Source organism: Ancylobacter polymorphus, assembly GCF_030813495.1.
GTDB classification, from domain to species: domain Bacteria; phylum Pseudomonadota; class Alphaproteobacteria; order Rhizobiales; family Xanthobacteraceae; genus Ancylobacter; species Ancylobacter polymorphus.
Map to the genome: position 1 here is coordinate 1 of NZ_JAUSUI010000013.1, position 50,284 is coordinate 50,284.

Consider the following 50,284-nt stretch of genomic DNA (forward strand, 5'->3'; position numbering starts at 1 on the left):
GGCATTCAGCGAGCGTCGTCAGCTCGCCAGCTTCCCAGGCCCCGCCGCCCTGGGCGGCCATCGCCGCCTGCATGGCGCGGGCGCCGAGGATGGCCTGAGAGATGTCATTCCACTGGTCGCGCTCTCCAGCACGGACAGCGGCGGCCTCAGCAGCATACTGGGGGTGTTCATCGTAACGGCGCGCCACGGCCTCCCGCCCAATCTTCACCGCGTCCGGCGTGTTCTCAGTCATCACCAGTCTCCGCCGTCGTTCGAGATGTCGATTGTCGCCAAGATGTAGTCGGGGTCTATGCCGCCGCCCGGAACGTGGGCCTTACTGCCGTCTGGGCCATTGCGCATGACGCAAAGCAACCCGCTCGCGGAGAAAAGCCACAGGCTCTTGGGCCAGCACTTCGCAAGCCGCTCCAAGGTCGCGATTGCACGTCGCTCTTCGGGTGTCGGCTCCGTGTTCTCAGTCATGGCGGGGCTCCGAAAGGGCGGTGGCCTTCGGGTGGCCGTACGCCTTGGAGTATTCCAGCGCGTACCAGCGAGGGTCGAATGTCAGACCGATCTCTTTGGCGATCTCGCTGACCGTCTCCTCCGGCTCGTTGATGCGTCTGTCCATCCAGCCGAACCACACCAGATCGTCGCCGTATGTCTGCCCGATGTTGAAATCGTCGCTTCCCCGAAGCTTCATCCCGTGGCGGATCGCGTCGTTGCGATTGTTGAACCGCTCCCCGTCCCACGAATAGCCGATGCCAATTCCAGAGGAGTTAGCCCAGGCCGACGCGATGATGACGATGAATTCCGGGTCGATATTTGGCGCGCCGCTTTCTTTCTTTCTCACTACCTTGCTCCATTAATGACGAGCGCCATCGCAGAGGCGGCGGTGCTCAGGACGGCTCCCTTGTCCTCAAGGACGTAGACCAGCGCGAAGAGGCCGAACGCCCCGATCAGGAGCGAGATGGGGGCCGTGTTCATTCCGCCGCCTCCTGGAACATTGGGGCGGCTTCGTCGGCCATCAGCGCGCCGACGCATGCCTTCATCTTGGCGACCGACACCGCGTTGCCGATCTGCTTGATCTGCTCGGTCTTGGTGCCGGCGAACTCGTAGGCCTGTTCTTCCGTGTTGAAGCCCATCGCGGCGGCGAGCTCGTGCGGCTCCAGCATCCGGAACAGGATGTCGTAGCGCTGGCCGTCCACCTCTCCAGAGACAAGGTTGACCCGCCCGGAGGCGCAGATGGTCGGCGCCGGGTCGGCGATGTCGTGGACACGGGGCGCCTGGCCTTCACGCTCACCGAACTGCGCGACGATGCACGCCAGTTCGCCGCGATTGGCGCCGGTGATCGTCGGTAGCGGTTCGGAGGCATCGCGCACACGGTCGCTGCTGTCCTGATGCGTCACGGGCATCACGACAGCGAACTCGCCGCCCTTGGCCGTCGTCATGGTCGGGATAGGCTCTGCCACGTCCCGCGCGGTCGGCCCGCCACTCGACTGCGTCACCGGAACGACCATGCCGAAACGGTCCTTCACGGTAACGGTTGGCAGCGGATCGTCTTCGCTCGTGCACCCTGCTCCATTTTGACTTGCCCCGTAGTAGGACATGATCAGCGCATGGGCCCCGCCGGCGCCGCCGGTCGTCATTGTGGGGATCGGCTCCCCAACTGAACGCGGCGCGCCGCCCGAGGCCTGCGAGAGCACGAAGGGCTCCACCAGCATTGGCCGGGCGCATCCGGGATGCACCTCTGTCGCCGCCCCACCGGTGGTGATGGTCGGCAGCGGGTCCTCAGCGGAGCGCGCCGCGCCGCTATTGTGCTGAGAGAGCACCAATGGCTCAGCGAGCCAGACACCGCCCTTGGTGTCGAGCGTGGGAATCGGCTCCGTCGAGACACCTTTCGCCTGGTTGCCCTTGCGCCCGTTCATGATGACCGGCTCGGCGACGCCGAAGTTTTTGCCGCCGGCGTGGATCGTGCCAATAGGATCGTCCGTGCTCTTCACGCGGCGGCTATGCGGATCTTGGTCGCCTGCATCGGCCCCATGGGCCAGAGACACGACGACCGGCTGCGCCAGCCCGATATGCGTCCCATTGGCCGCGATGGTGGGCAGGGGGCCGTCGACGCTCTGACCTGCCATGTGGTTGCGCAGGATGACGAGGAACGGCTCTGGCCAGCCGAACTTCACCGCGCCGGCATAGATGCGCGACAGGGTCTTCGGCGCGAGGTCCTTCTTGCGGTTGAAGATCGACCGGCCCTTGATCCTCCAGTCTATGATCTCGCGCGCCGGCCGCCACGTCTTCGACGGTGCGAACAGGCTTCCGTCGGCGGTGCCGCGCTTGGCATGCGTCGGCATCGGCCAATGCACCCGGCGCCCGTCCGACCGCGCCATCAGAATGAAACGCTGGCGGGTGGTGGCGTCGCCGTAGTCGGCCGCGTTCAGCTTGCGCCACTCCGGCTCGAAGCCGAGCCGCTTGAGCGTCTCGATCCACGCATGGAAATACTCGCCCTTGCGCTCGGCGATCGGCTTCCCCGTCTTCGGATTGACAGGGCCCCAGCCGGTGAACTCCCAAACGTTCTCGATGATGAGCCGCTTCACGCGCAGTTCGGTCAGCCAGGTGATGATGTGCCAGGGATCGCTGCGCTGCTGATCGGAGGTCGGCTTTCCGCCGCGCGCCACCGAATGGTGCGTGCAGGTCGGTGAGGCCATCAGCAGGTCGAGATAACCCTCGGGAACCAGCAGGTGAGGCCGCACGGTGGCGATGTCCTGCACATAGTGCCGGGCCTCGGGATGGTTGCGGGTGTGGGTGTCGATAGCCACCGGCCAGTGATTGACGCAGACCAGTTCCATTTCGAGCCCGAGATCAGAGAGCGCGCGCTGAGCCCCGGTGGAACTGCCGCCGGCGCCGCACAGAAGGTCGGCAACGAGCATTTTGCGAGTCATCGTGGGTCCTCGCTTTCGACGGAGGGGCGGGCCGCCCGCGCGTTCTGGATGATGTGCGTCAGCGCCTGGATGATGGTGCCCTCATCCGTCCGCATTGCCCGCAACGCGAGTGAGCAGGCATAGAGGTTGGAGGCGACCTGCAGAGGATCGATACCGCGCTCGATCCACCACGTCTCTTCGCCGAACCGGTGCTGCGCGCCGGAGCTTTCGGTGTGCTCCCATGCGCAGAGCGGCACGGTCCATTTGTCGTCCGGCTTCACCCCGATTCCGGTGATGGCCTTGCCGAACTGGGCATTGGCATAGCGGATGTGCGCCGCCTGCCCGGCCGGGGTATGGCCGCTGATGAGGCACGGCAGCGCGCGGATGAGGCGCAGATGGTCGGCGTCCTCAAGCCTGGCGCGCAACTCCCGGGGCCGGCGCGGACGGCGGGGCCGGTCGGTCTTGAGCCGCGGGCCAATCTCGGTGGCAATGCGGAAAGTCATCAGCGCCCCCATGCCGCATAGCCGAGCTGAGCGCCGCCCTGATGCGCCCGTCGCGGATCGCGAATGGCGACCTCCGGCTTGAAGTTGTCCGATGCCGTCGGGAACAGCTTCCCGTCCGCCGTCCGGTTGGCGATGGCGAGCAGCACATCGCCGATGCACGGCCGGCCGATCTCGCCCCAGTCCGCCAGCACCTTGCCGCGCAACTCGCGCTCCACCTCCATCAGGCTGGGCGGATCGGGCAGCTGATCGACGGTCGAGGGCGAGAGGCACCAGAAAGCCGGATGGACCTGCGCGAGGCCCATCAGCCAGGCGAAATGCAACTCGGTGACAAGCTTCATCCGGTTGGCCCGGGTGTCAGAGACAAGCCGCTTGGTCATCTGGTTGATGATTGCCGGCTGGTCGATCCAGAAGGGCGACGCCCAACGGGTGGAGCGATCAACACGCACGGCGCCGCGCGCGAAGGTGGCGCGGCCATGGGCGTTGCGGATGATCGGGACGCGGTGGGGAGCGGTCATAGCGAGCGCCCTCCGCAAGAGCGCTGGGCGCTCGCCGCGGCACGGCTCAGCGCCATGATCAGCGAGGCGTTTGCGACCATGAGGCCGTCGATCTCCTCGCGGTTCCGATACTGGCCATATGCGGCCACGAGGAAGGCGACCATCAGGCCAGCCGAGAGGGCGCGATCCAGCCACTTCATGTCCGCGCACCTTCTGCCAGCCGCCCGCACACGCGCTCGGTCAGTGCTTCAAGGCGTTCGGCAGTGACGTGGCGGTCCACCTTGTAGGCACGCTCGGCGAACAGCAGGCCGCCCAGCACCACGCTCTCCAGCACGACCATCAGGTCGGAATCGCTTCCGCCGGCGGCGAGGACTTCGCGGCCCATACGGGTGAAAACCTCGCTGGCGATGCGGTTATGGGCTTCCGATGGGGTCTCAGCCATGGCGAGCCTCCTCAATGGCGATCAGGGCGTTGAGGGTGGCGACGACGAGAGCCTTGGCCGGCGTCGGCGCCAACCCGTTTGCTTCGTCAAGGCGGTCGCAGTGGTCGGGGTGCAGCCGGTTTAGATGAGCCCAGCCGGGATCCTGCGAGCCGTGCCCGCAGCGCCAGCACCAGCCGGGGAGCATCAGCTCCTTGAAGACGACGGCGGCGCCAAGGGCGTATTCCTCGGTCTGTGTCGTCGCGGACTGCGCGGCATAGACGGCGCCGCCAAACGCTTCCGTAGCGACGCCGTCCGCCGCGCCGATGTAGCCACCGGCGGCGACGATGTCCCGGAAGTGGCGGAGGGTGGAAGCGTCAGCCATGGACAGCCTCCAGCTCCGCGAGTGCCTGATCTCGTGCACGCTCAAGCCCGGCCAGTTCGATGGTGGGCCGCAGCGTGGCGAGGCGCTGATATCGCGCTTCCACGATCTCCGCCGTCACGCGCGGGCCGGCCGGGCTCGCCAGCTCAAGCACATCGCGCCAGCTGCCGGCGCCGGCACAAAGGCGGTTGATGCGCTTCACGTTCTCCGCAAGGCGCACGGCCTCGTGCCGATGGTTGGCGATCTCGCGCTCGTCATAGCCGGCTTCCAGAAGGAGCAGGGCCGTCTCGCACTCGTCGGAAAGATCGACGGAGGCCTGGGCAAGCGTGATCGACATGGCGTGGATGATGTCAGCCATGGCCGTGCGCCCCGTTTCGCCCCGCAACCGCATCCTGGAGAGTCGCCAGGGGGCTCTTGTCCCGCGTCGCGGTGCCCTTGGGCATCGGGAGTGCGTCGCCATACCTCTTGACGAGGTCTTCAGCACATTCCCGGAAGTCCGTCGGCTCGGTGGCCGGCATGTCGGGATAGTGCTTCAGAACCGCCGCGCGAGCGGTCTCGAACAGGCCGGGAATTTCGTGGGTCCACACGGGATGGCCAACGATGTGCTCGATGGCCTCGTGCACATCGCCGAACGATCCGACCAACAGAGTGCCGGTCGTGATGCTCCCGAGAATGCGGGGGTCGAAGCTGCGATTATCCACGGGGCACCTCGGTGTGGTCGCCATAGGGCTGGGCGAACGGATCGGGGAAGTCGTCCTGCTCGAGCGCGCGGTGGCGGATGACGGCGGCGGCGATGCCGAGCGCCAGCCCGATCGCAACGCCGATGAACATGGCGAACCAGTCGAAGCCGCCGAGGTCACACGCCGGGGGCATCACACGCCTCCCGTCTTGACGGCGGCCCAGGCGATCACGACGCCGACGAGCAGCGCCACGGAGGCGAGGCGCACAGCCTCATGCAGCACGGTCTTGAGCATGGGATGCTCTCCGCTTGTAGGTTTGGGATTCGATGTGCTCGATCTGTTCCCGCGCCGCCTTGGCGTGCTCGATGGCAACGGTCTCCACGGGCCAGCCTTCAAGGTCGACGCGGCTGGCTCCGATCGTCATGGCGCGCAGGTAGGAGCGGCCAGACGTGTAGTCGTGCAGCGCTGCGCCGAGCTTTCGGGCAGGGATTTGCGGCGCGGCGGCGCGTATGTCGTGGTAGATGCCGGTCTTGAGCGGCTGTTTCGGCTGGCCCTTGTCACGAAAACAGCGTGGAAACAGCTGCACCAGAATCGACCGTGTCGCCTCGGCCTCGCTTTTGCGCTTGCGCCATTTGGCCTTGCGGTTTTCACGGACGGACATGGGCCACCTCGAACACACTGTCGCGCAGCTTGCGGGCGGCCTGCCGGCGCCGGCGGGCGCTTTCCAGCTTGGCGCGGCCTTCCTGGATCAGCCGGTGGCCGTCATCGGCCTCCAGCCGGGCGCGTTCTTCCTGCTCGCGGGCGGCGATATAGGCCGGGGTGCGCTGCAGGGCGCTCTCTCGATCGGCAAGACCGCTCATTGCTGCGCCCTCGCCTGGTAGTGGCTGAGCACGCGCAGCCGCAGGGCGGAGGAGAGGTTGCCCTGGTCGCGGGTGCTGTCCACCTCGCCGACGACCTCGGAAAGGGTGCGCTTGGACTTGGCGGCGATCTCGCGCAGGCCATTCCAGAACTCGTCTTCCATCGACACGCTGGTCTTGTGACCGCCGATGACGATGGAGCGCTTGCGGACAGGCGAGACGGCTTCGGGAGAGGGGGAAATCATGGCGTAGCCTCGGCAGGGGTTGCGGCGCTGCGGCGCTTCAAGTGCCGGCTGGCGCCCTCATAGGATTTCAGGGAGCGGCGGATGGACTGCGCCAGCTTCGGGCAGTCCGCGGCCTCGGCGTCTTCCAGCGCGGCGCGCAGGCGAAAGCCGCAGGCAAGGGCGTGGTAACTCTGCTTGTCGTTGGCGGGGCGGAGCTTGGACATCACGCCACCTCCGCACGCTTGCGCAGCCGCAGCGGCCGCCTCAGGCCATCGGTGGGGTGCAGGTACTGGCGCGCCTTGGCGCGGATGGCCTGGTAGCTTTCGCCCCTGTCCAGCCCGTCGATCACCACCCGCAGGCCGATGGCCAGGCGTGCGGCGGCAGCATGGGCGGCGTTGTCCGCCTGATCGCGGTTCCGCGCGGCCTTCGCGGCCACGAAAGCGCCGACGATGGACGTCACGAGCGCTCCGCCGGCGGCGCCGACCAGAAGGAACGGCAGGGGAGATGTCAGCAGGCCGATGGTGATCTGGCTCATGATCGAACCCTCAGAACGGAACGGCGAACTGCTCGCCGCGCGTTTGCTGCGATTTCAGGGACGCGAGGGCCGTGCGCTCTCGCGAGGCGGTGGTTTCGTCGCGCGCCCATTCCGCCGCATCGACGGCGCGCTGTGCATCGCGGATGGCCTGGCCAATGGGGCGGATGTCATGGGCGGATTGGCGCATGGCTCACTCCATGGGAGCAGTGAAAAGAAAGACGGCCGGGCCGACTTTGGGTCATTGGGGAGGAGCGGCCCGGCCGGGCGGTTCGGTCCCCGCCAGAGTTCAGAAGGTGATGTCCTCGTCGACGAGGTCGGCCGGGTTGCCTTCACGATGGAAGGGAACAGCAGGGGCCTCGGCGTCGTAGCTCTCACCGCAGAAGGGGCAATAGGTCGCCATCAGCGTGGGCGGCGTGTAGGGCTTGCCGGCATCCAGCTGATAGGTGGAGACGCAAGCGCGCGCCGGGCCAACCGGGTTGGCGACGATCGCGGTGTTGTGCCGCGCCAGCAGGGCGTTGATTTCGGCGATGCAGCTGCACATGGCGGCGGCTCCGAGTGGCGGTTGATCAGAACGGGATGCCGTCGTCGGTCTCGGCGGCTTTCCGCGGCTGACGACCGAAAAGGGCGTTCATCGTCTTGCTGACGGATGCCTTTTCGGTAGGGGACAGCGGGTGTTTGATTTCAACGCTGCTCTTGTGCGCCCGAAGGTCCACGGTCTCGATGTCCTGCTTGACGGAGACCGAGACGGGCTCAAGCACATAGAACCGAATGCCGGGGTTCAGCCGCGCCAGCCGCTTGGCTTCGTCGGCGGCCGACTGCTCGGTCGGGTGCCTCACGGCTGGAGGGCGCTGGCCGAGGCCGTACACCATCCAGAACTGATCATCATGCTGGGCCATCGATGCTCCTCCCATCAGAGGGGGTGGCGTGCCCGGCGATCGGGAGAGGGGCGCGGGAACCGCCGCCGGGCACGCATCAGCGGTGTGCTGATGGGGTCAGTTTCCGAAATGGAAATGATGATGTCAAGTGCAAATTTTCCGAAACGGAAAACGTCGTATTTCCGATTCGATGATCGGGGGGCCGACGGCGCGCAGTGCAAAGGCCGCGATTGACCATCTCCACGCCCAAGATACCCTCGGGGAAGCGGGGGGAGGATAGACATGGCCAAGTGCGTGATCTGCGGGGAGAGCCTAGGGCTTTTCGGCTCCAAGGACGGCAAGCACGACTATTGCCGGGACATGGAGGGGCGCGCGGCAGAGATCGCCACCGCCAATAGCGAGCGGGCGATGGTCGCCGCCGAGGCGTCTGCAAGGGAGGCCGCTGCCGCCGCCATGCTGGCCACCACAAGCGTCTACCTTCCCGACTTCGAGCACTTTGACACGCTGGGTATTGTGGCGGGCGAGACGGTGGCCGGCATCAATGTGCTGAAAGAGGTGGCAGTCGTTGTTCGCGATGTCGTTGGCGGCCGGAGCGAGACGTTGCAGATGGCCATGAGATCGGCTCGCGAAAGCAGCCTGCTGGAAATGAAGCGCGAAGCGCTCGCGCTTGGAGCGGAAGCTGTGATAGGCGTGCAGCTGACCTATGGCGAAGCGCCTTCAGGGCGGCCGGGGTCTATGCTGTTGGTGGTGGCTACGGGAACCGCGATCCGGCGGCGCGCCTCAACCTAACCAGCGGCCCTCTGGCGGACGAACGCCGCGAAATCCGCCACCTCGTTCTTCTGCTCGGGGGTCAGGCCTTGGAGGAGATCGGCTTGAGTAGGGGCGGAAGGGTCGCGAAATAGATCCGCCACGGATGGCAGGTTCAGGGCGTGGCGGAATTTCTCCATCCACTCGGCATCTATGTGCCCTGGCTTCTTGAGCTTCTTCGAGATGGTCCCCGGCGACACACCCATGCGCTCCGCAAGCCTCTTCCTGTCGAGGCCGGGGACCGTCGCCATCCATTCTTCGATGTAGAGGCGTGGCGGCCGGGCGCCGCCGATCGATGTAACCATCAGATATGACTAGCTTTCCAAATTGGAAATGGCAAAATTTCCAATGCGGAAAACAAAGTGCTGGACTTCCTTTTTCCGATATGGAAAATGGCAAGCATGAGCACGATGCTGAGAACATGGCGCGCGGAAGCGCAACTGGATGCCAACAGCGCCGCAACGGGGGTGGGCGTCTCGCTCCCCACGTGGAGCCGCTGGGAGACGGGCCGCCGCCGGGTGCCGGCTGAGCGGGTGCTTGATGTCGAGCGCATTACCGGCATCTCCCGTCATGATCTCCGGCCTGACCTGTACCCGCGCGAGCCCGCGCCCTCTACCGATCACGGGAGGGCGTAGGGATGGGCGAGCACCATGCCCCCGCGCCGCTGCGCTTCCGGCACCCGGCGCTTGGTGATGTCGAAATGGTCATGGTCGACCTTGAGCCCCCGAGGTTCCTGTCTGCGACGTGCCGTCTTGGTGATGCGGTCTGCGAGGTAGACCTGATGGCGCCGCCGTCGATCGCGCCGCTGCAGGACATCGCGGCGCTGCCCCGGAATCCGCTACCGGGGCGGCGTGATGCCGGCGATCATCTCGGTGGCGAAGTTGAGCGCACTTTCGCGCACCGCCGCCTCTTCAGCATCTTGAGGCGGGCCGCTGAACGCACCCGCGATGGCATTCGTGACGTCTATATCAAACTGGCGCAGGCGAGCCGCCGCTACGTCTTGGTCCGGGTGCTCGGTCATGCGCATGATGAGAACACGCATCATCTGAGCAATGGCAAAACGCCAGGCTTTGTCCGCTCGCCTGATTTCAGCCTTCGTGAAGGATGGTGCCGACCAGCCGTACTTGTCTGTCATGTGCTTCGCTCCGTGCGCAGCATTCGCGCGGGGTTGAAAGGGGATGGCCCGGCTGCAACCGGCCATCCCCGCAAACCTAACGGCGCGCGAGATGACATGGGAGAGGCGGAATGAGCCTCACCCGCAAGATCATCGACTTCCTGACCGGCCGGCCTTCGCCCCGGCGCCTGCGCTTCGACGACAGCACGAGCATCGTGCCGGGCGATATGGTGGTGTGCATCGTCAGCGGCCGGCCGAGCTTCCTTCGTCCGGATGGGACTTTTGGTGGTTGGGCCGATGGCCCGTATCCGCAGCTGGGCTTCCGCTACCATGTCGATGATGTGTGCCCTAGCCCGCGTGGTGCGATCGGGCTGCGTCTTCGCGAATTTCCGTCCGACAAGTGGCGGGTGACCTGCTTTCGCAAGGTCCGCAAGACATCCATCGAGTGCCTTCAATCCCTTCTCAATCCCAGCCCCGAGGAGGTCCTTGCCGGGACCGCCGGGGGCAATGACTACGACGTGCCGTCCGTTGCCGCGGACGAGCGCACTGGTTTCCTCCCGGGCGTTTCCTCCCGGTGCCTCACGGCCCGCCTGCTGCTGAATGGTGGTGACGGGCCGTCCTTTCTCCATCGTGTGACCTCTCGTGAACGTCTCGGCTCAGATGAGCCGGGCACCGCTGGCGCCCGGCCTCTTGGTGGCGGTGGCGGAGGTGGTGAGCCGCCGCTCCGTGGTGGTGATGAGCACATCACCACAGGGGACACCCGAGATGTCGGAATTCTCACCCGCGCCTGCGGGTAATTCACCCAAGGCTATGACGAGGACAGCGATGTCGTCCGCATGCGAGGCTCACCATCTGATCGGCCAGATTGCCGGCGCCCAGGCTCTGGGCAGCCCGATCAAGACCGCGCTCAGCATCGTGGCGCGCCGCACCGGCCTTTCGGAACGTCGTGTCCGCGGCATCTGGCACAAGGAAGCGCGCGCCATTCGCGCAGAGGAACTCGATGCGCTGCGGCGGGCGGCCGAGGCGCAGAAGAAAGCGGAATTTGATGCGGATATTTCCGAGTTGCGAGCGCGTCTGGCTCGTCTTGAGGCGGCGGCTACCGTCACCCCTTCGCATGCGCTTCGCGGAGCGCGCGAGGCAGAAGGCCAGGAAGTGGCTGGACCGGGCGGAGTGGTGGCGGCGGGACGACTGAGCTCGCCCACCGGCCCGCGCCTTCGTGCGGAGGCGCGCTGATGCCCCGCACCTATCTCAAGACCGCTGACCCGAAGCCGACCCCCACCGAGCTGCGCCGCCGCAAGCTGGCCGCCGTGCGGGCCGAGAAGATCGCCGAATATGCCCGGCTGAGGCGGGCGCATGACGCCCGGGCCAAGACCAGCCGGGAACTCCTCGAAATCACCACTGCGCTGCTCGCCGCTGAGCTGAAGCAGCCGAAATCCGCCGAGCGCCCCGCTGCGCCGGTGGCGGACCTTTTCGCGCTCTGATCGTCAGAACGCTGCACGGAGCCTTGCCATGTCCGACATCCCGAACGACGAGCCGCTTTCCGATTCCCCCGCCGGCTTCGCCAAGGAGCAGCTCGTTTCCTTCATCGAGCGCATCGAGCGCTTGGAAGAAGAAAAGCAGACCATCGCCGACGACATCAAGGACGTGTTTGCCGAGGCCAAGGGCAGCGGCTTCGACACCAAGGCGCTGCGGGAAATCCTGCGCATTCGCAAGCAGGACGCCGACCAGCGCGCCGAGCACGAGGCGATCGTCGACCTCTACATGCAGACGCTCGGCATGCTCGGCGAAAGCTGAGCTCGGCGCCTTTCGTTCACATGCTGAGGTGCCGCGATGAAAAGCGAGACATGGGAAGGGCTCCGCGCCTCCCTGAAAGCCCGGGTGGGCTCGGACACATATGACGCCTGGTTCGCCCGGCTGGAGTTCGCCGGCTGCGCGGACGACGTGGTGACACTTTCGGTTCCGACCACCTTCCTGCGCCGGTGGCTGGCTCACCACTATGCCGACCTGCTGACCGAGATGTGGCAGGCCGTGGCGCCGGTGTCGCGGGTGGTGATTGGCGTGCGCAAGCCGGGCGCGAGGGTCGTGGTGCGCATGGAGCGCGCGGCGACGGAGGCCGAGGCTTCCGCCCCTGAGGCTGCTGTGCCGCCTCCGGTCAAGCCCAAGCCCAAGGCGAAGCCCCGTTCCTGGCAGCAGGTCAGTTCCGCTCTCGACGCCAGCAAGACGCTGGGCACGTTCCGGGTTGGCGATGGAAACAGGCTGGTGCATGCGGCGGCGAGCGCGGTGGCCCTACCGAAGGCGTCGCGGTTCAATCCGCTCTACGTCTATGGGGCCGGTGGGTGCGGCAAGTCGCATTTGCTGCAGGGCATCGCCGCGGCGGGTGATGAGTGCAATGCCGTCTACATGACGGCCGAGCGTTTCATGCTGGGCGTCGCCAACGCGGTGCAGCACCTGAAAATGCAGGAGTTCCGTGACGCTCTCACGGCGGCCGGACTGCTGGTGCTGGACGATGTACACAATCTGCGTGGCAAAGCGGCGCAACAGGAGTTCCACCGGGCCATTTATCAGCTGGTCGAAGCTGGGCGGCAGGTGGTGATTTCCGCCGACCGGGCGCCGAGTGACCTCGAGGTGCTGGACGAGAGAGACCGTGCGCACCTCGCCAGCGGCCTGGTGCTCGAGATCACGCCTCCGGATGAGAGGCTGCTGCGCGAGATCCTTGACGAACGGGTGGCCGCGCTTGGGCAGGAGAACCCCGGCTTCGCCGTGCCGCCGGACGTGCTGGACTTCCTCGCCCGGATTTGCGGGAAGAGCGCGCGGGTTCTCGACGGCGCGCTGAACCGCCTGCTGGCACATAGCCAATTGGGCGAGGCGCCGCTCACGCTGGACGTGGCCGAGGCGGCGCTGCGGGACCTTGCGGGGTCCGCCGAGCCGAAGCGCGCCCGGGTGGAAGACATTCTGAAGGCCGTGGCGTCGCACTACGACATCAGCCGGGCCGACATCATCTCCCAGCGCCGCACGGCGAACGTGGTGATACCCCGCCAGATCGCGATGTATCTGGCGAAGACGCTCACGCTGCGGTCGCTGCCCGAAATCGGGCGTCGCTTTGGCGGGCGGGATCACACCACCGTGCTACACGCGGTGCGTAAGATCGACGAGTTGCGGAAGGTGCAAGCTGGGTTAGCCGGCGACCTCGAAAAGCTGACCTCGGCGCTGACCGGCGAGGTGGCAGCGTGAACGCACCGACCTCCTATCGCCAGTTTCTCGAAGCCAAGATGAAGGTCGCCCCGTCGACCGGTTTTTCTGTTCCGCTGGAAGAGATTAACCCGGACCTCAAGCCGTTCACACGCGCAGTGGTCCAATGGGCCGCCGCCGGCGGATGCCGGGGCATCTTCGCCAGCTTCGGACTGCACAAAACGTCGACGCAGATCGAGCTATGCCGGCTGCTGAAGGTCCGCGCCGGCGGCGAGGCGCTGATCGTGCTGCCACTCGGCGTCCGGCAGGAGTTCTTCCGCGATGCCCGGCTTCGCTTCCAGGGCGACTTCGCGGTGTCGCTCCGCTTCATCCAGTCGGAAGCCGAGCTGGAAGCGGCCCGCGCCGATGGCGGGGGGCACATCTACCTGACGAATTACGAAACGATCCGCGAGGGAAAGCTCGACCCAGGCCAGTTCACTATCGCCTGCCTCGACGAAGCGTCGATCCTTCGCAGCTTCGGCTCCAAGACCTTCCAGACTTTCCTGCCGCTGTTCGACAAGGTGCGCTTCAGGTTCGTCGCGACGGCAACACCATCGCCGAACCGGTTCAAGGAGATCATCCACTATGCCGGCTTCCTCGGCATCATGGACACCGGCCAAGCGCTCACCCGCTTCTTCCAGCGCAATTCGGAGAAGGCCGGCGACCTGACCCTCTATCCCCATAAGGAACACGAGTTCTGGATGTGGGTGTCGACCTGGGCAGTCTTCCTGCAAAAGCCCTCCGACCTCGGTTTCTCCGATGAGGGTTATGACCTTCCTCCACTTACCGTCCGCTGGCACGAGGTGCCCGTCGACCTGATCGGCTCTACTGCGGATCGCGACGGCCAGATGGCCTTGATCCGGCCTGAGGCCAAGGGCCTGTCAGAAGAGGCGCGCGAGCGGCGCGCCGCGCTGCCGGCTTGCATCGCCCGTATGCGCGAGATCATCGCCGCCGATCCGGAGAGCCATCGCATCCTCTGGCATGACCTAGAAGACGAGCGCCGCGCCATCGAGGCGGCGGTGCCGGGCGTGCGCTCGGTCTTTGGGACGCAGGACCTGGCAGAGCGCGAAGACCGCATCATCAGCTTCTCCGATGGCGGCTTTCCGTTCCTCGCCGCCAAGCCGGTGATGCTCGGCTCCGGCTGCAACCTGCAGCGCCACTGCCACAAGGCGGTGTTCCTCGGCGTCGGGCACAAGTTCAACGACTTCATCCAGGCCGTGCACCGCATCCAGCGGTTCGGCCAGGAGCACCCCGTCGAGATCGACATCATCTATCCCGAGAGCATGCGGGCGGCGCGCCGTGACCTCGAGGCCAAATGGGCGCGCCATGAGGAAATGGCCGCGCGCATGAGCGAGATTATCCGCAAGCACGGGCTCAGCCTGGCCGGCATGGCCGAGGTGCTGCAACGTTCCATCGGCGTGCAGCGCATCGAGGCCAGCGGCGAAGGCTGGTTGGTGGCGAACAACGATTGCGTCGAAGAGTGCCGGCGCATGGAGAACGACAGCGTCGACCTCATCGTGACGTCGATCCCCTTCTCCAATCACTACGAGTACACGCCGACCTATGACGACTTCGGCCACACCGATGATGACGACCATTTCTTCGGGCAGATGGACTTCCTGACGCCGGAGCTGCTGCGGATCCTGAAGCCCGGCCGGATGGCCTGCATCCACGTCAAGGACCGGATCATGTTCGGTTCGGTGACGGGCATGGGCACGCCGACCGTCAATCCGTTCCACATGACGACGACCTTCCACTTCAGGAAGCATGGCTTCGCCTACATGGGGATGGTGACGATCGACACCGACGTCGTGAGGGAGAACAACCAGACCTATCGGCTGGGCTGGACCGAGAACGCCAAGGACAGCAGCAAGATGGGGTTCGGCTCGCCCGAATACCTCTTGGTGTTCCGCAAGCTACCGACCGATCGATCCCGCGCCTACGCCGACGAGCCGGTGACGAAACAGAAGCCGCACGTCGAGATGCTCGACGGCCGGATCGTCGAGTTCGACGACAAGGGGCGGCCTATTCCCGGCAGCGGCTATTCACGCGCCCGCTGGCAGACCGATGCACATGCGCGCTGGCGCTCCAGCGGCAACCGCCTTCTCACGGCCGACGAGATCGCCCAGCTTGATCCTTCCACCATCGGCAAAGTCTTCAAGCAGTTCAGCATGGAGACCGTCTACGACTACGAGACGCACGTGCGGATCGGCGAGCAGTTGGATTATCGCGGCGTGCTGCCGGCGATCTTCATGTCGCTCTGGCCGGCCAGCACCCGACCGGACGTCTGGCATGACGTTGATCGGATGCGGACGTTGAACACGGCGCAGGCCTCGGCCGGCCGGGAACTCCACGTCTGCCCTCTGCAGTTCGACATCGTCGACCGCTGCATCAACCGCTACACCAACCCCGGCGAGCTTGTCTTCGACCCCTTTGGCGGTCTGTTCACGGTGCCCAACCGGGCTGTCCGTATGGGGCGGCGGGGCAGGGCGGCGGAACTCCACCATGGGTATTTCCTCGACGGGGTGAAATACCTTGAGGCTTTGGACCGCAAAAAGGCCACGCCTTCGCTGTTCGACTTCTTGGCCGATGGCGTGGCCGCCCCTGCGGAGGCGGCTGAGTGACCCGTGAACCTCTCCCCTCCCGCCGCTACAGCGAGACCTTCGAGGTCGTTGTGCAGGACGTGAAATACACGGCCACGCTCGGCTTCTATGAGGATGGGCGCCCTGGCGAGGTGTTTCTGAACGGCACCAAGGTTGGCACGGTGCTGGACCTGAACGCCTGTGAGGCGGCGGTGATGGCCTCTCTCGCGCTCCAGCACGGTGCCGCTCTGGACGTGCTCCGCCATGCGGTGAAGCGCGATTCCGAAGGTGCGCCGCAGAGCCCCATAGGGGTGGTGCTGGATATGCTGGCACGCGTTGCGGAGGTGCAGCCCTCAAGAGGTGACCCTTGAGCTGGCAGGCGCTGAATTGGGCCGGTGATCTGACGCTCGGCTCTCCGACGGCGAAAACGCTCCTCATCCTCCTCGCGAATTTCGCGGACGAGGAAGGGGAGTGTTTTCCGTCGCACGAGAAGCTCCAGAAGATGTCGGAGTTCTCCGCCCGCGCCGTTCAGATCAACATGAACAAGCTGGAAGAATGGGGCCTGATAGAGCGCAAACGCGACCGAAATGACGACGGGACGCTCGGGCGGACCCGCTACAGGTTGTGCCTGCATATCAAGCAAAAGCATATAGATGGCATCCACCGGCACGACGTGCCGGTGGTCAAAAATGACGAGCCACCGGCACCTGCTGCGCTGGAACCACCGGCACGAGGTGCGGGTCAAGATAACCTCCAGGAAGATAACCATCAAAAGACCCCCATAGCCCCCAAGGGGGCGGTGGGAGCCGAGACTTCGAAGGGATGGGAGAAGGACCCGGCCTATCTGGCGTTCCTCGCCGAGTACGGCCCCTCGCAGGCCTGGCCCAAGCACCGCGGCTATCGCCAGTGGCTCAAGCTGACCGAGGACGAGCGCAAGGCCGCCGTGGCGGCGATCCCGGCCTATCGGGCGGTGTGCGCCAAGGAACGCCGTAAGATGACCGACCCGTCGGCCTATCTGCGCGGAACGTTCAAGAATTTCTCCATCCGGCTCGCGCCTCGGGCTCCTGATAGCGACGCCGTGCAGGCGCTGCGCCGGGCGCTGGGGGCGAATTTCTCCGGCGGCGTGATGGTCGAACACGGGACACCGCAATGGGCGGCATGGCAGGCCGTGGCCGAGGAAGCGCAGTTGCCGCTGCGCGCGATCGGCTATCCCGCCCGCCCCTTTGCCGGGCGCCCCGAGGCCGTCACCGGCCGGTACATGCCGAGCGAGTGGCCACCCAGCCGCGACGGGCCGGATCGCCAGCAGCAGGCAGCCGGTGGGTGAATGGGCTTGGTGGTGGAAGGTGGTGGACGATGGCACGCAAGGGACGGAAGCGGAAAGAAGGCCGGCGCACCCGGTCGGGCAAGCTCTCCGAGGCCAATTCGGAGCGCGCGGCGCGCGGCCTGCGGGGCGTGATGGACGTCGTGCTCTCGCAGCCGCATCGGGCATGGCTCGGCAAGGGCCGGCGCGACGACCAGCTTGCTGAGAACGCCCTTGGGCGCCTGCTGCTGGCCGGCAAGATCACGGAATCGGAATACTGGGCCGGCGACCGGTGGCGGAAGCTGGTGGGCGAGTTCCATCAGGTTCTGGCATCGCCTGTCATGCCCGGCTCGGCCATGGGGCGCCTGGTGGCCGATGAGGTGGACGAAGACAGCCGGAACCGCGAAGAGAGGTCCGGCACGACGGTTGGGCAGGAGACCGACGAGGAGCGCCGCGAGCGTGTGCTTGTCCAGCATGCTGCAGCGATGACCGCCATTCGGCGGCTTCCGGATCGGCGGCAGGTGTTTGTCGTGATGGAGAGTGTCGTGCTGCGCGAAGGGGCTGTGGATGAGGTGGGGCTTAAAGCGCTGAGGCAGGGGCTTGGCCAACTGGCGCGGCTGTGGCGGATGGAGGCGCCGGATGATCCGCTGGAGGAGCGGCTGGGGCCAAAGCCCAAGGTGCGCGCCGCACGGTGTGAAGAGAGGCCCGGCTGGCAGCACGAAGAGCGGGAACTGGACATCAGTTACAAATAGCTGTGCCCAGCCCTTGATGCCTCTTGCGCATCCGGGGCAAATCAGTCCTAATCGCCGACGAAATTCATGATCGGAACGAGTTGCGCCCGGGGCTTCTGTCTCGGGCGTTCGGCGTTCTGAGGAGCGCATCGCAATGTCATCACGAAGTTTCCAGATCATCTTTGGAGGGGTGGCAGAGCGGTAATGCGTCCGCTTGCTAAGCGGTAGCCGGCGAGCAAATCGTCGCGCGAGTTCGATACTTGCCCCCTCCGCCATATTGGAGGGTGCCGCTGAATGGCCGGCAACTGGTCCCGAAAACCAGGGTAACCGCAAGGTTAAGGGTTCGATTCCTTCACCCTCCGCCAATATTTCTGGTTGTGGATTTGGCCTTTAAGTGGCCTCAAAGCCCGGCAAAACAGCACCAATAGGTTGAACTGCCGTCGTAGCTCAGCAGGATAGAGCGCTGGGTTCCGAACCCAAAGGCCGCAGGTTCGAATCCTGCCGATGGCTCCAATTCGCCCTCACGGGCAAACGAGATGACCGGCGGCGCTCAACGCGCATATTTCGCGGAACCGTGGCGGATATTGCTGCCTCGGCCCGGTCATACAATTCGACGGACGACCTGCCCTGTGGAAGGGGATCGCGGCTGAAGGCTTCCACCAGGTAGTCGCGACAGTTGGAGAACGGGCCCGCCGAAGCGCTGGTATGCGGGCGGCCAGGCGTAGCTCGATGCTACGCCGGGCGCCGACTAAGCCCCGGTCACGACAAGGCCGTCTTCCCGCGTGACGAAACGGGGTAGACGTGATCGCGCAAGCGATTGCCTAGCAGGGCGTGCCGGTTCAAGTCCGGCCGCGGGCTGACGGCCGACAGTTCGACGCGCGGCGTGGAAGGACACGCTATCTGCCAGATGATCATGGCGCGGGTGCAAGTCCCAGGCGAGGTCGGCACGGTCCCGGCGCCCCATGAGCAGGTATCAAGCCCTGCCGCGTCGAATCCTATCCCGCAGGCCGCAAGCGCTGTTTGCAGCCACCGCTTGACGACGAGGCCCCTCCTATGAAGGCGAAGCGGACGTAGCCTTGCATAGCGGACCAATGCTTGGCGGCGGCCTCGGGTAATAGCCGGTAACCGCTAATTGGACCGCGAGCCGCACCCATTCAGCCCGGAGGCGATGACCGAGTGGGCGATGCAGCATCCGAAGTGGCGGGTTGTCCGGTGGCGCTGCGGGGTGCGCGAGGAAAGCATCTGATGCCGCTTATCTGGCTTTTCGGCACGCTCATCATCTGGCTGGGAATCCTCTCATTCTGGTGGGGATGTTCGGTCCTCATCGGTTTCAGCCCGTTGAGCCAGGATCAGGCCTGGGCGATCCTTTGTGTTCTCGCGCCCATCACGGGGATCGGAGCCTGTGTATTCCTTGTGAAGTACGGCTGATCTCGCCGCCAGAGACTTAGAACGCCGGGCAGGCGGTCGAGCCGTTCGCCCATTCGACCACCAGATCGCGCACGCGCGCCGGGGCCAGCTGGTTACCGCTGTAGACGGTTAGGCGGCTGCCTTCTCCGACCTTCTCGATCTTGGCTGACATGTAATAGTTCCGGGCGAGGCTCCCGTGCGAATAGGTGACCTCGCCATAGCCGAGTTCGTTGTAGAGTTCGGTGTCGACCTCGAATGAACCCCCTTCGCCCACATCGACCTTGAGACACCGCGTGGCCTGCTTGGCCACCCGCCGATAGATCTCCTGATAGTTCTCCTTGAACTCCAAGACGGTCGGCGCAGTCTTCTGTTCCAGATCCGTTGGCGTGGTGGAGCAGCCCGCAAGCGCAAGACCGGTGAGGACGATCGGAAAGGCGAGGCGCATGGCAAGCTCCAAGAGTTGCATTCATCCGATCTACATCTATCTGACTGGCGCCACCCGTCTACGGGAAGGCTGGTTCGGGCGCCTGATCATGCAGGTGCAAATGGTCGAAGGCGGATGGCGCGACGCAACGGCGCGCGACCTTAAGCAGATCGAGTTCATCGGCTCGTCCTCTGCGAAACGGCGCAAGGATGCCGAGTGGGTGGAAGAGCACTCCAGTCTCCCGCCGCCGGATTGGCGGGCGACTGGCTACATCCTCCATAATGGGCTGGAGTGGTCGTGATGCCCCCGTTCATTCGGTCTCTGAGGGCGCGCGCCGAGCGCGTGCAGCGGCCCGTGAGGATTTAGGACATGCTCAAGTTCATCCGTTCTCTGTTCTCTACCCCGGCGTCTTCGGCTCCTCTCGTCGAGCTTGCGGACGTGAAGCGTCTCGATGTGAAGCCGGGCGACGTCATTGTGATCACGTCACGCCGTCCCATCTCCCGCGAAATGGCCGCGCGGTTGCGTGAGGATATCGGGCGCTTCCTGCCGCAGCAGAAGGTGCTGATCGTCGATCAGGGGTTCATGGTGGATGCCGTTCTCGGCACTGAGGCTGTCCCGCATGTCCACTGACTCTAAGGTGCTCGAATATCTCCGCAAGGCCATCGCCTCGGAGTTCCGGGCCTCGTCGCAGTACGCCCTGCATGCCGGCGCGCTGGAGAACTGGGGTTATGGCGGCCTCGCCAAGCACGAGCGCCGCGAGGCTAAGGATGAGCAAGGCCACGCCCGCCGCTACATCGAGCGCCTGACGTTCCTCAAGGGCGACATGGACGTTGGCGACATCGGCGCGCCGGCCGTCGGCAACAGCGTTCCGGAGATCCTGATGTCGGACCTGCGGGCCGAGCGCGAGGCCGTTGCCCTCTATACCGAGGCGGCTGTGCATGCCCGGTCGGTGGGTGACCTGGTCACGGCCGATCTGTTCGAGTCCATCCTCGCCGACGAGGAAGGGCACGTGAACTGGCTGGAGACGCAACTGGGCGGCATCGATGCCCTCGGTCTGCAAGGCTACCTGCAGCAGCAGTTCGATCGGGCCTGATGTCTCGCCCCTCCGCGCGCGAGCGTGGTTACACCAGCGCTTGGGATAAGGCGCGCGCTGCCTACCTCGCCAAGCATCCTCATTGCGTCGAGTGCATGAGGATGGGGCATGAGACGACGGCGACAGTGGTCGATCATGTGAAGCCCCACCGGGGCGACATGGTTCTGTTCTGGGACAAATCCAACTGGCAACCGCTCTGCACCAAGCACCATTCCTCCTCGAAGCAACGCGAGGAGAGCGGCAAGCGAGTGGTCAGGATCGGGGCTGATGGATGGCCCGTCTAACGCCCTGCCACCTGCCCGGCGTCGCCTATGCGGGTAGGGGGTATAGGTCCTCAACCCCTTGGGGGCGCAGGACCGCTAGGGGGCAAAATCTTTCACAAAGCCAGATTAACGTCGCGGATTGATCAATATGGCCAAGCGAGGAGCGAAGCCGAAGCCGGCGCATCTTCGCCTGGTTGACGGGACGCACCGCACCACGCGGCACGGCGATGCCGGAGCTGCGAGGCAAATGGTGGAAGAGACCGTCGCCTCATTTGGCAAGCTGGAAAGGCCGCGAGGCCTGACGCGCGATGCCATCGCCGCGTGGAAAAAATACATTGAGCCGGCGGGTTGGCTTGACGGGTCCCGCGAGCCGGCCGCCATCGCCTTCTGTGAACTCTGGTCGGAATTCAGGCGCAGCCCTTCCGCTTTCCCAGCGTCCAAACATGGGCAGCTCCGCGCCTACATGAGCGAGCTCGGGCTGACCGACGAACGCAACCGAGCGGACGAGCCGGACAAGCAGACGGATGAATTCTTCGACGAGTGACGACCGTGTGACGGCTTATGCGAAGGCTGTCCTTGGCGGTCTCATCGTCGCCGGCCCGCATGTCCGGAACGCCTGCCAGAGGCATCTCGACGACCTGAAGCGTTCGGACGTTCATTTCGATGTCGACGCGGCCAACCGGGCGCTGCGGTTCTTCGAGACCAAGCTGTTCCTGAGCGAAGGGCAGTTCGAGGGGCGCCCCTTCCGCGCGACGCCTGCGCAGGCCTTCATCATCGGTTCCATCTTCGGCTGGAAACGGAAGGACGGCACGCGGCGGTTCCGTCGCGCCTACATTGAGCAGGGGAAGGGCAACGGCAAATCGCCGCTGGCGGGCGGGATCGGGCTTTATGGCCTGATGGCGGACGGCGAGCCTGGCGCGGAGATCTACTCGGCCGGCGCGACGAAGGAGCAGGCCGGCATCCTGTTCCGCGACGCGGTCAAGATGGTCGACAAGTCGCCCGATCTCGACAAGCGGCTTAAGCGCAGCGGCGGCCCGGGGCGCGAGTTCAACATCGCCTATCTGGCCAAGGGGTCGTTCTTTCGCCCCGTCTCCAGGGAGACCAAAAAGACCGGTTCGGGCCCGCGCCCGCATTTCGCCCTCGTCGACGAACTCCACGAGCATGCCGACGGCGGCATCATCGAAATCCTCGAGCGCGGGTTCAAGTTCCGCCGGCAGCCGCTGCTGCTGATGATCACGAACAGTGGCTCCGATCGGAACTCGGTGTGCTGGGCCGAACACGAGCACGCGGTGCGCGCCGCAGCGGGGAACATCGACGCCAAGGATGGCGATGCCCATTACCTAGGCGACGTGCTGGACGCCAATACGGATGCCACATTCTCCTATGTGTGTGCGCTAGATCCTGACGACGACCCTTTGAGCGATCCGGCCTGTTGGATCAAAGCCAACCCCTTGATGGGGGTGACGATCACCGAGGAGTATCTGGCGGGCGTCGTGGCCCAGGCCAAGGCGATGCCGTCAAAAATGAACGGCATTCTCCGGCTTCACTTCTGCCAGTGGACCGATGCCGAAACCGCGTGGATGACGCGCGAGGCTCTGGAGCCGGCGATCGCCGATTTCGACCCGGCTGAGCACCACGGCAAACGTATCTGGATCGGGCTCGACCTGTCTCAGAACCGCGATATCACGGCGCTTGGTGCCGTGGTTCAAACCGGAGAGATAGAGGTCGAAGCCGAGCGCTCCGGCGAAATCCAGAAGGTGCGCAAGCCGACCTATGATGCGTGGATTGAGGCGTGGACGCCGGGTGACACGCTCGACGCGCGCGCCTTAGAGGACAAGCTGCCTTATCGGCAGTGGGTTGAGGCAGGGTTCCTCAACGCGCCGCGTGGTCAAAGCATCCGCTACGATCATGTGGCGCAGGCGCTCGCCGAATATGCCCATGACTACGAGATCGTGTGCGTCGCCTATGACCGGTACGCGTTCAAGCGCGGCTTTGAGCCGGAGTGCGAAACGCTCGGCCTGACGTTGGATTTCGTCGAGCATCCGCAGGGCGGCACCAAAAAGGGCAAGCCTACCGAAGGCATGATCGAGGCAGCAAAGGAGGCCGGGCAAGAAGCCGAGGGGCTTTGGATGCCGGCTTCGGTGCGCGAAATCGAGGATGCCCTGCTTGAGGGTCGGATCCGTGTCCGACGGAATCCGGTGCTCATCTCGGCAATGATGTCGGCGGTCACAGACAATGATCGTTGGGGCAATCGCTGGCTGTCTAAAGACCTTGCGGTCAACAAGATCGACGCCGCGGTGGCATTGGCCATGGCAATCGGTGCCGCTGCTTCCTACGGGGGCGGTTCATCGACATCCGTCTACGAAGAACGCGGCTTCTTTTTCGTCTGAGGCAACATGAAACGCATCTGGTCCGGCCTGTTCGCCGCGCTCTCTGGAGTGGCGGAGAAAATCGGCGCGCGTGAACTGATGCTCGTCATCGGCCTCGGTCTGGTCGGATACGGGCTCTTTCTCGTGTTCCCGCCGGCGGCGTTTGTCGTGCCGGGCGCCATTCTGTGCGCCGTCGCCGTGTTCGGTGTCCTCTGATGGGGTTCCTTTCCGGTCTGTCCCGTGAGGCGGCGTTCTCGGCGCCCGTTACGCGAGCGTCTGCGGGCGTCCCCGCCCAGGGGTTTCTACCGACGCTTGGCTCTACGCCGAGCGCGACGGGCCTTTCGATTTCGCAGGGCACGGCCATGTCCGTGTCGGCGGTCTATGCCTGCGTCAGCCGGCGCGCCTCCGACGTGGCGCGGTGCAAGCCGTCCCTGATGAAGGTCGTCGATGGCAAGCCGACCGTCATTGATAACCATCCTGTCGCCAAGCTGTTCCTCCGGCCAAACTGGGTGCAGACCTGGTTCGAATTCGCGCAGCAGATGGAAACGGCGCTGCTGCTGCGCGCCAATGCATATGCAGCGATCATCCGTGGGCGGGATGGATTACCGAAGGCGCTGATCCCGATCAACCCCGATGCGGTTATGGTTCTGGAAGCCGCCGACGGGTCGATCTTCTACAACACCAACCGCATTGGCTTGTTCCAGATCGCGGCACTGCGCGACTTCGGCGTCGCTATCCCGGCCGAAGATATGTTCCACCTGCGGGGCCTGACCTTCAACATGCTTGTCGGCGCCTCGACGATCGGGCTGGCCCGAGATTCCATCGGCGTTGCGATGGGGCTGGAGCAGCAGGCGGCGCGGTGGATGGCAAATGGGGCCAAGCCGTCGGGCGTGCTGAAGACCACCAAGACCCTCACCAAGGACGCCGCCGTTCGGCTCCGTGACCAATGGAACCAGTTCACCAGCGGCCTGCAGAATACCGGCCGCACCGCTATCCTAGAAGACGGATTGGAATGGACGGCGCTTCAGCTTGATGCCGAAGATCTAGCATTCATCGAACAGCGCAACCATCAGGTGGCGGACATCGCGCGCTTCTATGGCGTACCGCTGCACAAGCTCAACGTTCCCATGAGCGGCGCGCAGCTTGATCCGCAGAAGGCGCAACAGGTCTATGTGAACGATGTCATCATGGCCGACCTTGAGCTCTGGGAACAGAAGTTCGAACAGGTGTTCGACCTAGACGACGAGGGCATGTCGGTCGAATTCGACGAGCGCAAGCTGCTCCGCGCCGACGAATCCACCCGCATCAATACCCAGCGCCTGGCCGTGATGTCCGGGCTGCGCACGCAGAACGAATGCCGCGCCGAGGATGGTTTGCCCCCGGTGGAGGGCGGCGATGAGCTTCTGCGGCCGGTGAACCTTGCCGCCAGCGGATCGGACATGACCGGCACCGCGCCCGACGGCGCCGGCCGGCCGGAAGCCGGGGACCTCCCCGACCCCGGCGCTGCCAATGAGACCCCGGAGGAAAAATGAGCGCTCCTCGTCTGACCAAGGTCTATAAGGCCGCGACCGAAGCCCTGGCCGACAAGCGCCAGGTGCGGGTCATCTGCTCGACCGAGGAGGTTGACCGCGCCGGCGAGATCGTCGTGCAAGCCGGTATCGACTTTTCGCACTACATGGCGAGCGGGGCGGGCACGGTTCTGTGGAACCATGACACCGACAAGCCCATCGCCAAGTGCGTCGACATCGTCGTCCGCAATGGGCGCATCGAGGCGCTGGTGCAGTTCCCGCCCGAGGGTGAGGACGAAGAGGCTGATCGCTATTACGCCAAGATCAAATTCGGGTCCGTCTCCGGCATTTCCATCGGTTTCGCGCCGATCGAGATGGAGCCTCTCGACCGCTCCAACCCCAAGAAGGGCCCGCAGAAATATCTCAAGGCGGAGCTGCTGGAATTCTCCTTCACCCCGGTGCAGGCAAATCGCGGATCCCTGGTGATCGAGCGCGGCGCGGGCGCGGTGTGGAAGGTCGGCGCGTCGCTCAATCTGAGCGCCTCGGATGAGGCGGGATGGGATGAGGGGCAGGCAAGCGAGAGCATCTTCGACAAGGCTGGTTTCGGCAGCGATACGCCCGACCCGACCTTCGCCCGCAAGGGGTTCCTCCTCTATGACGCCTCGCGGCCGGCTGATCGCAAATCGTATCAGCTGCCCTTCGCCAAGATGGTCGACGGCCGCCTCGTCGCCGATGCCGAAGGCCTCAAGGCCGCAGGCGAATTCCTCCAGCAGAGCAGCATTCCCGAGGACGTGGCCGAGAAGGCTCGGGCGGTGATCAACCATTACGAGGGCAAGATGGCCAAGACGGACAAGCCGGTGGCGAAGACCGCCCCGGCCATCAAGGTGAAGGGCCTCTATGACATCGGGCGCCTTGCCTCTCTGCTCAGTGAGCTCGGGTGGGTCCACGACTGCTCTGTGTGGGAAGCGCAGATGGAGGAAGACGGCAGCGGCGTCCCGAAAATGCTGGCGGACGCCATGCAGGCCGTCGCCGCCGCACTGCTCGCGATGACCGCCGAGGAAGTCGCCGAGCTGCTCGCACAGATCACGCCGGAAGGCGAAATAGCGGTCAAGGCCGGTATCGTGCCGGCGACCGCCAGTCCGATCAAAAAGGCTTTCGCCGCCGCGCGCGTGAAGGCCGGCCGCAAATTCTCCGCCTCGACCCGTTCGTCCATGCGCTCCGCCTGCAAGTCCATCATGGACGGGCATGACGCGCTGGTCGCACTGATCGGCGTGGAAGAGGAAGACGACGAGGAAGGCGAAGAGCCCGAAGACGTCGAGAAGACTGCCAAACCCGACAGGGGTGCGGCGGTGCTGCTGAACCAGCGTCAGCGGCGCCTTGAAGTGATGCGGCGACAGGCCGCCTGACCCACCGGCGACAGGCCGCTCCCACCATCTCCGTCGTCTCGCGGGCTTGCCCCGCCACGGCGACGCGCACCCCTTTCGAGGAACATCACATGGAAAAGATCGCCCATCTCCGCGTCAGGCACGCGGACATCATGGTGAAGATGAAGGCGCTCGCCGATAAGGACGACGCCACTTTCACCGACGCCGACAAGACCGAATTCGACACCCTCGCCAAGGAGGCGGATACCGTCAGCGAGCAGATTGCCCGGCAGAAGTCGGTGCAGGATCGCATGGCCGCGACCGCCCAGCCGACCATCGGCCAGGATCGCCCGGCGACGGTGCCCGCGGCCCCGGAGTCGGATCGCTACGTCAAGGAGAAATCCCTCGTCGTCGGCGGCATCACCAAGATGCTCGGCGTCGGCGGCGGCACCATCTATGGCGCCCGCGAAGCGGCCAAGGAGATCTATGGCGAGAGCCATCCGGTCACCAAGGCGCTCATCGTCTCGTCGGGCCCCGCCGGCGGCTTCATCGTGCCGCCGGATTACATGAACGAGATCATCGAGCTTCTGCGCCCGCAGGCGCAGGTGCGTGCCGCGCAGCCGCGCAACATTCCCATGCCGCGCGGCACCCTGACCATCCCCGGCCAGGCGTCCGCGGCCACGGCCAACTACGGCTCCGAAAGCGGCCGTATCACCGCCAGCCAGCAGAGCCTCAACTCGATCGTCGCCACCTATAAGAAGCTGACCGCTCTTGTGCCGGTGTCGAACGACATGATGCGCTATGCCGATCCGGCCGTTGACGCCTTCGTCCGCGACGATCTGGTGAAGGTCATCGCGCTTCGCGAGGATCTGGCCTTCCTGCTCGGCGACGGCACGGCGGACACCCCGCGCGGCCTCGCTTCGTTCGCCAACGCCTACGCGGTGGCGGGTGGCGGCACGGGTGGCGTGTGGAGCACCACCGGCAACTCGACGGCGGCCGCAGGCGGCAACTTTATCACGTCGACCTCGTTCTACACGCTGGCGACGGCGGCGCAGGAACTTGGCGGCCTGATCAACAAGCTGGACACCGCCAACGTGCCCGAGCGTCGCCGCGTGTGGTTCATGCACCCGCGCTCCAAGAACTACCTGTACAACGTGCAGAACTCGCTGGGCGTCTATGTCTACCGGGACGAGATCAACACCGGGAAGCTGCTCGGCTATCCGCTGCGCACGACCACGCAGATCCCGACCAACATCCGGAACGGTGACAGCTCGCAGACGGACTGCTCGTTCGTCATTCTGGCCGAAATGGACGAGGCCATGATCCTCGACTCTATGCAGCTGGAGCTGGCGGTGTCCCGCGAGGGCTCGTACGTCGACGCCAGCGGCGCGACCATCTCGGCGTTCCAGAATGACCAGACCCTGATCCGCGCCATCACCGAGCACGATTTCCAGATGCGGCACGACGCCGCCATCGCGATCTCGCAGTTCGTGCGCTGGGCGCCGGCCATTTCGTGATCATCGGGGCCGGCACCGCCGGCCCTTCGCCCTGACATCCCCTTCGAAGGACATCCGCCATGAGCGATATCGTTCTCCAGGCGAACGTGGCCTCGCTGGGCTCTCTCAAGAGCCTGTCGGGCCCCGCCGCCGCCACTGCCGCCGGCACCGGCGACAGCTCCACCACCACCGGCCGCACCGTGGATCGCTTCGGCTTCGCCTCGGGCGGCATCCCCGGCACGCTGGCTGCTGGCATCGCCTGGGACGCGACCCTGGCCACCAGCAAGACGCTTTCCGTCGGCTACGCCGTGCAGGACAGCGCCGACGGCAGTGCCTGGGCCGATTATCAGACCGGCACCTATGCCGTGGTCGCCACCGGCGCGACGGCCGCCTCCGTTCTCGGTGGCGAGCTGGAAGTGCCGGTCGATCTGCGCAGCGCGCGCCGCTATGTGCGCGTCAACTTCGCGCTGGATCTTTCGGCCACCGGAACCGACACCGCCGTGGCGCGCTCGATCGGCTTCTTCGCCGGCTTCGACCGCCTTCCGCAGTGACATTACGAGGGCGGGCGCAGGCTCGCCCTCGTTCCTCTGGGGAGCGGCATGAAATTGAACGTCGGCTGCGGCCGGAACATCAAAGACGGCTGGGTCAATCTCGACTGCATGGGCCTGCCTGGTGTCGACATCGTCGCCAATCTGGAAGGTGGGTGCACGATTCCATTGGCCGACGACACGGTCGACGAGTTCCTGCTGTCGCATGTGATCGAGCACATCCGTGACACGCTGCCCTTGATGCAAGAGCTGCATCGCATCGCCCGACCGGGCGCGCAGATGACCATCCGGGTGCCCTACGGCTCCAGCGACGACGCCCATGAGGACCCGACGCACGTACGGTGCTATTTCCTCAAGAGCTTCAATTACTTCTCGCAGCCCTATTACTGGCGGGCCGATTACGGCTATCGCGGCGACTGGCGCACGACCGACATCTATCTCGTGATCGATCCCCGTTTTACCGGGTGTTCGGCGGAGCAGGTGATGTCGGCGCTGAAGGTCGAGCGGAACGTCGTTTCGGAAATGGTCGCCTGCCTGACGGCGGTCAAACCGATCCGGGCCCCCGAGCAGCGGCAGCGCGTGCCGCCGAACATCCATCTTGTGGCATCCGGAGCGCATGAATGACCGAGCAGGCCCGTCTCGAACGGATGAAGTCGCGTTCGGTGATGGTGTGCACCCCCGTGGCGCGCAATCCGGTGTGGCAGTACACCCAAGGCTTGGCCTCGACGATGATGACGCTTCTCGAGCACGGCATCCCCTGCTCGTTTCAGTTCGTCGTCGGCGGTTCGGTGATCTGCAAGGCGCGGAATGAGCTGGTGGCGCACTTCCTCGCTTCGCGGTTCACCGACCTGATCTTCATCGACGACGACATGGAGTGGAGCCCGAACGACGTCCTGCGCCTGCTGGCCTCTGACAAGCAGGTGATCGGCGGCGTGGGCCGGATGCGCGTCGAGAAGCCCAACAGCGATCCCGAGGTCTGGTGCTGGCGCCCGCTGACGGATGCCGCCGGCGGCCTGAACCAGGACGAGATGGGGGCGATCGAGGTTCGGGGAGTCGGCGCGGCGATGCTGCGCATTCACCGTTCGGTCTTCGAAGCCATGATTGCCGCGCATCCCGAATGGAAGCGCCCCGGTGCGCGGGATTGGCCGGAGGAAATTCGGGCGAACTACCACGAGTTCTTCGCCCAGACTGCTGAGGCCAGTGAGGACTATCTGTTCTGCAATCGCTGGCGGGACCTCGGGGGCGCCGTGTGGGTGGACCCGCAAATTACCCTGGGACATGTCGGGTCCTACACCTATCGGGGATCTGTCTCCGAAATGCTGGTGGAGAAGTGACCATGAAGACCGTCGACCTCACCTGTGACATGCGCCCGTGGCGCGCTGGCGATGCCATCCACCTTGAGGATGAGCTTGCCGACCGTCTGGTCGCCGCCGGCGAAGCCGAGAACCCGCGCCCCTTTCCGCCCGGCTTGGAGCCGCGGCGCGGGCGTCCGCCGAAGGGCACCTATCTGACCAAGGGGAACTGACATGGCCGATCCGTGGAAGAATGCGAGCGGTGATGTGCTGGCGCCGGGCCGCAAAGGAACGGTAATCACTCCTGGAAGCAGCGACCTCCCGAACGTCTGCAAGGGGCTGGTGGTGCTTGCGGCCGGCAATGCGACCGTGATCCCGGTCGACAACGCCGACAATGAGACGCTGGCCTTTGTCGGCCTGAACCCAGGCGACATCATTCCCTACCAGGTCCGTCGCGTCACCGCGGCGACGGCTAGCCTGGCGACCATTGACCGCTGATGCGCACCACGCTCATCACCACGGTTATGACAGCCGCCAGCGATTACAAGCTGGTGTCGGTCGCGGACGTCAAGACGGAGCTCGGCATCACCGGGACGACCGATGACACCTGGCTGGGGAATGTGGTTGATCGCGCCTCGGAAGCGGCGGCTCAATATTGCAACCGGGTCTTCCAGGCCGAAACGGTGCGCGATGAGTTCTGGCCGGAGCGCGATTCCTATCCGTTCCAGCTTCCGGGCGGGTTGGCGCCTCTGCAGCTCAGCCGGTGGCCGGTCAAAGCACTGACCTTGGTCACCGAAGGGGACCAGACCCTCACCGAGGCGGCGAGCAATTTCCGCCTCGATAAGGAAATGGGGCAGATCACCCGGTTAGACGGGTCGGCCTATCCGACCGCGTGGCTGCCGCGCCCGATCAAGGTCGAATACAGCGCCGGCTATGACACCATCCCCTTCGACATACAGGACGCGGTCATCCGCATGGTGAAGAGCCGCTGGTTCCTGCGCAAGCGCGATCCCCTGCTCAAGCAGGAAGACGTGCCGGGCGTGCACTCGGCGTCCTACTGGGTTTCCACGGGCGGCGAGGGGGCCATGACGCCCGACGTCGCCGACCTGCTCGACAATTACCGCGTTCCCATCGCGATCGCCTGACCATGAGCCCCGAGCAAGCCCTATCTGCCCTGGACCGCGCCCTTGCGGCCCATGGCCAGAACGCCACGCTGCGCCGTTATACCGGCACCGGGCCCAGCCGCACGGCGTCTGATGTCACGGTGCGCGTGCGGTTGGACGATTATCGGCCGGAGGAGCTCGTCGGCGGCATCATCCAAGGTGACAGCCGGGTGATCCTTTCGCCCAGCCAGATCATCGCCGCGTCCTGGGGCGGAACGCCGGCGGACGGAACGGACGGCCGGGTGCCGGTGAAGAACGACCAGATCATCGTCGCCGGCCGGGCGCGGATAGTGCAGGCGCCCGTGCCCTTCTACATCGACGGCCAGCTGGTCCGAATAGAGTTGCAGGTGCGCGGCTGATGCGCGTGTCGGCGAAGATCGACACCATCGACCGCGACGTCGTTCTGCGGCTGGTGGGCGACGATGCTGATCGCTCCCGGCAGTTCGCCGCCTACGCTCGCGAGGCGCTCGTTGAGGCGCAGGAGGTCAACCGGAAGACCACCGGCCAGGTGCCGCCGCACGAGACATTCGTCGACGGGCGGCGCGGCGCCGCGCTGGAGACGGTGAAGCCCGACGGCACCATCGTGTTCGAGTTCGATCTGCTCAACGACCTGTTCGAGTGGATCGGTCTCACGCTCATGCAGCATTCCCCGGTCCTCGCCGGGCGCTACCAAGATTCGCACCTGTTCTTCGCCGACGGGGTCCAAGTGCTGCCGGGCGAGCCGGCGCCGTCCGGCGCAGGGGAATATGTCTTTCTCAACTCTCAGCCCTATGCCCGAAAAATCGAGCGGGGCCTGTCACCGCAGGCGCCGGCCGGTGTCTACGAGGCCGTGGCTACGCTAGCCAACCGGCGGTTCTCGAACGTCGCGCGGGTGAGGTTCTCGTTCCGTTCTCTTCCGTCTGGTGCGATCGGAGACTGGGCCAAGACGACCAACATGCGAGCGAACCAAGAAAGCCGGAACCAACCGGGCGACAAGCGCTTTGAGTGGCTGACCCGTCAGCCGGCCATCGTGATCACGCTGAGGTAGCCATGGCCTGCGCTGCTGTCATGGCCGCCGTCCGCGCGCGGCTGGATGCCAATTGGACCCGATGCCCGGTCGTCTATCCGAATGAGGACATGACGGCGCCGGCCGACAAGTCCGCCTTCCTCTCGGTGCAATACCCCGTGGCGAGCGAGGAACAGAAGACCGTCGGCGCGCCGGGGAACAACGTGTTCCGCGAGGCTGGCGTGATCCGTCTCGTGCTCTCCATCCCCATCGGGGCCGGGGTCGACGCCTATTCCGTCTGGCTCGACGAGCTGCGCGCGCTGTTCCGCGGGAAGCAGTTCGATCACGTCACCACCTGGGCGCCCTCCGGCGGCGTTCTCGACGACCGAAACGACGATGGCGGTTACTGGATGCTCTCCAGCGCCGTTGAATATTACTTCGACCTCCACGCCTGACAGGAGCCCTTCCGATGGCCGAACTGCAGTCGACTAACCGGGTCAAGCTGTCGAAGGTGCGCGAGTCGACCTTCGGCGTGACCCCCACCAGTCCGGTGTTCAAGGAGGTCCGCCAGACCTCCTCCGGCCTCGCCAACAACCCGAACACGGTCATCTCCAACGAGATCCGTTCCGACAGGCAGGTCACCGATCTCATCCTGACCGGCATCACCTCCGGCGGCCCGATCGGCGGCGAACTGTCGTTCAAGTCGGTGGACGATGACCTCGAAGAGGCGCTGCAGGGCACCTGGACGACCAAGCCGACCCGCGACAATAACGGTACGGCGGACAGCGTCATCACCGCCGTGGCGGCGTCCAGCGACACTTATACCGTCACCACTGGAACGGCGTTTCTCACCAACCATATCGTGCTCGCCGAGGGCTTCGGTGAGGCTGCGAACAACAGCGTCTTCATCGCTCAAGCCGGTTCCAACGCGACGTCGGTGATCGCGCCGTCTTCGCCCGGCCTCGCCGACGAATCTGCCCCACCCGGCGCTGCTGTGCTTCGCGCGGTGGGTTATCAGGGCGCCTCGGGAGACATCGTGGCAACGGTCACCGGTGGAAACGCGCTCACCTCCACGACGCTGAACTTCACCACGCTGGGCCTCAATGTCGGCGAGTGGATCAAGATCGGCGGCGTGGCCACCAACACCTTCTTCGCCAGCACGGCGGCGAACAACGACTGGGTCCGCATCTCCGCCATCACTGCGAACCGTCTCTCCTTCGACATCGTCCCGACCGGCTGGGGTGCGGACGCCGGCACCAGCAAGACGATCCAGATCTATTTCGGCGACTTCCTGATCAATGGCACTACCAAGCGCTCCAACACGTTCGAGCGCCAGTATCTCGACCATTCGCCGGTCACCTATGAATACCTGACCGGCCAGACGCTCGACACGCTGGCGATCGATGCGCCCCAGCAGGCGATCGTGACCGTGGCCAAGACCTATATCGGCGCGAACGGCACCACGACCACGACCCGCGCCTCCGGCGCCTCGGATGTGGCGGCGCCGACCAAGTTCGTGATGAACTCCTCCTCCAATGTCGGCCGCATCGGATTCGATGGTTCGGCCATCACCGGCGCCAACTACGTGATGCGCGCCAACATCAACTACGCCAACAATCTGCGCCGGCAGACCGCAGTGGGCTCCGTCGCCGCTGTGGGCGTGGGAAATGGCGAGTTCAACGTCACGGGCACGCTGGAGAGCTACTTCTCCGACGCCTCGGTGCTCACCAAGATCGTCAACAACACGCTCACCTCGTTCGACCTGCGTGTCGGCCGTTCCGACGGCAACCGCGAAAAGCTGGTGTTCGACTTCCCGAGCATCAAGCTGGCGTCGGGCGCGGTCACGGTGACTGGGAAAAATGCCGACGTGATGTTGCCCGCCACCTTCCAGGCCTTCCGCGACGCCACCAAGGGCTACACGGCCTCGGTGACGCGCATCTGGTATCTCCCGAACTGAGGACCCCATGAAGCTCTCGAAAATCCGTAGCGGTGTCGCGAAAGCCGAGGCCGGCGCCTGGGTGCGCAATCTGCCCATCGACGGCCTCGACGATCTCGCCCTCAAGGTGCGCGGCGCCTTCAACAACGATGCGGTGCGTCTTCAGGGGAAGCTCATCGCCGAACTGCCGAAGAATGAGCGCAAGCCGCTCTCTCCCGAGAACGAAGTGCGCATCAGCGTCGAGTTGGCGGTGGAAGCCCTGCTGATCGACTGGGCTAAGCTGGAAGACGAGAACGGCAAGCCCATTCCTTTCTCGAAGGACAAGGCGCGCGAACTTCTGACCGATCCCGACATCGGCCACGTGCTGCGCAACGCCGTCGGCCTCTCCGCCCGCATCGTCGCCTCGCAAGGCGAGGAAGAGCTTGAGGCCGACGCAAAAAACTGATCGAGGCCCTCGACTGGAAGCTCGAGTGGGGGCCTCACGCACAGCGCATTCTGGCGGCGCATCCGGGCGACCCCAACGAACTGCCTTTCATGCAGAGCAAGCCAGCGCTTGAAGATCACCTGTGGCCGGTGTGGAAAGCGTTCTGGGAAATCTCAAGCGACCGGCAGATTGGGTTCGGAGTTGTCGGCCCCATCCATTTCACGTCGCGTGACCGATACGCGACGCGCTACGGCATCGACGGCGTTGACGAGTTCGACCGGTTCTCCGCGCTCATCCAGGCAATGGACGGCGTGTTCCTGGAAAAGATGAACCGGAAGAGGGAAGGAAGCGGTCAATGAAAATGACAGCCAAGTACGCCGAGCCGGTCATCATCGAAATGCCTAGCAAGCTGCGAGAGGCTATCGGAATTGAGTGCTCGCAAACAGGCTTGAAACGATCTCGGCGGCCTCAGCCCGAAGCCGCTCCATTGTCTCCGCCGGATCGTCGGGAGCAAGGCTGAGCATAACCTTGCCGATATCCTCGATGGTTTTGGCTTCGAAATGGAACATCAAGGATCTTGCCTTTTCAGGCGTCGAGGCCATGGCGGCGATTTCGCTCATGGTGCGAACCTGCATCGCGATCAGGGCCACAACGTAGGGCCGCAAATCTTGTCTTTCCGCCACGTCTTCCTCCCCCATTTCCCGCAAAGGTAGCAGGGACGGGAGGAGAGTCGAGTCAGGTGCCTTCGTCGGGCTCGGGCTCGGGGGACAGGAGGCCGTGGCCGATCAGCCAGTCGCGGAGGATGAAGCGAATGGCTTCGGAGCGATCGTAGCCCTCTTGCCCGGCGTAAGCATCGACAGCAGCAGTCACATCCGGCGTGAGGCGAACCCCGACGCGAGGTGTGACGCCGGTCGAAGGCCTGCCGCGCTTTTTTTGTGGGACACTAATTGACATCGTGATTTTATGTGTGCCATAAAAGGCGGGCCGAAGCAAGAGCTGGAACCTCTCGCAACGGCCCTCACCACCAACCGAAATGAGGTTTCGGTCATGGCTGACATCGACAATACCACGCCCAATGGCGTGAGCACGACCCGTCGTGGATTCTTTGGGCATGCGGCAGGGGCTTATCTGGCCGCCGGTGCCGTGTCCCTTGCCCTTGAAAAGGGCGTCTATGACCCGGAGGCGGCCTTGCGGCGCGCCGCCGAGGAAATCCGCAAGGCCATGAAGGCCATCGGTTCCGAAAGCTACATGATCATGGTGCGCGAAGAGCAAAGCGGCCAGGCCGTAGCGAAGCACTTCGACCGCAACGGCAAGAAGCACTGGCTCATCGAGCTGGCTTGAACACTTGACCAATCGACTTCCCCCGCCGCCATGGGGGTTTGATGCGACCGCGAGCTTCATGGGCTCCGGCGGTCGTTAGCGACCACCTGTACGCATCCAGGTCTTGGCGGGCCGGATGCCCATGGAGACTGAAAATGGCTGCTGCCAAAAAGGAAACGACAGCGATCGAGCTGCCGAAGCTTGATATCCAGATGATGGAAGTGACGATCATCGGCGATACCCCGTTGATCACGCATGCATGGTCGGTGAAGGCAAAGCGCGAGATGCTGCAGAAGCAGATGAAGGCGGCGAAAGGCGCCAAGGAAGCGAAGGACCCAAAAGCCGATTTCGAGCAGTCCATGTATCGCTTCGAGGATGGGGGCTACGGTTTTCCGTCAGTGGCGTTCAAGGCCGCGGCTGTTACTGCTGTCACGAGCGTCTCAGGGTTGACGAAGGTCGCGGCCCGTCAGGCGTTCCATGTCGTCGGCGATGGGGTGGACGTGAAGGGCGCCTTTGACGGCACGTCGGCCCGGCTCAACCTCGTGCGGATTGAGGGCGGCACGCCCCGGATGCGCGAAGACATGGTCAAGGTGGGCATGGGCACCGCAGATCTTCGCTACCGGGCCGAGTTCTGGCCTTGGCGGGCTGACCTGCTCATTCGCTTCAATGCCAACGTGCTGTCGCCGGCGCAGATTCTCAACATCGTGAACGTCGCTGGGTTCGCGTGCGGCGTCGGAGAATGGAGGCCGGAGCGAGATGGCGAGAGCGGCATGTTTCATGTCGCGACCGAGGCCGACATGGCGAAGCTGGAGGCGGCGTGATGCGGATCGCAGGATTCGAATTCAGCGAGGGCGCGCGGTTCCAGGCCGGCGCCAGCGCGGACGCGCAGGCAGTGGGTGAACATCTGGAACTGCTTCGCCAGCAACAGCACGGCGAACTGACGCCGGAAGACGTGTTGAACGACGCAGCAAACCCGAACAGCCCTCTTCATTCCTTCTTCGAATGGAGTGACACTGAGGCGGCCCGGCAGTACCGCCTTAGTCAGGCGCGGGGTCTTATCCGCGCTGTCGTCGCGGTCTATGTGCAGGACGACAAGCCGGCGGTGCGGGCCAAGGCCTATGTCCACATCAACGAGCCCGGCGCCCCGCATTATCGCGAGACTGGACACGCGATGAGCCAGAAGAAGACCCGCGATCTCGTGCTCCAGCGCGCGTGGCGAGAATTCCAGCAATGGAAGGCACGCTACCGGGACCTGAAGGAATTTTCGGAGCTGTTCACGGTCGCCGAAGAAGTGGAGCGAAAGCTGCTCAAGAAGCAGTAAGTTGAGGGGTTATGCCGAGAGTTCCCCTCTGAACCTCGGGCGCCGTCAGGCGGGCAGGGCAGGAAAGGTTAGGCGGGGACAGGTCAGGCAAGGCAAGTTGTGGCGTGGCAGGCAAGTCTAGGAGTGGCTTGGCGAGGCTTGTTCCGGTTCGGCCTGTTAAGGCAGGCGCGGAATGGCAAGTTGCGGTCAGGTGTGTCAAGGCAAGGCCCGTTTAGGCAGGCTGGGATTGGCTTGTTATGGCGAGGCTAGGCTGCGCGGGGCAGGCAAGCCGAGGTGTGTCAAGGCGCGCTCTGGTGCGGCGAGGCGCGGCCAGGCGAGCAAGGGATGGGAACGAAAAGGGCGGCTTGCAAGCCGCCCTTTTTATCATTTTGGACGCGTCTCCCATGCGGATATCATGCTGTCCAAAGCTTCGCCAAAACCTTGCAGAGATGTGGCATAAGGAGAAATCCCGCAATAAGGCCAAAGTGCTTGCTCCTCTCGGACAAATATATTTCCACTTTTCATTGTTTTTATCTGATTCTTAATATCCATTTTATCTATACGAACTCCATCTACAGCCATACGTTTTGGCGCCCCGATGCCACACTCGTCCCAATGCGTCGGCTTTACTAATCTTAATCCTTTTGCATCTATTTCGACAATTTTCTTAATATTAAGTATTTGCGATGATCCTATTAAGCGGCCTTTCCCTGTATTATTTACAGTCATCCAACAATAGTTTCTCCTGGCTTCGCCAAAAGCGTCATTCTTTTCAAAATCGCAGCCAAATGTGAATTCTGGAGTGCCTTTGTATTGTAACTCTTCAAAAAATGTTTCAGCTGTACCCCTTTGGCTAACCGTCGCAAAGAATATTGCTGTCAGAAGAGATAATATTGCGCGCATATCACGCCCTCCGGTTGCATCTAGCAAAAGGATAATTAAGCCTATGGCCTCTGTCGAAGAAATCCGCCGGGTGACCGTGCAGGCCAAGTCTGAGGGCGTGCAGCAGGTCACCAATGAGGTGAACCAACTGTCGGCCGCGCAGGAGAACCTCGCCCGCGAAAGCCAGACGACGGCGACCGTCACCGACATGCAGTCCCGATCCCTGCTGAGCCAGGAAAAGGCTCTTGAGCGGCTTCAGACCCGTTATGACATGGCGTATCGCGCGCAGCAGAACATGACGCGCGACATGGACCTACTGAACAAGAGCCGGGGGCAGGGGCTCGTCACCGATGAGCGCTATGCGGAACTGCAGGGCCTGATCGCGGCCCACTACGTCGACACGTCGGCCGGCGCGAAGGCGGTGGGGGATGCCACCAAGTTCGCCAGCCACGAGGTAAGCAACCTCGCGGCACAGGTGACCGACCTCGGCGTGCAGGTGCTCGGCGGCCAGTCTTTCGGCACCGCAATGATTCAGCAGGGGCCGCAGATTGCCGCCGTCATGGGAGATCGTGGCGTCAAAGGTGCTCTGGTCGGCATCGGCGCGGCCATGGCGTCGCTGGTCACGCCGACGACGCTTTTGCTCGGTGGCCTTACGGTTGGCGCCTACGCGGTGGCTGCGGCATTCGACGCCATGAGCGGATCGGCGGATGACGTAGAGGAGCGGCTGAAGAAGCACGAGGAGCTCGTGCAGCGCATCGCCGACCGGTATGGCGACGCTCGCGACAAGGCTATCGAGTTCAGCGAGGCGCGGCACCTCAACGATATCGCCGACGCGAAAGAGAACTTGGAGTCGCTGCGGAAGGCTTACGACGAAGCGGAAAAGAGGCTTGTGCAGGGCCTTTCCGATAAGTCCGTCTCGATCGACACGGCCGGCAACATCGTCCAGAGCTCCGGTTACGAGGCGTTCGCCGAGGTGTTGGCCAAGGTCCGCCAGGAGGCAAAGGACGGCGTTGTTGATGTCGAGGGCTTCCGCGCCGCCGTGTGGGCGGTCATGGAGGCTTCCAGCGACCCGGCGGTGAAGGCGCTGGGGCAGGACTATCGGGCATTGGGCGCAGAGGCGCAGAAGTCCGCCGACGGTCTTCTGGCCGCTGAAGGCGCACTGAACAAGGTGCAGTCCACGCTCGGCGCCACGGCGGCGATGATGGACAAGTTCCGCGATGCCATGAAGAATTTCGACAAGGATCAGAAGATCCTTGCCGGCATGCAGGAACGGCTCAACCTGGGCACCGATCCGCGGAAGCAGTTCATCGCCGGCGAGGTGGGAAAGCTCTCCGACACCGCGACGGATGACGACATCGCGAAGGCCAGGGAACTGGCCGGCCGGCTCTATGATCAAGCGGAGGCACAGAAGGCGGCCAATTCCGCAGCGCGCGACGCCGAGAACCGGCAAAAGCAACTGGATCGCGCCTATGAGCGCAGCAAGCAGCAGGTGGACGACTATGTCCGCGACATCGAGCTCCAGACCCAGGCTTTCGGCCTGTCCGCTGCCGAGACAGAACGGCTGCGGGTCCGGCAGGAACTGCTGACCAATGCGCAGCGCGCCGGCAAGGAAGCAACCGCCGAGCTCTATGCCGAGATTGAGGCCTACGCTGACCGCGCTGCTGTTGCCGCGCAGAAGTATGAGGATCTGCAGAAGCAGCAGGATGCGTTCAACGACGCCGCCAACGGCTTCGCCCAGCTGGGTTATGACGCCTTCTCCGGGCTGATCCAGGGCGGCAAGGAATTCGGCGATGTCGTCACCGATCTCACGAACAAGCTGCTGGAGATGGCGCTGCAGGCGGCGCTGCTCGGCACCGGGCCGTTGGCCGGCCTGTTTGGCACGACGGGCACCAACGGGGCGCCAGGCGGCATTCTCGGCTCGCTGGTGACCGGCCTCATGGGCGCCACGGTGCCGGGCAACGCCGCCGGCAATGACAATTGGCGAGGCGGCCTGTCCATCGTCGGCGAGCACGGGCCGGAACTAGTGAACCTGCCCAAGGGCTCTCAGGTGAGCCCGACGCAGGATGTGTTCGGCGCACTGCGGGCGATGGCGTCCATGGCGGCGGCCGGCGGCGGCTCTCAGGTCAACGTGCAGGTCGTCAACAATGCCGGCGCCAAGGTGGGTGTCGAGAAATCGACCGGTGCCAACGGCGAGGTGAACCTGAAGCTGACGATCGACCGTATGGTCGAAGACGCCATGCTGAACCAGGTGCAGGGGCGCGGGCGCGTCGCGCGGGCCTTTGAGACGCAGTACCCGAACATGCGCAGGGCGACCGCCTGATGACCTATCCCGAATGGCCGCTCGCCCTGCCGTACCAGCCCTGGCGCGACCAGTGGGGCTATAAGCCGGGCCGGGACGCCCTGGCCACGGAGATGGAAGGCGGGGACACAAGGCAGCGCCGCCGGCCGGGCGATGATGTCGGCACCATGCAATGGGGCCGGGTCTTTACCGATGCGGAGATGGCGACCTGGGACGGTTTCCTCGTCAACATCTCCGGCGGTGCCGCGCGCTTCCTGATGCTCGTGCCCACCAAGGGCGCGACCTATGAGACGCGGGTCGTGCAGATCGTCGGCGGCTTTGGCGGCGTCTCCTATTCCGCCGTGGGTGTCGAGACGCAGGTAACGTTCTCGCTGACGGTCTTCCCGGCCGAAATGGTGCCGTTCGGGCGGCTCGACTTCGCCTATCCCGCGAACTCCCAGTACATCCCCCTCTGCTTCTGAGGCATTCATGGCCAACAATCTGACGATCAAGGATGGCGCTGGCGCCTCGCAGGTGCTCGCCACCACGGAATCCGCTGGCGTCCATACGCCCAAGCACGAGGTGACCGCATCGGCCTTGCCGACGGGCGCCGCGACTTCGGCGAAGCAGGACACCATCATTGGTCATGTCGATGGCATCGAGTCGACGCTGGCGACGCTAGCAACCTCTGCCAACCAGGATATCCAGAACGCCGGGATCAAGACGGCGACCACGTCTATCACGCGCCCGGCCGACACCACCGCCTATACGGCAGGCGACGCGATCGCCAACAGCACGTCGGCGCCGTCGGCTGGGGGGTTCGTGTTCTCCGGGATCGCGCGGGCCTCGGGTAAGTCCGGCATCATGGCGGACCTTGTGGTCACGTCCAGCAATCCGGCCGGCGGCCTTTCGGGCGAAGTCTACATCTTCGATTCCTCCGTGACGGCGGTGAACGACAACGCGGCGTTCGCCATATCGGACGCCGAGGCCAAGACGCTCGTGGCCAAGATCCCGTTCACCCTATCGGCGAACACGAACAACTCGTCTGCTCAGGTGACGAACCTGGCCATCGGTTTCGAGACGGTGGGCAGCGCGAACCTCTATTTCCTTGTTCGGGCGACGTCAGCTTACACGCCGATCTCGGGCGAAGAACTGACTTTTCGCCTCAAGGCGTTGCAGGTTTCCTGATGCACCACGCGGCTCGAATGCTGTTGCTGGGTGGGGGGGTCTACGAGCCTGAGGCCCTAGCGCTGTTTGCGCGGATGGCAGTGCAACCCAGCGCTCCCAGAAAGGCATTGATAAGCGACACGATAAAGGCTCTCAAAGCGGCAGGTGCTTGGGCAAAAGATGACGCCCTGTATTTCACAGCAGCGCACGACGCCCAGGCCGCGCGGCTGAACTGGATTTCGGACCAGTACAATCTAACGGTCGTGGGCTCGCCGACCTTTACGGTTGATCGCGGCTATACCGGCGATGGATCGGCGGCTTATCTGCGAACTGGCTTCAATCCGACTACGGCTGTTTCGCCGAAATTCGCGCGTGATAGCGCCCATATCTCGCTAACTGATCGTACCTCGCGCGCGGCAGCGGCGACGGTTGAGATGGGGGCCATTGCAATCACAGGCCTCAACTTTTCGGCCGAACTCGCCACGCGCTACACCGGCAACCTGACCCGCGCGCGCGTGACTAGCGGGGGCACGTCACCTCCAGCCTTTGCGTCGTCTGACAGCGCCGGGCGGTTTCTCGTCTCGCGCACCGGGGCGTCTCAAATTGATGGGTACCGCAACGGATCTTCTATCGGAACGTCGTCAAACGCTTCTGCCGCGCTTTTAAATTCGGAAATCTACATTCTGGCCGTAAACTTCAACGGCGCAGCCAGTTTTTCTTACGACCAGATCGCTCACGCAAGTATCGGCGGGGGTCTCACAAGCTCTGAAGCGTCAGCGTTTGATGCGATCGTAGCTACATATCTTTCCGCAATTGGTGCCTAAGCAAGGAGGTAAAAATGATATACAATTTTTTCGTTTTGACGGCTGAACAACGTGTAATCGCCATGAGTTTCAACGGCAGCGATGTCGCCGTCGACCCGCGCGCTATCGACAACGCGAGCCCCGGCGTAGGTATAAACCTTAATGACAGCGCTGTGGATTTTGAGCCCGGCGATGTCGTCACGCTTGTCGGGAAGTACGTCGCGACAAAGCGGATCGTCGATGATCCCCAATACGCGATCTATGCTCCGGGAATGATCACCTATCTGCTGACTCTGCCGTGGTGCACCCTGGAGACGGAAACCATTTTCGCCCCGCCTCCGATACTCCCTTGAGTGGCCCGCCGCCGCCTTCAGGGCCGCCCCTCCGGGCGGCCTTTTTCATGAGCGCCTGACGCATGCCCGACATCTGGAATGCCGCATGGGAGGAGGCAAACGCCGCCTGCCCGCCCAGCGTGATGCTCTATGACACGCTGGAACTACAGCACCCTGCGATCCGGGATGCTGAGGACAATGAGGTACCGGCCCGCATTGTGAACGACGTGCGCCAGCAGTCGTTCGGCATCGAGCTTGGGGCGACGTTCAATCCCGGCGAGACGGTGGTGTTCTCGCCCGGCGCCTTTTCAGCAGCTTTCCCGACCTATCAGGAAGGCCAGCCGCCCAGTTGCGAAATCACCATCGACAACGTCGACCGTGGCTTCACCGCCGCGCTTGAGGCGGCGATGGAGTACGACGCTCATCTGTTGGCGATCTTCCGCCAGTATGTGAGCGAGGACACGACCGAGCCGGCCTATGGGCCGGTGCCCTTCGTGATCAAGCGCGTGAAAGTCACTGCCACCACGATCACCGGCACGGCGCAGGGCTCCATCCTCTACGACAAGAAGTTCCCGTCCAAGGTCTACACGCGGGCGGCTTTCCCTGGGCTTGTTCGGTAGCCCGTCCCTCAACAATCTGGAGACTGCCGATGCTCACGCGTCGAATGATGATCCGTGCCTTGAGCTTTGGTGCGCCCGCCGCTGCCGTGGCGGCGGTGCTGCCTGCGGCACCTGCCCAGCCTATGGCGACCGAACTGACCGCGCTATCCGTCAACTGGGGCGCCGTCATCGCAGGCGAGATCAAGGCACGCGGCCCGGTCGCCCGTGAGATGGAGCGCGCCTACGGCCTGCGCCGCATGACCGCCTGACCATGGACCGCGCCGCCTATCTCACCTCTCTGCTGGGTCAGAAATGGACGCGGGAGCGCTCCTGTTGGCATCTTGCCGTCGAGGTGCAGGCGCAACTCTTCGGGCGCACGCTGCCATCCGTGGCTCTGCCTGACGATCTGACATGGCGCTGGATGATGGAGACCATCGACCAGCACCCCGAGCGTGGCCACTGGCGTGAATGCCCGCCCCCCTCTGTGCCCGGCCTCATCTCCGCCCCTGACGGGGCGCTGGTCGCCATGGCTCGCGCGCGTCGCGCCGCGCATATCGGCGTGTGGCTCGCTCCCGAGCGCCGGGTGATCCACTGCGACGAGACCTTCGGCGTCCAGATCGAGGCGGTGCCGACGCTCCGCGCCGCCGGCTGGAATCAGGTCAGGTTCTTCGAACCTGTGACCGCCGCGCCGCCTGCCGAGCCTTTCCACTAGGACTGACCGCATGACCACTGCGACCATGCTTCCGGTGCTGCACATCGCGGCGCCGGGGATCGAGCTTGCGCGCGCCATGCCGCGCTCCCGCGAGACGGTCGCCAGCTTTCTGCGCCGCACCGGCTGGAGCACGACCCGCACGCCGACGATCTGCGTCGTGGATGGCGAGCCGGTGCTGCGCGCCCAGTGGCGCAAGACCCGGATCAAGGCCGGCATGTCCGTGCTGTTCCAGTCGCTCCCTCGCGGCGGCTCGATGAACGGCGGCAGCATCGCGGGCCTGCTGGGGATGATCGCCCTGACGGCGCTGGCGCCATGGGCTGGCGCGGCCATCGTCGGCCCTGGGGGCCTTGCTCTGGCGGGCACCGGCCTCGCCATTGGCAAGGCGGTTATCTCCGGCGCCATCCTGCTGGGTGGTGGGTTCCTGCTCTCCACCCTCACCGCAGTGAAGGCCGGCGGTGACCAAGAGGCGGAAACGCCCATCTATTCCTGGGCGCGGCAGAGCAATTCCGCCAAGCCGCTCCAGCCCATCCCGTGCGCCTATGGCCGCACGAAGCGCACCTGCGACTATGCGGCTGTTCCCTGGTCGTCCTTCGAGGGCAACAACCAGTATGTGCACCTGCTGCTTTCCGAAGGGGTGGGCAAGTTCGAGCGCGAACAGATCCTGATCGGCGACACGGTTCTCTGGTCCGCCGAGGACGGGCTCAACCCCAATTTCACCGGGGTCACCATCAATTTCTATGACCCTGACGAGGAAATCACCGCCTTCCCGGTGAATGTCGAAACCTCAGAAGAAGTTGACGGGCAGGAGCTGCAATATCCCGCCTGGACCGGCGGTTTCATCGCCAATGCCTCTGGCACCACGGCGACGCGGCTGGTGTGCGATATCGTTTGCCCAGGTGTAGGCGAGGTCAATGACGACGGGGACTTCGCCTTCTATCCCATCGGGGCGCGCGCCGAATACCGCCCCGTTGACAACTCCGGCAATCCGACCGGCGACGGCACGTGGTCGCTGCTGGGCAGCGAGTTCTCAAAATTCTTCAAGTCGAAATCCGACATTCGCTTCAGCGTTGCCGGCGATGTCGCTCCCGGTCGCTACGAGGTGCGGCTGCGCCGGCTGATCTTCAAGAACCCTGACCCCAACGTCTCCGACACGATGACCTGGGCGGGGCTGCGCGCCTTCATCACCGGGCCGAAGGCCTTTCCGGTCTCCACCATCGCCATTCGCGCCAAGGCGACCGATCAATTCTCCGGCGATTCCGCCAGTAATCTGGCGGTGGTGGAGACGCGCATCCTGCCGGTGTGGACCGGCACGGCATGGGAAGACCAGCCGACGCGCTCGCCGGCCTGGGCGGCCTATGACATCGCCACCAACACGGAATATGGCGGCCGGTTTTCCGACACGCGGATGGACTTCCAGGCGTTCTATGACCTGGACACTTTGTGCGCGAGCCGTGGCGACACATTCGACTACGATTTCACGTCGACCCAGCCGGTGCCGGATGCCCTCGACATCGCGCTCGGCGCCTGCCGGGCTAAGCACAAATGGCTCGGCGGCACGCTCTCGCTGTTCCGGGATGAATGGGCTTCCGTGCCCGAGGTGATGCTGACGGATGGCGAGATCGTCCGGGGCAGCCTTGAGGTTGAATACATCATGAAGCCCAGCGACGCGCAGCAGTGCGTCGTGCACGAGTACATCAACGAAGACACCTGGCAGATCGAGGAGGCCATCGCCCCGCGAGACGCCACGGAGGAAATGATTGCCGACGCCACCCGTTTGCAGGTGCAGGGCGTGGTGAACCGGGCGCAGGCGCAGCGCGAAGCTGAATTCCTGCTGCGCGAAAACCTCTATCGCCGCCGGCACGCCACCTTTGAGACCGAATACGAAGGCCGGATGCTCTCGATCGGCACGCCGATCCTGCTGCAATCCGACATGCCCCTGGAATGGGGGCAGGGCGCCAAGATCGCCCAGCAGATCGGAACGTCGCTCTATCTCGACCGCGCCCTCACCTGGCAGGCGGGGCAAAACTACGTCGTGCTGCGCACGCCGCGCGCCAAGTCCTTCGGGCCGATCAAATGCAGCATGGGCGCCAATGCCTCCGTCGTGGTGCTGGATGGTACGGACCTTGGTATTGTCGAGGCCGCGCAGGGCCTGACGCTGGATGATGTGCTGGACCTCGAACCCGGCTCGCCGCTGCCCAGCCTCGCCTTCGGGCTCGGCACCAGCTGGATACGCCGGGGTGTCGTCTCGCGCGGCACGCCTTCGGGCTCGCGGGTGCAGATCAGCGTCTATCTGGACGATGAGCGTGTCCATGTTGAGGACGGCACACCTCCTCCGCCGCTGCCGACGGGCACCAGTCTTGTGCTGCCGACCTTCCCGCAGGTGTTCGGCCTCACGGCCCGCATTCTCGCCAATGAGGTGCCGCGCCGCGTGGAAGCGCAGTGGGCGCCGTCGGCCGGCGCCGTGACCTATGTGGCTCGTGTCTCTTATGACGATGGCGAGAACTGGACGGCGCTCGGCGAGACGCGCGAGAACATGCTCTCCGCCGTGGTCGATCCTCTGGCCCTCACGCTGCAGGTCGCCGCGGTCAATGCGTCTGGAAAGCAAGGGCCGTGGGCGGCCTATGAGATTGGCGCGCCGACGGCGAACGAGGTGCGCGCGGACAATCTCCAAGCCACCATCGACAGCTTCAAGGCCGGGCTGCGCGAAAAGGTCGTCGAGCAGAACGACGCGGCACTTGCGACCCTGACCGAAAAGCAGGAGCTGCAAGCCCAGATCCAGGCCGAGCTTGACGCGCAGTCTTTCCTCGACCGCCAGGAATGGCGCTTCCAGCTTAGGGCGACAAGCGATCGGGTGACGGCCTCCTACACGGAGGCGATCACGGTCGCGGTTGGGCCGGGCTCCGCCATCGTCCAGTCGATCACTGACCTGCAAGCGCAGGTCGACAACATCGGCGCAAACCTCAACGTGTCATGGACGACGGCGGTAACGCCAGCCGGCGCGCTGGCAGCCTATGACATCGTGGCGAAGGTAGATGACGGCCTGTCCACCACGCAGGCGGCCATGACCATCGCGGCCTATTCGCTGGTAGGCGGCGGGGCCTATTCGGTCATCGAACTCGACGCCGAGAAGGTCGTCGTCAAGAACACGGTAAGTGGAACGACCGTCACCCCATTCGTCATTGACGGCACCAGCGTCGCGATCTCCGGCACGATCATCAAGGACGGCACCGTGACGGCCGAGAAGATGGATGTCGCCGAACTAAGCGCCGTCGCCGTGAGCATGGGCACGCTCAGGGGCGGGAGCATCGAGCTTGGGCCAGAGGGAGAGGACCCTCTCATCGTCCTCAGTGGCGCCACTCCTTCGGCCCCGTTCCTCGACTTCTACTCGGCATGAGCACAAACACGACGATCGCCGTCATCGACGGCGTCGTGCGCTTGCGCACGGGCCTTGCTGGATATGATCTCAAAGACCCGGCACTGGATGAGCGTTATCTGACCTTCGACAGCGCTTGGACCAATGCCTTCCGGCTGCTCAAGGGCGGCGTGGTGGCTGGGGGCAGTCTTTCGACGCAAAGCTTCAGCTACCCCGCCAATCCCGTGCCGGGCACCCGTACGGTCAGGCGTATCCCCGTCACCGGGGCGACGGTCAAGACCCCGGCTCTTGCGTGGGCAACGGCGGGCAGCGGGACGGTAAACTGGGCGCCTGCCGGGCGCCTGCTTTCGCTCCCGGCCGACACGGTAAGCTATCAGAAGGCGTATCGAACCTGCGCTGTCAACCTGGCGGCCGGGGAAATCAAGGTATCGCCATCCTATAGCACACGTGACTACGCCTATCTCGTCTTCAATACGGACGCCACGGCGACGGAAAGCACGGGGCCGAACGGCGGGCGCATTGGCATTCATCCGCTCTATGGGATGGGGGCCTTCATCTCCCGTCCGGGGTTCGATCACCTGACTTGCTCGCTTGACGACATGATGCTGACGACAAGTCGCAACATGGTGCAGATCCGTGAGACGGGCATGGCGACGCCTACGCAGTGGACAGGCGGCGGTGCGCGCTACGTCGCAGATGCGGTGACTGGTGGTCCGTTCAGCGAAAGCGGCACTTTACGATATGGCGTACGTGTCACGCTGAGCCGAAGTTATCCAGACTATCCGCCAGTGATCGCCTATCGTATGGACACTGAATATATCGACTCCTTGCCGTCGATCTTTTGGGTGAGCGCCAATGAAATTATCATTGGCAATCTTCTGTCCGACAACACCGTCCGCTACGCCATTCTTGGTGTCGATCCCGCTTACACGCCGGCAACTGATACTGGTCGCATCAAGCGCATCCGCTTTTTCAACGGCGCGCTTGACATCACCAAGCACAACGTGAACTGGGAATCCGCCGCCGAGGCGGATTTTTTGTTTCGGTCAAATCGGCAAACCCCGCGTTTCACGAGGTTCAACGCTTTCGCCGTTTCATTCCCGACTGGCGTTTATAGCCTCCCAACTGCTGCCCCTGCCGGCGCCGGGCCGCCCTTTGCCTTCTTCCTCGTGAATGACACAGCAGGTCTATGGTGGTGCGGCTGCGGCTACACCGACATGCAAAACGTGGTCGGTAGCGGCGGAACATACAACTCGTATTGGCGCGGCGCCGTGATCAACCGCACACAGTACAGATGGTACAAAAACACGGCCATCACATGGAATCCACTCGGCTGGATTGGCTCCATGAACGTTTCTGACTTCTAAAGGCATCGCGAACATGGCTGATTATTACGCGACCGGCGCCGTCTCTGTGTCGAACGGCGGCACGACTGTGACCGGCTCCGGGGTGGTCTGGAGCACGGTGCAGGCCGGGGATACGCTGGAGCTTGCCGGCCAGCGGGTGACGATAGCCGCTGCCCCGGTGAGCCCCTACACCTCGCTTACGCTGGCAGTCGCATGGACGGGCACCACGCAATCTGGCGCCCCCTATGTGATCCGCTACGACGCCCCGGCGCGCTTCACGGCTGGCTATCTTGCCACGCAGGTGCGTGAGCTGGTGGCGAAGGCGGCGGTCATTGAGGCGGCGCGGCCAAGCTATGGCGTGGTCAGCGTCGGCAGCAACACGCCGCCCGGATCGCCCGTCACTAACGACATGTACGTCGTCGGTACGAGCCCCACGGGCGCCTGGTCCGGCCAGGCCAACAATCTGGCGCAATGGACGGGGTCGGCATGGCAGTTCACCGCGCCGACTGGTGGGACAACGGCGGTAAGCGAAGCGACCAACGGCGTCTATATTTTCAGCGGCACAGCGTGGAACCTGTATGTCGCGCCGTCGTCCTTCATCGCCACCTTGATGGACGATGCGGATGCTGATGCCGCGCGGACGACGCTGGGGGCTTTCGCCGCGAGCGGTGTGTCCTCATTCGGCGCTATGTTGATCGACGACGCCGACGCGGCAACGGCGCGCGCTACCTTGGGGGCTTTCGCAGCATCTGGGGTGTCGTCCTTCGGAGCCACGCTCATCGACGATGCCGACGCGGCAGCGGCGAGGGCAACTCTCGGTCTCACGCCAACCACAGGTACCAGCACGCCGACGCCGACTGCTGCGTCTGGAACGCTAACGACTGCGTCTTCGTCTCTGAAATACGAGAAAGTTGGCACTCGGGTCCGACTGACTGGGACTGTTACTGTCACAACTGCCGGCACAGGCGTGGGGGAACTTCTCTGCACTATCCCGTTCACCTGCGGCTCTAATGCCGCAACGTCTGGAAATGCGCGAGAAGTTCTTATTACTGGCGTTGGCTGTGTTGTCACCATACTTGGAGGGCAATCGTACTTGCGAATAGCGCGGTACGACAACGCTACGGTGATTGCTGACAGCCGCACCGTTCTCTTCGAAATCACATACGACGCCGCGAGCTGATTCCCCGGCGTCGCGGCGCTGATCGCGCCCGCCGTCTGATACTTCCCGACAATCTGGAGACTGCCATGACCGCCGCCGGTTTCGCGCGCGCGCAGCCGCACGTGCTCGCCTATGAGGGCAAATTCAGCAATCACCCGGATGATCCGGGTGGGCGCACCTATGAGGGCATCACTCAGCGCGTCTATGACGCCTGGTGCGCCGCGAATGGCCAGCCCAAGCGCACACTGTCCAAGGACACGGGCAAGTGGGCGGGGTGGACTGAGCAGCGAGACGCCATCTATCGCAAGCAGTACTGGGACGCGGTGCGCGGCGACGAACTGCCGGCCGGCGTCGATTTCGCGGTCTATGATGCTGCGGTCAATTCCGGGCCGGGCCGTGCGATCCGCTGGCTGCAGCGCGCGCTCCGTCTCAACCGCATCGATGGCGTGTTCGGCGTTGCGACTCTTGCCGCCGTGAAGGCGCACCCTGATAAAGACCTGCTTGTCGCCGCGATCTGCGCCGAGCGGCTGACTTTCCTGCAGGCTCTCGGTACGTGGAAGACCTTCGGCAAGGGTTGGGGGCGCCGCGTCGCTGCCGTCAAGGCCACCGGGCAGGCATGGGCGACCGGATCGGTGGGCCCGGCACCGGACAAGATCGACGACGCCAGCGCGAAGGCCGTGATTGAAAGCGCGCCGCCCGCGCCATCGACTGCCGGGGCGGATGCCGCGATTGGCGCCGGCAGCGGCACCGCGACCGTCGGAACTGTCATCGAATCCGTGCGCCAGCAAATTGAGCCATATGCGGGCGCCAGCGAGCGCGTGCAGCAAATCGTCGTTGCCCTGATCGTGCTCGGCGCGCTGGTGACGTTCGGCGGCCTCGCATGGCGCTGGTACACCAAGCGCAAAGCCGCGCGCCTGGCCGAGGCGCTCGCATGACCTGGGCGCTCGGCATCGTCTTGGACTGGACGCCGTGGTGGTTGTGGGCGCTGGCCGGCGGCGTGCTCCTCGCGTCCACCTATTCGCTGTGGCGCCCCGTGTGGGCGCTGTTGCCTTCCCCGATCAAGACCGCTGCCGTCGTCCTCGCGACAGCCGGCATTGCCTACCTCGCCGGACGCAAC

77 protein-coding genes and 2 tRNA genes (1 of these 79 cut by a window edge) are annotated in these 50,284 nt (G+C 64.4%); 53 read left to right on the forward strand and 26 right to left on the reverse strand.

Going from position 1 to position 50,284, the window contains the following annotated elements:
- The 21 genes from J2S75_RS21570 to J2S75_RS21670 all read right to left on the reverse strand — a co-directional run.
- A partial coding sequence (locus J2S75_RS21570; RefSeq protein ID WP_307023184.1) for a hypothetical protein occupies positions 1-232 on the reverse strand: 232 nt, incomplete at its 3' end.
- Entirely contained in the window at positions 232-459 is a 228-nt protein-coding gene (locus J2S75_RS21575; protein WP_307023186.1) for a hypothetical protein, read from the reverse strand. The genes J2S75_RS21570 and J2S75_RS21575, both read right to left, overlap by 1 nt.
- Positions 452-826, reverse strand: a complete 375-nt coding sequence (locus J2S75_RS21580) for a hypothetical protein (protein ID WP_307023188.1) — start codon at positions 824-826, stop codon at positions 452-454. The genes J2S75_RS21575 and J2S75_RS21580 overlap by 8 nt, the downstream gene beginning before the upstream one ends.
- Complete coding sequence (locus tag J2S75_RS21585) at positions 826-960, reverse strand: hypothetical protein (protein WP_307023190.1); 135 nt, start codon at positions 958-960, stop codon at positions 826-828. The genes J2S75_RS21580 and J2S75_RS21585 overlap by 1 nt, the downstream gene beginning before the upstream one ends.
- The gene (locus J2S75_RS21590) at positions 957-2,915 is read right to left on the reverse strand and encodes a DNA cytosine methyltransferase (protein ID WP_307023192.1); all 1,959 of its coding nucleotides are present in this window, start codon (positions 2,913-2,915) and stop codon (positions 957-959) included. The genes J2S75_RS21585 and J2S75_RS21590 overlap by 4 nt, the downstream gene beginning before the upstream one ends.
- Positions 2,912-3,397 (reverse strand): hypothetical protein, encoded by a 486-nt coding sequence (locus J2S75_RS21595; RefSeq protein WP_307023194.1) that lies wholly within the window; start codon positions 3,395-3,397, stop codon positions 2,912-2,914. Before J2S75_RS21595 ends, J2S75_RS21590 begins: the two co-directional genes overlap by 4 nt.
- Entirely contained in the window at positions 3,397-3,912 is a 516-nt protein-coding gene (locus J2S75_RS21600) for a DUF4326 domain-containing protein (RefSeq protein WP_307023196.1), read from the reverse strand. The genes J2S75_RS21595 and J2S75_RS21600 overlap by 1 nt, the downstream gene beginning before the upstream one ends.
- Complete coding sequence (locus J2S75_RS21605; RefSeq protein WP_307023198.1) at positions 3,909-4,091, reverse strand: hypothetical protein; 183 nt, start codon at positions 4,089-4,091, stop codon at positions 3,909-3,911. The genes J2S75_RS21600 and J2S75_RS21605 overlap by 4 nt, the downstream gene beginning before the upstream one ends.
- Complete coding sequence (locus tag J2S75_RS21610; protein WP_307023200.1) at positions 4,088-4,333, reverse strand: hypothetical protein; 246 nt, start codon at positions 4,331-4,333, stop codon at positions 4,088-4,090. Before J2S75_RS21610 ends, J2S75_RS21605 begins: the two co-directional genes overlap by 4 nt.
- On the reverse strand, positions 4,326-4,694 hold the full coding sequence (locus J2S75_RS21615) for a hypothetical protein (RefSeq protein ID WP_307023202.1): 369 nt from the start codon (positions 4,692-4,694) through the stop codon (positions 4,326-4,328). Before J2S75_RS21615 ends, J2S75_RS21610 begins: the two co-directional genes overlap by 8 nt.
- Positions 4,687-5,049, reverse strand: coding sequence for a hypothetical protein (locus J2S75_RS21620; protein ID WP_307023204.1), 363 nt, complete (start codon positions 5,047-5,049; stop codon positions 4,687-4,689). Before J2S75_RS21620 ends, J2S75_RS21615 begins: the two co-directional genes overlap by 8 nt.
- The gene (locus tag J2S75_RS21625) at positions 5,042-5,392 is read right to left on the reverse strand and encodes a DUF7736 domain-containing protein (RefSeq protein ID WP_307023206.1); all 351 of its coding nucleotides are present in this window, start codon (positions 5,390-5,392) and stop codon (positions 5,042-5,044) included. The genes J2S75_RS21620 and J2S75_RS21625 overlap by 8 nt, the downstream gene beginning before the upstream one ends.
- Positions 5,385-5,564 (reverse strand): hypothetical protein, encoded by a 180-nt coding sequence (locus J2S75_RS21630; RefSeq protein ID WP_307023208.1) that lies wholly within the window; start codon positions 5,562-5,564, stop codon positions 5,385-5,387. The genes J2S75_RS21625 and J2S75_RS21630 overlap by 8 nt, the downstream gene beginning before the upstream one ends.
- A 78-nt stretch (positions 5,565-5,642) precedes the next feature.
- Entirely contained in the window at positions 5,643-6,032 is a 390-nt protein-coding gene (locus J2S75_RS21635) for a ProQ/FINO family protein (RefSeq protein WP_307023210.1), read from the reverse strand.
- Positions 6,019-6,231, reverse strand: coding sequence for a hypothetical protein (locus J2S75_RS21640; protein ID WP_307023212.1), 213 nt, complete (start codon positions 6,229-6,231; stop codon positions 6,019-6,021). The genes J2S75_RS21635 and J2S75_RS21640 overlap by 14 nt, the downstream gene beginning before the upstream one ends.
- The gene (locus J2S75_RS21645) at positions 6,228-6,473 is read right to left on the reverse strand and encodes a ribbon-helix-helix domain-containing protein (RefSeq protein WP_307023213.1); all 246 of its coding nucleotides are present in this window, start codon (positions 6,471-6,473) and stop codon (positions 6,228-6,230) included. The genes J2S75_RS21640 and J2S75_RS21645 overlap by 4 nt, the downstream gene beginning before the upstream one ends.
- Entirely contained in the window at positions 6,470-6,676 is a 207-nt protein-coding gene (locus tag J2S75_RS21650) for a hypothetical protein (protein WP_307023215.1), read from the reverse strand. The genes J2S75_RS21645 and J2S75_RS21650 overlap by 4 nt, the downstream gene beginning before the upstream one ends.
- Positions 6,676-6,987 (reverse strand): hypothetical protein, encoded by a 312-nt coding sequence (locus tag J2S75_RS21655; protein ID WP_307023217.1) that lies wholly within the window; start codon positions 6,985-6,987, stop codon positions 6,676-6,678. The genes J2S75_RS21650 and J2S75_RS21655 overlap by 1 nt, the downstream gene beginning before the upstream one ends.
- Before the next feature lie 10 nt (positions 6,988-6,997).
- Complete coding sequence (locus tag J2S75_RS21660) at positions 6,998-7,174, reverse strand: hypothetical protein (protein WP_307023219.1); 177 nt, start codon at positions 7,172-7,174, stop codon at positions 6,998-7,000.
- A gap of 99 nt (positions 7,175-7,273) precedes the next feature.
- The gene (locus tag J2S75_RS21665) at positions 7,274-7,528 is read right to left on the reverse strand and encodes a hypothetical protein (protein ID WP_307023221.1); all 255 of its coding nucleotides are present in this window, start codon (positions 7,526-7,528) and stop codon (positions 7,274-7,276) included.
- 25 nt (positions 7,529-7,553) lie between these two features.
- Positions 7,554-7,883 (reverse strand): hypothetical protein, encoded by a 330-nt coding sequence (locus J2S75_RS21670; RefSeq protein ID WP_307023223.1) that lies wholly within the window; start codon positions 7,881-7,883, stop codon positions 7,554-7,556.
- 261 nt (positions 7,884-8,144) lie between these two features.
- On the opposite strand from J2S75_RS21670, the gene J2S75_RS21675 reads away from it, so the two are divergent.
- Positions 8,145-8,651 carry a heavy metal-binding domain-containing protein gene (locus J2S75_RS21675; protein WP_307023226.1) on the forward strand — a complete coding sequence of 169 codons (507 nt, stop codon included), beginning with the start codon at positions 8,145-8,147 and terminating at the stop codon, positions 8,649-8,651.
- On the opposite strand, the gene J2S75_RS21680 is transcribed toward J2S75_RS21675, so the two are convergent.
- Positions 8,648-8,974 carry a helix-turn-helix domain-containing protein gene (locus tag J2S75_RS21680; protein ID WP_307023227.1) on the reverse strand — a complete coding sequence of 109 codons (327 nt, stop codon included), beginning with the start codon at positions 8,972-8,974 and terminating at the stop codon, positions 8,648-8,650. The genes J2S75_RS21675 and J2S75_RS21680 overlap by 4 nt on opposite strands.
- Positions 8,975-9,070: 96 nt before the next feature.
- On the opposite strand from J2S75_RS21680, the gene J2S75_RS21685 reads away from it, so the two are divergent.
- From J2S75_RS21685 to J2S75_RS21750, 14 genes are all read left to right on the forward strand, one after another.
- Complete coding sequence (locus tag J2S75_RS21685) at positions 9,071-9,304, forward strand: transcriptional regulator (RefSeq protein ID WP_307023229.1); 234 nt, start codon at positions 9,071-9,073, stop codon at positions 9,302-9,304.
- 2 nt (positions 9,305-9,306) lie between these two features.
- Entirely contained in the window at positions 9,307-9,918 is a 612-nt protein-coding gene (locus J2S75_RS21690; protein ID WP_307023231.1) for a hypothetical protein, read from the forward strand.
- A complete protein-coding gene (locus J2S75_RS21695; protein ID WP_307023232.1) occupies positions 9,915-10,580 on the forward strand; it encodes a hypothetical protein in 666 nt (221 codons plus the stop codon). Before J2S75_RS21690 ends, J2S75_RS21695 begins: the two co-directional genes overlap by 4 nt.
- Positions 10,581-10,593: 13 nt before the next feature.
- Positions 10,594-11,016 carry a helix-turn-helix domain-containing protein gene (locus J2S75_RS21700; protein ID WP_307023234.1) on the forward strand — a complete coding sequence of 141 codons (423 nt, stop codon included), beginning with the start codon at positions 10,594-10,596 and terminating at the stop codon, positions 11,014-11,016.
- The gene (locus J2S75_RS21705; protein ID WP_307023236.1) at positions 11,016-11,264 is read left to right on the forward strand and encodes a hypothetical protein; all 249 of its coding nucleotides are present in this window, start codon (positions 11,016-11,018) and stop codon (positions 11,262-11,264) included. Before J2S75_RS21700 ends, J2S75_RS21705 begins: the two co-directional genes overlap by 1 nt.
- 28 nt (positions 11,265-11,292) lie before the next feature.
- On the forward strand, positions 11,293-11,577 hold the full coding sequence (locus tag J2S75_RS21710) for a DUF2312 domain-containing protein (RefSeq protein ID WP_307023238.1): 285 nt from the start codon (positions 11,293-11,295) through the stop codon (positions 11,575-11,577).
- Between the two features lie 36 nt (positions 11,578-11,613).
- Positions 11,614-13,014 carry a chromosomal replication initiator protein DnaA gene (dnaA, locus tag J2S75_RS21715; RefSeq protein ID WP_307023239.1) on the forward strand — a complete coding sequence of 467 codons (1,401 nt, stop codon included), beginning with the start codon at positions 11,614-11,616 and terminating at the stop codon, positions 13,012-13,014.
- Positions 13,011-15,635: a DNA methyltransferase gene (locus J2S75_RS21720; protein ID WP_307023241.1), complete on the forward strand. Its 2,625-nt coding sequence runs from the start codon at positions 13,011-13,013 to the stop codon at positions 15,633-15,635. The genes dnaA and J2S75_RS21720 overlap by 4 nt, the downstream gene beginning before the upstream one ends.
- On the forward strand, positions 15,632-15,964 hold the full coding sequence (locus tag J2S75_RS21725) for a TSCPD domain-containing protein (protein ID WP_307023243.1): 333 nt from the start codon (positions 15,632-15,634) through the stop codon (positions 15,962-15,964). The genes J2S75_RS21720 and J2S75_RS21725 overlap by 4 nt, the downstream gene beginning before the upstream one ends.
- Positions 15,961-16,917 (forward strand): helix-turn-helix domain-containing protein, encoded by a 957-nt coding sequence (locus tag J2S75_RS21730; protein WP_307023245.1) that lies wholly within the window; start codon positions 15,961-15,963, stop codon positions 16,915-16,917. The genes J2S75_RS21725 and J2S75_RS21730 overlap by 4 nt, the downstream gene beginning before the upstream one ends.
- 29 nt (positions 16,918-16,946) lie before the next feature.
- Positions 16,947-17,645, forward strand: a complete 699-nt coding sequence (locus J2S75_RS21735; protein ID WP_307023247.1) for a hypothetical protein — start codon at positions 16,947-16,949, stop codon at positions 17,643-17,645.
- Between the two features lie 163 nt (positions 17,646-17,808).
- A tRNA-Ser gene (locus tag J2S75_RS21740) sits at positions 17,809-17,899 on the forward strand.
- Positions 17,900-18,060: 161 nt separating this feature from the next.
- A tRNA-Arg gene (locus J2S75_RS21745) sits at positions 18,061-18,137 on the forward strand.
- 663 nt (positions 18,138-18,800) lie between these two features.
- Complete coding sequence (locus J2S75_RS21750) at positions 18,801-19,052, forward strand: hypothetical protein (protein ID WP_307023249.1); 252 nt, start codon at positions 18,801-18,803, stop codon at positions 19,050-19,052.
- Between the two features lie 16 nt (positions 19,053-19,068).
- Here the strand turns inward: J2S75_RS21750 and J2S75_RS21755 are convergent, their stop codons facing one another.
- Complete coding sequence (locus J2S75_RS21755) at positions 19,069-19,476, reverse strand: hypothetical protein (RefSeq protein ID WP_307023251.1); 408 nt, start codon at positions 19,474-19,476, stop codon at positions 19,069-19,071.
- On the opposite strand from J2S75_RS21755, the gene J2S75_RS21760 reads away from it, so the two are divergent.
- The 22 genes from J2S75_RS21760 (at position 19,475) to J2S75_RS21865 (ending at position 34,255) form a co-directional block, all read left to right on the forward strand.
- Positions 19,475-19,756, forward strand: a complete 282-nt coding sequence (locus J2S75_RS21760) for a hypothetical protein (RefSeq protein WP_307023253.1) — start codon at positions 19,475-19,477, stop codon at positions 19,754-19,756. The two genes, J2S75_RS21755 and J2S75_RS21760, sit on opposite strands and share 2 nt — an antisense overlap.
- A gap of 68 nt (positions 19,757-19,824) precedes the next feature.
- Complete coding sequence (locus J2S75_RS21765; RefSeq protein WP_307023255.1) at positions 19,825-20,085, forward strand: hypothetical protein; 261 nt, start codon at positions 19,825-19,827, stop codon at positions 20,083-20,085.
- Positions 20,075-20,548 (forward strand): bacterioferritin, encoded by a 474-nt coding sequence (gene bfr, locus J2S75_RS21770; RefSeq protein WP_307023256.1) that lies wholly within the window; start codon positions 20,075-20,077, stop codon positions 20,546-20,548. The genes J2S75_RS21765 and bfr overlap by 11 nt, the downstream gene beginning before the upstream one ends.
- A gap of 95 nt (positions 20,549-20,643) precedes the next feature.
- Positions 20,644-20,832, forward strand: a complete 189-nt coding sequence (locus J2S75_RS21775; RefSeq protein WP_307023359.1) for an HNH endonuclease signature motif containing protein — start codon at positions 20,644-20,646, stop codon at positions 20,830-20,832.
- Between the two features lie 226 nt (positions 20,833-21,058).
- Complete coding sequence (locus J2S75_RS21780; protein WP_307023258.1) at positions 21,059-21,355, forward strand: hypothetical protein; 297 nt, start codon at positions 21,059-21,061, stop codon at positions 21,353-21,355.
- Entirely contained in the window at positions 21,336-23,201 is a 1,866-nt protein-coding gene (locus tag J2S75_RS21785) for a terminase large subunit (protein ID WP_307023260.1), read from the forward strand. The genes J2S75_RS21780 and J2S75_RS21785 overlap by 20 nt, the downstream gene beginning before the upstream one ends.
- 6 nt (positions 23,202-23,207) lie before the next feature.
- Positions 23,208-23,396, forward strand: coding sequence for a hypothetical protein (locus J2S75_RS21790; protein ID WP_307023262.1), 189 nt, complete (start codon positions 23,208-23,210; stop codon positions 23,394-23,396).
- Between the two features lie 146 nt (positions 23,397-23,542).
- The gene (locus tag J2S75_RS21795) at positions 23,543-24,712 is read left to right on the forward strand and encodes a phage portal protein (protein WP_307023264.1); all 1,170 of its coding nucleotides are present in this window, start codon (positions 23,543-23,545) and stop codon (positions 24,710-24,712) included.
- Complete coding sequence (locus tag J2S75_RS21800; protein ID WP_307023266.1) at positions 24,709-26,094, forward strand: HK97 family phage prohead protease; 1,386 nt, start codon at positions 24,709-24,711, stop codon at positions 26,092-26,094. Before J2S75_RS21795 ends, J2S75_RS21800 begins: the two co-directional genes overlap by 4 nt.
- An 89-nt stretch (positions 26,095-26,183) precedes the next feature.
- Positions 26,184-27,569, forward strand: a complete 1,386-nt coding sequence (locus J2S75_RS21805; RefSeq protein ID WP_307023268.1) for a phage major capsid protein — start codon at positions 26,184-26,186, stop codon at positions 27,567-27,569.
- A 59-nt stretch (positions 27,570-27,628) separates the two neighbouring features.
- Complete coding sequence (locus J2S75_RS21810; RefSeq protein WP_307023270.1) at positions 27,629-28,099, forward strand: hypothetical protein; 471 nt, start codon at positions 27,629-27,631, stop codon at positions 28,097-28,099.
- Between the two features lie 48 nt (positions 28,100-28,147).
- Positions 28,148-28,720 (forward strand): class I SAM-dependent methyltransferase, encoded by a 573-nt coding sequence (locus J2S75_RS21815; protein WP_307023272.1) that lies wholly within the window; start codon positions 28,148-28,150, stop codon positions 28,718-28,720.
- Positions 28,717-29,430, forward strand: a complete 714-nt coding sequence (locus J2S75_RS21820) for a glycosyltransferase family protein (RefSeq protein WP_307023274.1) — start codon at positions 28,717-28,719, stop codon at positions 29,428-29,430. The genes J2S75_RS21815 and J2S75_RS21820 overlap by 4 nt, the downstream gene beginning before the upstream one ends.
- Positions 29,431-29,432: 2 nt before the next feature.
- Complete coding sequence (locus tag J2S75_RS21825; RefSeq protein ID WP_307023276.1) at positions 29,433-29,621, forward strand: hypothetical protein; 189 nt, start codon at positions 29,433-29,435, stop codon at positions 29,619-29,621.
- A gap of 1 nt (position 29,622) precedes the next feature.
- A complete protein-coding gene (locus J2S75_RS21830) occupies positions 29,623-29,886 on the forward strand; it encodes a spike base protein, RCAP_Rcc01079 family (protein ID WP_307023278.1) in 264 nt (87 codons plus the stop codon).
- Positions 29,886-30,533, forward strand: a complete 648-nt coding sequence (locus J2S75_RS21835; protein ID WP_307023279.1) for a head-tail connector protein — start codon at positions 29,886-29,888, stop codon at positions 30,531-30,533. The genes J2S75_RS21830 and J2S75_RS21835 overlap by 1 nt, the downstream gene beginning before the upstream one ends.
- Before the next feature lie 2 nt (positions 30,534-30,535).
- Complete coding sequence (locus J2S75_RS21840) at positions 30,536-30,910, forward strand: hypothetical protein (RefSeq protein WP_307023280.1); 375 nt, start codon at positions 30,536-30,538, stop codon at positions 30,908-30,910.
- Positions 30,910-31,578, forward strand: coding sequence for a hypothetical protein (locus J2S75_RS21845; RefSeq protein WP_307023282.1), 669 nt, complete (start codon positions 30,910-30,912; stop codon positions 31,576-31,578). The genes J2S75_RS21840 and J2S75_RS21845 overlap by 1 nt, the downstream gene beginning before the upstream one ends.
- A gap of 2 nt (positions 31,579-31,580) precedes the next feature.
- Positions 31,581-31,991 carry a phage tail terminator-like protein gene (locus J2S75_RS21850; RefSeq protein WP_307023284.1) on the forward strand — a complete coding sequence of 137 codons (411 nt, stop codon included), beginning with the start codon at positions 31,581-31,583 and terminating at the stop codon, positions 31,989-31,991.
- Positions 31,992-32,005: 14 nt separating this feature from the next.
- Entirely contained in the window at positions 32,006-33,493 is a 1,488-nt protein-coding gene (locus tag J2S75_RS21855) for a phage tail tube protein (RefSeq protein WP_307023286.1), read from the forward strand.
- A gap of 7 nt (positions 33,494-33,500) precedes the next feature.
- Positions 33,501-33,917, forward strand: a complete 417-nt coding sequence (locus J2S75_RS21860; RefSeq protein ID WP_307023288.1) for a phage-derived protein YdaY family protein — start codon at positions 33,501-33,503, stop codon at positions 33,915-33,917.
- A gap of 89 nt (positions 33,918-34,006) precedes the next feature.
- Positions 34,007-34,255, forward strand: a complete 249-nt coding sequence (locus tag J2S75_RS21865) for a phage tail assembly chaperone (protein WP_307023290.1) — start codon at positions 34,007-34,009, stop codon at positions 34,253-34,255.
- 60 nt (positions 34,256-34,315) lie between these two features.
- Here the strand turns inward: J2S75_RS21865 and J2S75_RS21870 are convergent, their stop codons facing one another.
- Together J2S75_RS21870 and J2S75_RS21875 are read right to left on the reverse strand one after the other, a co-directional pair.
- Positions 34,316-34,579: a hypothetical protein gene (locus J2S75_RS21870; RefSeq protein WP_307023293.1), complete on the reverse strand. Its 264-nt coding sequence runs from the start codon at positions 34,577-34,579 to the stop codon at positions 34,316-34,318.
- A gap of 52 nt (positions 34,580-34,631) precedes the next feature.
- Entirely contained in the window at positions 34,632-34,850 is a 219-nt protein-coding gene (locus J2S75_RS21875; protein WP_307023295.1) for a CopG family ribbon-helix-helix protein, read from the reverse strand.
- Positions 34,851-34,943: 93 nt separating this feature from the next.
- On the opposite strand from J2S75_RS21875, the gene J2S75_RS21880 reads away from it, so the two are divergent.
- The 3 genes from J2S75_RS21880 to J2S75_RS21890 all read left to right on the forward strand — a co-directional run bounded on the left by J2S75_RS21880 (position 34,944) and on the right by J2S75_RS21890 (position 36,537).
- Complete coding sequence (locus tag J2S75_RS21880; protein ID WP_307023297.1) at positions 34,944-35,237, forward strand: dynein light chain family protein; 294 nt, start codon at positions 34,944-34,946, stop codon at positions 35,235-35,237.
- A 134-nt stretch (positions 35,238-35,371) separates the two neighbouring features.
- Positions 35,372-36,037 carry a hypothetical protein gene (locus J2S75_RS21885; RefSeq protein ID WP_307023299.1) on the forward strand — a complete coding sequence of 222 codons (666 nt, stop codon included), beginning with the start codon at positions 35,372-35,374 and terminating at the stop codon, positions 36,035-36,037.
- The gene (locus J2S75_RS21890; RefSeq protein ID WP_307023301.1) at positions 36,034-36,537 is read left to right on the forward strand and encodes a hypothetical protein; all 504 of its coding nucleotides are present in this window, start codon (positions 36,034-36,036) and stop codon (positions 36,535-36,537) included. Before J2S75_RS21885 ends, J2S75_RS21890 begins: the two co-directional genes overlap by 4 nt.
- 363 nt (positions 36,538-36,900) lie before the next feature.
- On the opposite strand, the gene J2S75_RS21895 is transcribed toward J2S75_RS21890, so the two are convergent.
- Positions 36,901-37,419 (reverse strand): hypothetical protein, encoded by a 519-nt coding sequence (locus J2S75_RS21895; RefSeq protein ID WP_307023303.1) that lies wholly within the window; start codon positions 37,417-37,419, stop codon positions 36,901-36,903.
- 43 nt (positions 37,420-37,462) lie between these two features.
- Between J2S75_RS21895 and J2S75_RS21900 the strand changes: the two genes are divergently transcribed.
- The 13 genes from J2S75_RS21900 to J2S75_RS21960 form a co-directional block, all read left to right on the forward strand.
- On the forward strand, positions 37,463-39,718 hold the full coding sequence (locus tag J2S75_RS21900) for a phage tail length tape measure family protein (RefSeq protein WP_307023304.1): 2,256 nt from the start codon (positions 37,463-37,465) through the stop codon (positions 39,716-39,718).
- Positions 39,718-40,158 carry a hypothetical protein gene (locus tag J2S75_RS21905; RefSeq protein ID WP_307023306.1) on the forward strand — a complete coding sequence of 147 codons (441 nt, stop codon included), beginning with the start codon at positions 39,718-39,720 and terminating at the stop codon, positions 40,156-40,158. Before J2S75_RS21900 ends, J2S75_RS21905 begins: the two co-directional genes overlap by 1 nt.
- 7 nt (positions 40,159-40,165) lie before the next feature.
- Entirely contained in the window at positions 40,166-40,864 is a 699-nt protein-coding gene (locus J2S75_RS21910) for a hypothetical protein (RefSeq protein ID WP_307023308.1), read from the forward strand.
- A 17-nt stretch (positions 40,865-40,881) separates the two neighbouring features.
- The gene (locus J2S75_RS21915) at positions 40,882-41,667 is read left to right on the forward strand and encodes a hypothetical protein (RefSeq protein WP_307023310.1); all 786 of its coding nucleotides are present in this window, start codon (positions 40,882-40,884) and stop codon (positions 41,665-41,667) included.
- A gap of 14 nt (positions 41,668-41,681) precedes the next feature.
- Positions 41,682-41,999, forward strand: coding sequence for a hypothetical protein (locus J2S75_RS21920; protein WP_307023312.1), 318 nt, complete (start codon positions 41,682-41,684; stop codon positions 41,997-41,999).
- A gap of 62 nt (positions 42,000-42,061) precedes the next feature.
- Positions 42,062-42,598, forward strand: a complete 537-nt coding sequence (locus tag J2S75_RS21925; RefSeq protein WP_307023314.1) for a DUF1833 family protein — start codon at positions 42,062-42,064, stop codon at positions 42,596-42,598.
- A gap of 29 nt (positions 42,599-42,627) precedes the next feature.
- Positions 42,628-42,846, forward strand: coding sequence for a hypothetical protein (locus J2S75_RS21930; RefSeq protein WP_307023317.1), 219 nt, complete (start codon positions 42,628-42,630; stop codon positions 42,844-42,846).
- Between the two features lie 2 nt (positions 42,847-42,848).
- Positions 42,849-43,289 (forward strand): hypothetical protein, encoded by a 441-nt coding sequence (locus J2S75_RS21935; protein ID WP_307023319.1) that lies wholly within the window; start codon positions 42,849-42,851, stop codon positions 43,287-43,289.
- Between the two features lie 10 nt (positions 43,290-43,299).
- Complete coding sequence (locus J2S75_RS21940) at positions 43,300-46,683, forward strand: host specificity factor TipJ family phage tail protein (RefSeq protein WP_307023321.1); 3,384 nt, start codon at positions 43,300-43,302, stop codon at positions 46,681-46,683.
- Positions 46,680-48,029 (forward strand): hypothetical protein, encoded by a 1,350-nt coding sequence (locus tag J2S75_RS21945; RefSeq protein WP_307023323.1) that lies wholly within the window; start codon positions 46,680-46,682, stop codon positions 48,027-48,029. The genes J2S75_RS21940 and J2S75_RS21945 overlap by 4 nt, the downstream gene beginning before the upstream one ends.
- A 13-nt stretch (positions 48,030-48,042) precedes the next feature.
- Positions 48,043-49,188 (forward strand): DUF2793 domain-containing protein, encoded by a 1,146-nt coding sequence (locus J2S75_RS21950; RefSeq protein WP_307023325.1) that lies wholly within the window; start codon positions 48,043-48,045, stop codon positions 49,186-49,188.
- 65 nt (positions 49,189-49,253) lie between these two features.
- Positions 49,254-50,102: a glycoside hydrolase family 108 protein gene (locus tag J2S75_RS21955; protein ID WP_307023327.1), complete on the forward strand. Its 849-nt coding sequence runs from the start codon at positions 49,254-49,256 to the stop codon at positions 50,100-50,102.
- On the forward strand, positions 50,099-50,284 hold the 5' portion of the coding sequence (locus tag J2S75_RS21960; protein ID WP_307023329.1) for a hypothetical protein. Its footprint extends 159 nt past the window's final position; the window shows 186 of its 345 coding nt (coding positions 1-186); the start codon lies at positions 50,099-50,101; its stop codon lies off the right edge, out of view. Before J2S75_RS21955 ends, J2S75_RS21960 begins: the two co-directional genes overlap by 4 nt.

Coding starts and splice junctions, on each gene's coding strand:
- J2S75_RS21795 (WP_307023264.1), top strand. CDS start 23,543: ATGTCCGTGTCGGCGGTCTATGCCTGCGTCAGCCGGCGCGCCTCCGAC.
- J2S75_RS21705 (WP_307023236.1), top strand. CDS start 11,016: ATGCCCCGCACCTATCTCAAGACCGCTGACCCGAAGCCGACCCCCACC.
- J2S75_RS21850 (WP_307023284.1), top strand. CDS start 31,581: ATGGCCTGCGCTGCTGTCATGGCCGCCGTCCGCGCGCGGCTGGATGCC.
- J2S75_RS21825 (WP_307023276.1), top strand. CDS start 29,433: ATGAAGACCGTCGACCTCACCTGTGACATGCGCCCGTGGCGCGCTGGC.
- J2S75_RS21610 (WP_307023200.1), bottom strand. CDS start 4,333: ATGGCTGAGACCCCATCGGAAGCCCATAACCGCATCGCCAGCGAGGTT.
- J2S75_RS21660 (WP_307023219.1), bottom strand. CDS start 7,174: ATGCGCCAATCCGCCCATGACATCCGCCCCATTGGCCAGGCCATCCGC.
- J2S75_RS21895 (WP_307023303.1), bottom strand. CDS start 37,419: ATGCGCGCAATATTATCTCTTCTGACAGCAATATTCTTTGCGACGGTT.
- dnaA (WP_307023239.1), top strand. CDS start 11,614: ATGAAAAGCGAGACATGGGAAGGGCTCCGCGCCTCCCTGAAAGCCCGG.
- J2S75_RS21830 (WP_307023278.1), top strand. CDS start 29,623: ATGGCCGATCCGTGGAAGAATGCGAGCGGTGATGTGCTGGCGCCGGGC.
- J2S75_RS21860 (WP_307023288.1), top strand. CDS start 33,501: ATGAAGCTCTCGAAAATCCGTAGCGGTGTCGCGAAAGCCGAGGCCGGC.
- J2S75_RS21590 (WP_307023192.1), bottom strand. CDS start 2,915: ATGACTCGCAAAATGCTCGTTGCCGACCTTCTGTGCGGCGCCGGCGGC.
- J2S75_RS21595 (WP_307023194.1), bottom strand. CDS start 3,397: ATGACTTTCCGCATTGCCACCGAGATTGGCCCGCGGCTCAAGACCGAC.
- J2S75_RS21935 (WP_307023319.1), top strand. CDS start 42,849: ATGGACCGCGCCGCCTATCTCACCTCTCTGCTGGGTCAGAAATGGACG.
- J2S75_RS21840 (WP_307023280.1), top strand. CDS start 30,536: ATGAGCCCCGAGCAAGCCCTATCTGCCCTGGACCGCGCCCTTGCGGCC.
- J2S75_RS21885 (WP_307023299.1), top strand. CDS start 35,372: ATGGCTGCTGCCAAAAAGGAAACGACAGCGATCGAGCTGCCGAAGCTT.
- J2S75_RS21640 (WP_307023212.1), bottom strand. CDS start 6,231: ATGAGCGGTCTTGCCGATCGAGAGAGCGCCCTGCAGCGCACCCCGGCC.
- J2S75_RS21800 (WP_307023266.1), top strand. CDS start 24,709: ATGAGCGCTCCTCGTCTGACCAAGGTCTATAAGGCCGCGACCGAAGCC.
- J2S75_RS21765 (WP_307023255.1), top strand. CDS start 19,825: ATGCTCAAGTTCATCCGTTCTCTGTTCTCTACCCCGGCGTCTTCGGCT.
- J2S75_RS21685 (WP_307023229.1), top strand. CDS start 9,071: ATGAGCACGATGCTGAGAACATGGCGCGCGGAAGCGCAACTGGATGCC.
- J2S75_RS21880 (WP_307023297.1), top strand. CDS start 34,944: ATGGCTGACATCGACAATACCACGCCCAATGGCGTGAGCACGACCCGT.
- J2S75_RS21655 (WP_307023217.1), bottom strand. CDS start 6,987: ATGAGCCAGATCACCATCGGCCTGCTGACATCTCCCCTGCCGTTCCTT.
- J2S75_RS21690 (WP_307023231.1), top strand. CDS start 9,307: ATGGGCGAGCACCATGCCCCCGCGCCGCTGCGCTTCCGGCACCCGGCG.
- J2S75_RS21700 (WP_307023234.1), top strand. CDS start 10,594: ATGACGAGGACAGCGATGTCGTCCGCATGCGAGGCTCACCATCTGATC.
- J2S75_RS21790 (WP_307023262.1), top strand. CDS start 23,208: ATGAAACGCATCTGGTCCGGCCTGTTCGCCGCGCTCTCTGGAGTGGCG.
- J2S75_RS21635 (WP_307023210.1), bottom strand. CDS start 6,032: ATGTCCGTCCGTGAAAACCGCAAGGCCAAATGGCGCAAGCGCAAAAGC.
- J2S75_RS21600 (WP_307023196.1), bottom strand. CDS start 3,912: ATGACCGCTCCCCACCGCGTCCCGATCATCCGCAACGCCCATGGCCGC.
- J2S75_RS21905 (WP_307023306.1), top strand. CDS start 39,718: ATGACCTATCCCGAATGGCCGCTCGCCCTGCCGTACCAGCCCTGGCGC.
- J2S75_RS21680 (WP_307023227.1), bottom strand. CDS start 8,974: ATGGTTACATCGATCGGCGGCGCCCGGCCGCCACGCCTCTACATCGAA.
- J2S75_RS21955 (WP_307023327.1), top strand. CDS start 49,254: ATGACCGCCGCCGGTTTCGCGCGCGCGCAGCCGCACGTGCTCGCCTAT.
- J2S75_RS21755 (WP_307023251.1), bottom strand. CDS start 19,476: ATGCGCCTCGCCTTTCCGATCGTCCTCACCGGTCTTGCGCTTGCGGGC.
- J2S75_RS21675 (WP_307023226.1), top strand. CDS start 8,145: ATGGCCAAGTGCGTGATCTGCGGGGAGAGCCTAGGGCTTTTCGGCTCC.
- J2S75_RS21920 (WP_307023312.1), top strand. CDS start 41,682: ATGATATACAATTTTTTCGTTTTGACGGCTGAACAACGTGTAATCGCC.
- J2S75_RS21930 (WP_307023317.1), top strand. CDS start 42,628: ATGCTCACGCGTCGAATGATGATCCGTGCCTTGAGCTTTGGTGCGCCC.
- J2S75_RS21735 (WP_307023247.1), top strand. CDS start 16,947: ATGGCACGCAAGGGACGGAAGCGGAAAGAAGGCCGGCGCACCCGGTCG.
- J2S75_RS21805 (WP_307023268.1), top strand. CDS start 26,184: ATGGAAAAGATCGCCCATCTCCGCGTCAGGCACGCGGACATCATGGTG.
- J2S75_RS21775 (WP_307023359.1), top strand. CDS start 20,644: ATGAGGATGGGGCATGAGACGACGGCGACAGTGGTCGATCATGTGAAG.
- J2S75_RS21670 (WP_307023223.1), bottom strand. CDS start 7,883: ATGGCCCAGCATGATGATCAGTTCTGGATGGTGTACGGCCTCGGCCAG.
- J2S75_RS21630 (WP_307023208.1), bottom strand. CDS start 5,564: ATGCCCCCGGCGTGTGACCTCGGCGGCTTCGACTGGTTCGCCATGTTC.
- J2S75_RS21835 (WP_307023279.1), top strand. CDS start 29,886: ATGCGCACCACGCTCATCACCACGGTTATGACAGCCGCCAGCGATTAC.
- J2S75_RS21645 (WP_307023213.1), bottom strand. CDS start 6,473: ATGATTTCCCCCTCTCCCGAAGCCGTCTCGCCTGTCCGCAAGCGCTCC.
- J2S75_RS21945 (WP_307023323.1), top strand. CDS start 46,680: ATGAGCACAAACACGACGATCGCCGTCATCGACGGCGTCGTGCGCTTG.
- J2S75_RS21855 (WP_307023286.1), top strand. CDS start 32,006: ATGGCCGAACTGCAGTCGACTAACCGGGTCAAGCTGTCGAAGGTGCGC.
- J2S75_RS21575 (WP_307023186.1), bottom strand. CDS start 459: ATGACTGAGAACACGGAGCCGACACCCGAAGAGCGACGTGCAATCGCG.
- J2S75_RS21925 (WP_307023314.1), top strand. CDS start 42,062: ATGCCCGACATCTGGAATGCCGCATGGGAGGAGGCAAACGCCGCCTGC.
- J2S75_RS21585 (WP_307023190.1), bottom strand. CDS start 960: ATGAACACGGCCCCCATCTCGCTCCTGATCGGGGCGTTCGGCCTCTTC.
- J2S75_RS21910 (WP_307023308.1), top strand. CDS start 40,166: ATGGCCAACAATCTGACGATCAAGGATGGCGCTGGCGCCTCGCAGGTG.
- J2S75_RS21780 (WP_307023258.1), top strand. CDS start 21,059: ATGGTGGAAGAGACCGTCGCCTCATTTGGCAAGCTGGAAAGGCCGCGA.
- J2S75_RS21950 (WP_307023325.1), top strand. CDS start 48,043: ATGGCTGATTATTACGCGACCGGCGCCGTCTCTGTGTCGAACGGCGGC.
- J2S75_RS21605 (WP_307023198.1), bottom strand. CDS start 4,091: ATGAAGTGGCTGGATCGCGCCCTCTCGGCTGGCCTGATGGTCGCCTTC.
- J2S75_RS21710 (WP_307023238.1), top strand. CDS start 11,293: ATGTCCGACATCCCGAACGACGAGCCGCTTTCCGATTCCCCCGCCGGC.
- J2S75_RS21620 (WP_307023204.1), bottom strand. CDS start 5,049: ATGGCTGACATCATCCACGCCATGTCGATCACGCTTGCCCAGGCCTCC.
- J2S75_RS21845 (WP_307023282.1), top strand. CDS start 30,910: ATGCGCGTGTCGGCGAAGATCGACACCATCGACCGCGACGTCGTTCTG.
- J2S75_RS21915 (WP_307023310.1), top strand. CDS start 40,882: ATGCTGTTGCTGGGTGGGGGGGTCTACGAGCCTGAGGCCCTAGCGCTG.
- J2S75_RS21695 (WP_307023232.1), top strand. CDS start 9,915: ATGAGCCTCACCCGCAAGATCATCGACTTCCTGACCGGCCGGCCTTCG.
- J2S75_RS21875 (WP_307023295.1), bottom strand. CDS start 34,850: ATGTCAATTAGTGTCCCACAAAAAAAGCGCGGCAGGCCTTCGACCGGC.
- J2S75_RS21815 (WP_307023272.1), top strand. CDS start 28,148: ATGAAATTGAACGTCGGCTGCGGCCGGAACATCAAAGACGGCTGGGTC.
- J2S75_RS21820 (WP_307023274.1), top strand. CDS start 28,717: ATGACCGAGCAGGCCCGTCTCGAACGGATGAAGTCGCGTTCGGTGATG.
- J2S75_RS21865 (WP_307023290.1), top strand. CDS start 34,007: ATGCAGAGCAAGCCAGCGCTTGAAGATCACCTGTGGCCGGTGTGGAAA.
- J2S75_RS21760 (WP_307023253.1), top strand. CDS start 19,475: ATGGCAAGCTCCAAGAGTTGCATTCATCCGATCTACATCTATCTGACT.
- J2S75_RS21650 (WP_307023215.1), bottom strand. CDS start 6,676: ATGTCCAAGCTCCGCCCCGCCAACGACAAGCAGAGTTACCACGCCCTT.
- J2S75_RS21615 (WP_307023202.1), bottom strand. CDS start 4,694: ATGGCTGACGCTTCCACCCTCCGCCACTTCCGGGACATCGTCGCCGCC.
- J2S75_RS21810 (WP_307023270.1), top strand. CDS start 27,629: ATGAGCGATATCGTTCTCCAGGCGAACGTGGCCTCGCTGGGCTCTCTC.
- J2S75_RS21900 (WP_307023304.1), top strand. CDS start 37,463: ATGGCCTCTGTCGAAGAAATCCGCCGGGTGACCGTGCAGGCCAAGTCT.
- J2S75_RS21665 (WP_307023221.1), bottom strand. CDS start 7,528: ATGTGCAGCTGCATCGCCGAAATCAACGCCCTGCTGGCGCGGCACAAC.
- J2S75_RS21785 (WP_307023260.1), top strand. CDS start 21,336: ATGAATTCTTCGACGAGTGACGACCGTGTGACGGCTTATGCGAAGGCT.
- J2S75_RS21940 (WP_307023321.1), top strand. CDS start 43,300: ATGACCACTGCGACCATGCTTCCGGTGCTGCACATCGCGGCGCCGGGG.
- bfr (WP_307023256.1), top strand. CDS start 20,075: ATGTCCACTGACTCTAAGGTGCTCGAATATCTCCGCAAGGCCATCGCC.